The 55,249-nt window shown below is 67.0% G+C and carries 53 protein-coding genes and 1 pseudogene (1 of these 54 cut by a window edge); 30 read left to right on the plus strand and 24 right to left on the minus strand.

Annotated elements, in window-relative coordinates; genetic code table 11:
• The first annotated feature begins 38 nt into the window (after positions 1-38).
• The gene (locus BIU82_RS06265; protein ID WP_070348619.1) at positions 39-539 is read left to right on the plus strand and encodes a DUF456 domain-containing protein; all 501 of its coding nucleotides are present in this window, start codon (positions 39-41) and stop codon (positions 537-539) included.
• A 71-nt stretch (positions 540-610) separates the two neighbouring features.
• On the plus strand, positions 611-964 hold the full coding sequence (locus tag BIU82_RS06270; protein ID WP_070348620.1) for a VOC family protein: 354 nt from the start codon (positions 611-613) through the stop codon (positions 962-964).
• Positions 965-970: 6 nt separating this feature from the next.
• Here the strand turns inward: BIU82_RS06270 and BIU82_RS06275 are convergent, their stop codons facing one another.
• Both BIU82_RS06275 and BIU82_RS06280 read right to left on the minus strand, forming a co-directional pair.
• Positions 971-2,239: a dihydrolipoamide acetyltransferase family protein gene (locus tag BIU82_RS06275; protein ID WP_070348621.1), complete on the minus strand. Its 1,269-nt coding sequence runs from the start codon at positions 2,237-2,239 to the stop codon at positions 971-973.
• A 32-nt stretch (positions 2,240-2,271) separates the two neighbouring features.
• Positions 2,272-4,506 (minus strand): alpha-ketoacid dehydrogenase subunit alpha/beta, encoded by a 2,235-nt coding sequence (locus BIU82_RS06280; RefSeq protein WP_070348622.1) that lies wholly within the window; start codon positions 4,504-4,506, stop codon positions 2,272-2,274.
• A gap of 207 nt (positions 4,507-4,713) precedes the next feature.
• Between BIU82_RS06280 and BIU82_RS06285 the strand changes: the two genes are divergently transcribed.
• From BIU82_RS06285 to BIU82_RS06300, 4 genes are all read left to right on the plus strand, one after another.
• The gene (locus BIU82_RS06285; protein ID WP_070348623.1) at positions 4,714-5,493 is read left to right on the plus strand and encodes an SDR family oxidoreductase; all 780 of its coding nucleotides are present in this window, start codon (positions 4,714-4,716) and stop codon (positions 5,491-5,493) included.
• Complete coding sequence (locus BIU82_RS06290; protein WP_070348624.1) at positions 5,490-6,239, plus strand: SDR family NAD(P)-dependent oxidoreductase; 750 nt, start codon at positions 5,490-5,492, stop codon at positions 6,237-6,239. The genes BIU82_RS06285 and BIU82_RS06290 overlap by 4 nt, the downstream gene beginning before the upstream one ends.
• Positions 6,240-6,288: 49 nt before the next feature.
• Positions 6,289-7,644, plus strand: coding sequence for an MFS transporter (locus tag BIU82_RS06295; RefSeq protein WP_070348625.1), 1,356 nt, complete (start codon positions 6,289-6,291; stop codon positions 7,642-7,644).
• Positions 7,645-7,724: 80 nt separating this feature from the next.
• Complete coding sequence (locus BIU82_RS06300) at positions 7,725-8,396, plus strand: GntR family transcriptional regulator (RefSeq protein ID WP_070348626.1); 672 nt, start codon at positions 7,725-7,727, stop codon at positions 8,394-8,396.
• Here the strand turns inward: BIU82_RS06300 and BIU82_RS06305 are convergent.
• Together BIU82_RS06305 and BIU82_RS06310 are read right to left on the minus strand one after the other, a co-directional pair.
• The gene (locus BIU82_RS06305) at positions 8,393-9,166 is read right to left on the minus strand and encodes a 5'/3'-nucleotidase SurE (RefSeq protein ID WP_074466414.1); all 774 of its coding nucleotides are present in this window, start codon (positions 9,164-9,166) and stop codon (positions 8,393-8,395) included. The two genes, BIU82_RS06300 and BIU82_RS06305, sit on opposite strands and share 4 nt — an antisense overlap.
• Positions 9,163-10,107 (minus strand): PfkB family carbohydrate kinase, encoded by a 945-nt coding sequence (locus BIU82_RS06310; RefSeq protein WP_253182703.1) that lies wholly within the window; start codon positions 10,105-10,107, stop codon positions 9,163-9,165. The genes BIU82_RS06305 and BIU82_RS06310 overlap by 4 nt, the downstream gene beginning before the upstream one ends.
• A 255-nt stretch (positions 10,108-10,362) precedes the next feature.
• Between BIU82_RS06310 and BIU82_RS06315 the strand changes: the two genes are divergently transcribed.
• Complete coding sequence (locus BIU82_RS06315; RefSeq protein WP_253182704.1) at positions 10,363-11,697, plus strand: histidine kinase; 1,335 nt, start codon at positions 10,363-10,365, stop codon at positions 11,695-11,697.
• Complete coding sequence (locus BIU82_RS06320) at positions 11,690-12,364, plus strand: response regulator transcription factor (RefSeq protein ID WP_070348629.1); 675 nt, start codon at positions 11,690-11,692, stop codon at positions 12,362-12,364. The genes BIU82_RS06315 and BIU82_RS06320 overlap by 8 nt, the downstream gene beginning before the upstream one ends.
• Positions 12,365-12,500: 136 nt before the next feature.
• Here BIU82_RS06320 and BIU82_RS06325 read toward each other — a convergent pair whose 3' ends face one another.
• Positions 12,501-12,974, minus strand: a complete 474-nt coding sequence (locus BIU82_RS06325) for a DUF4383 domain-containing protein (RefSeq protein ID WP_070348630.1) — start codon at positions 12,972-12,974, stop codon at positions 12,501-12,503.
• A 208-nt stretch (positions 12,975-13,182) separates the two neighbouring features.
• Here BIU82_RS06325 and BIU82_RS06330 point away from each other — a divergent pair, with 208 nt between their 5' ends.
• The 3 genes from BIU82_RS06330 to BIU82_RS06340 all read left to right on the plus strand — a co-directional run bounded on the left by BIU82_RS06330 (position 13,183) and on the right by BIU82_RS06340 (position 15,086).
• Positions 13,183-14,136 (plus strand): hypothetical protein, encoded by a 954-nt coding sequence (locus tag BIU82_RS06330; protein WP_070348631.1) that lies wholly within the window; start codon positions 13,183-13,185, stop codon positions 14,134-14,136.
• A gap of 132 nt (positions 14,137-14,268) precedes the next feature.
• On the plus strand, positions 14,269-14,607 hold the full coding sequence (locus tag BIU82_RS06335) for a metalloregulator ArsR/SmtB family transcription factor (RefSeq protein ID WP_070348632.1): 339 nt from the start codon (positions 14,269-14,271) through the stop codon (positions 14,605-14,607).
• A complete protein-coding gene (locus tag BIU82_RS06340; RefSeq protein WP_070348633.1) occupies positions 14,604-15,086 on the plus strand; it encodes an SRPBCC family protein in 483 nt (160 codons plus the stop codon). Before BIU82_RS06335 ends, BIU82_RS06340 begins: the two co-directional genes overlap by 4 nt.
• Before the next feature lie 4 nt (positions 15,087-15,090).
• Here BIU82_RS06340 and BIU82_RS06345 read toward each other — a convergent pair whose 3' ends face one another.
• Positions 15,091-15,735 (minus strand): LysE family translocator, encoded by a 645-nt coding sequence (locus BIU82_RS06345; protein WP_070348634.1) that lies wholly within the window; start codon positions 15,733-15,735, stop codon positions 15,091-15,093.
• A 115-nt stretch (positions 15,736-15,850) separates the two neighbouring features.
• On the opposite strand from BIU82_RS06345, the gene BIU82_RS06350 reads away from it, so the two are divergent.
• Positions 15,851-16,306 carry an Lrp/AsnC family transcriptional regulator gene (locus tag BIU82_RS06350; protein ID WP_074466415.1) on the plus strand — a complete coding sequence of 152 codons (456 nt, stop codon included), beginning with the start codon at positions 15,851-15,853 and terminating at the stop codon, positions 16,304-16,306.
• 118 nt (positions 16,307-16,424) lie between these two features.
• Here BIU82_RS06350 and BIU82_RS06355 read toward each other — a convergent pair whose 3' ends face one another.
• Positions 16,425-16,883 (minus strand): Lrp/AsnC family transcriptional regulator, encoded by a 459-nt coding sequence (locus tag BIU82_RS06355; RefSeq protein ID WP_171906510.1) that lies wholly within the window; start codon positions 16,881-16,883, stop codon positions 16,425-16,427.
• A 314-nt stretch (positions 16,884-17,197) separates the two neighbouring features.
• Between BIU82_RS06355 and gluQRS the strand changes: the two genes are divergently transcribed.
• Both gluQRS and BIU82_RS06365 read left to right on the plus strand, forming a co-directional pair.
• A complete protein-coding gene (gene gluQRS / locus BIU82_RS06360; RefSeq protein ID WP_070348637.1) occupies positions 17,198-18,100 on the plus strand; it encodes a tRNA glutamyl-Q(34) synthetase GluQRS in 903 nt (300 codons plus the stop codon).
• 4 nt (positions 18,101-18,104) lie between these two features.
• A complete protein-coding gene (locus tag BIU82_RS06365; RefSeq protein WP_070348638.1) occupies positions 18,105-19,250 on the plus strand; it encodes a serine hydrolase domain-containing protein in 1,146 nt (381 codons plus the stop codon).
• Between the two features lie 120 nt (positions 19,251-19,370).
• On the opposite strand, the gene BIU82_RS06370 is transcribed toward BIU82_RS06365, so the two are convergent.
• The 3 genes from BIU82_RS06370 to BIU82_RS06380 form a co-directional block, all read right to left on the minus strand.
• Positions 19,371-20,615 carry a low temperature requirement protein A gene (locus tag BIU82_RS06370; RefSeq protein WP_070348639.1) on the minus strand — a complete coding sequence of 415 codons (1,245 nt, stop codon included), beginning with the start codon at positions 20,613-20,615 and terminating at the stop codon, positions 19,371-19,373.
• A 96-nt stretch (positions 20,616-20,711) separates the two neighbouring features.
• Positions 20,712-22,028, minus strand: a complete 1,317-nt coding sequence (locus BIU82_RS06375; RefSeq protein ID WP_070348640.1) for a GNAT family N-acetyltransferase — start codon at positions 22,026-22,028, stop codon at positions 20,712-20,714.
• Between the two features lie 91 nt (positions 22,029-22,119).
• Positions 22,120-23,049 carry a fumarylacetoacetate hydrolase family protein gene (locus BIU82_RS06380; RefSeq protein WP_083292230.1) on the minus strand — a complete coding sequence of 310 codons (930 nt, stop codon included), beginning with the start codon at positions 23,047-23,049 and terminating at the stop codon, positions 22,120-22,122.
• A gap of 147 nt (positions 23,050-23,196) precedes the next feature.
• Between BIU82_RS06380 and BIU82_RS06385 the strand changes: the two genes are divergently transcribed.
• From BIU82_RS06385 to BIU82_RS06400, 4 genes are read left to right on the plus strand one after another with little or no spacing between them, the layout of a single operon-like run.
• Positions 23,197-24,534 carry an L-fuconate dehydratase gene (locus BIU82_RS06385; protein WP_070348641.1) on the plus strand — a complete coding sequence of 446 codons (1,338 nt, stop codon included), beginning with the start codon at positions 23,197-23,199 and terminating at the stop codon, positions 24,532-24,534.
• Between the two features lie 10 nt (positions 24,535-24,544).
• Positions 24,545-25,834, plus strand: a complete 1,290-nt coding sequence (locus tag BIU82_RS06390; RefSeq protein WP_070348642.1) for an alpha-L-fucosidase — start codon at positions 24,545-24,547, stop codon at positions 25,832-25,834.
• A complete protein-coding gene (locus BIU82_RS06395; protein ID WP_070348643.1) occupies positions 25,827-26,819 on the plus strand; it encodes an aldo/keto reductase in 993 nt (330 codons plus the stop codon). Before BIU82_RS06390 ends, BIU82_RS06395 begins: the two co-directional genes overlap by 8 nt.
• Complete coding sequence (locus BIU82_RS06400) at positions 26,816-27,658, plus strand: amidohydrolase family protein (protein WP_070348644.1); 843 nt, start codon at positions 26,816-26,818, stop codon at positions 27,656-27,658. Before BIU82_RS06395 ends, BIU82_RS06400 begins: the two co-directional genes overlap by 4 nt.
• On the opposite strand, the gene BIU82_RS06405 is transcribed toward BIU82_RS06400, so the two are convergent.
• Positions 27,659-28,330 (minus strand): FadR/GntR family transcriptional regulator, encoded by a 672-nt coding sequence (locus tag BIU82_RS06405; RefSeq protein WP_070348645.1) that lies wholly within the window; start codon positions 28,328-28,330, stop codon positions 27,659-27,661. It lies immediately after the preceding gene.
• Between the two features lie 147 nt (positions 28,331-28,477).
• Here BIU82_RS06405 and BIU82_RS06410 point away from each other — a divergent pair, with 147 nt between their 5' ends.
• Positions 28,478-30,142: an MFS transporter gene (locus BIU82_RS06410; protein ID WP_083292224.1), complete on the plus strand. Its 1,665-nt coding sequence runs from the start codon at positions 28,478-28,480 to the stop codon at positions 30,140-30,142.
• Positions 30,143-30,236: 94 nt separating this feature from the next.
• On the opposite strand, the gene BIU82_RS06415 is transcribed toward BIU82_RS06410, so the two are convergent.
• The 4 genes from BIU82_RS06415 to BIU82_RS06430 form a co-directional block, all read right to left on the minus strand.
• Positions 30,237-31,751 (minus strand): amino acid permease, encoded by a 1,515-nt coding sequence (locus BIU82_RS06415; RefSeq protein ID WP_070348646.1) that lies wholly within the window; start codon positions 31,749-31,751, stop codon positions 30,237-30,239.
• A 144-nt stretch (positions 31,752-31,895) separates the two neighbouring features.
• A complete protein-coding gene (gene aspA / locus BIU82_RS06420) occupies positions 31,896-33,317 on the minus strand; it encodes an aspartate ammonia-lyase (RefSeq protein WP_070348647.1) in 1,422 nt (473 codons plus the stop codon).
• Positions 33,318-33,331: 14 nt separating this feature from the next.
• Positions 33,332-34,366, minus strand: coding sequence for an asparaginase (locus BIU82_RS06425; protein WP_070348648.1), 1,035 nt, complete (start codon positions 34,364-34,366; stop codon positions 33,332-33,334).
• 47 nt (positions 34,367-34,413) lie between these two features.
• Positions 34,414-35,115, minus strand: a complete 702-nt coding sequence (locus BIU82_RS06430) for an FCD domain-containing protein (RefSeq protein WP_070348677.1) — start codon at positions 35,113-35,115, stop codon at positions 34,414-34,416.
• Positions 35,116-35,311: 196 nt separating this feature from the next.
• Between BIU82_RS06430 and BIU82_RS06435 the strand changes: the two genes are divergently transcribed.
• From BIU82_RS06435 to BIU82_RS06450, 4 genes are all read left to right on the plus strand, one after another.
• A complete protein-coding gene (locus BIU82_RS06435; protein ID WP_083292226.1) occupies positions 35,312-35,992 on the plus strand; it encodes a nucleoside/nucleotide kinase family protein in 681 nt (226 codons plus the stop codon).
• 48 nt (positions 35,993-36,040) lie between these two features.
• Positions 36,041-36,502, plus strand: coding sequence for a DUF3817 domain-containing protein (locus BIU82_RS06440; RefSeq protein WP_070348649.1), 462 nt, complete (start codon positions 36,041-36,043; stop codon positions 36,500-36,502).
• A gap of 201 nt (positions 36,503-36,703) precedes the next feature.
• Positions 36,704-37,096, plus strand: a complete 393-nt coding sequence (locus BIU82_RS06445) for a nuclear transport factor 2 family protein (RefSeq protein WP_070348650.1) — start codon at positions 36,704-36,706, stop codon at positions 37,094-37,096.
• 73 nt (positions 37,097-37,169) lie between these two features.
• Positions 37,170-38,717 (plus strand): cytosine permease, encoded by a 1,548-nt coding sequence (locus tag BIU82_RS06450; RefSeq protein WP_070348651.1) that lies wholly within the window; start codon positions 37,170-37,172, stop codon positions 38,715-38,717.
• Positions 38,718-38,722: 5 nt separating this feature from the next.
• Here BIU82_RS06450 and BIU82_RS06455 read toward each other — a convergent pair whose 3' ends face one another.
• Positions 38,723-39,340, minus strand: a complete 618-nt coding sequence (locus BIU82_RS06455) for a hypothetical protein (RefSeq protein ID WP_070348652.1) — start codon at positions 39,338-39,340, stop codon at positions 38,723-38,725.
• A gap of 223 nt (positions 39,341-39,563) precedes the next feature.
• Between BIU82_RS06455 and BIU82_RS06460 the strand changes: the two genes are divergently transcribed.
• Positions 39,564-40,523, plus strand: coding sequence for a hypothetical protein (locus BIU82_RS06460; protein ID WP_070348653.1), 960 nt, complete (start codon positions 39,564-39,566; stop codon positions 40,521-40,523).
• Here the strand turns inward: BIU82_RS06460 and BIU82_RS06465 are convergent.
• Together BIU82_RS06465 and BIU82_RS06470 are read right to left on the minus strand one after the other, a co-directional pair.
• The gene (locus tag BIU82_RS06465) at positions 40,520-40,900 is read right to left on the minus strand and encodes an RNA-binding S4 domain-containing protein (protein ID WP_070348654.1); all 381 of its coding nucleotides are present in this window, start codon (positions 40,898-40,900) and stop codon (positions 40,520-40,522) included. The genes BIU82_RS06460 and BIU82_RS06465 overlap by 4 nt on opposite strands.
• 33 nt (positions 40,901-40,933) lie before the next feature.
• Positions 40,934-41,968 (minus strand): aldo/keto reductase, encoded by a 1,035-nt coding sequence (locus BIU82_RS06470; RefSeq protein WP_070348655.1) that lies wholly within the window; start codon positions 41,966-41,968, stop codon positions 40,934-40,936.
• A 259-nt stretch (positions 41,969-42,227) separates the two neighbouring features.
• On the opposite strand from BIU82_RS06470, the gene BIU82_RS06475 reads away from it, so the two are divergent.
• Entirely contained in the window at positions 42,228-42,728 is a 501-nt protein-coding gene (locus tag BIU82_RS06475) for a flavin reductase family protein (RefSeq protein WP_070348656.1), read from the plus strand.
• Positions 42,729-42,762: 34 nt separating this feature from the next.
• Here BIU82_RS06475 and BIU82_RS06480 read toward each other — a convergent pair whose 3' ends face one another.
• Entirely contained in the window at positions 42,763-43,422 is a 660-nt protein-coding gene (locus BIU82_RS06480) for a hypothetical protein (RefSeq protein WP_070348657.1), read from the minus strand.
• A 141-nt stretch (positions 43,423-43,563) separates the two neighbouring features.
• Between BIU82_RS06480 and BIU82_RS06485 the strand changes: the two genes are divergently transcribed.
• Positions 43,564-43,968 carry a YchJ family protein gene (locus BIU82_RS06485; protein WP_070348658.1) on the plus strand — a complete coding sequence of 135 codons (405 nt, stop codon included), beginning with the start codon at positions 43,564-43,566 and terminating at the stop codon, positions 43,966-43,968.
• On the opposite strand, the gene BIU82_RS06490 is transcribed toward BIU82_RS06485, so the two are convergent.
• The 4 genes from BIU82_RS06490 to BIU82_RS06505 form a co-directional block, all read right to left on the minus strand.
• Positions 43,944-45,959: an acyl-CoA dehydrogenase family protein gene (locus tag BIU82_RS06490; protein WP_070348659.1), complete on the minus strand. Its 2,016-nt coding sequence runs from the start codon at positions 45,957-45,959 to the stop codon at positions 43,944-43,946. The genes BIU82_RS06485 and BIU82_RS06490 overlap by 25 nt on opposite strands.
• 77 nt (positions 45,960-46,036) lie before the next feature.
• Positions 46,037-46,330, minus strand: coding sequence for a hypothetical protein (locus BIU82_RS06495; RefSeq protein ID WP_363968091.1), 294 nt, complete (start codon positions 46,328-46,330; stop codon positions 46,037-46,039).
• 372 nt (positions 46,331-46,702) lie between these two features.
• Positions 46,703-47,059 (minus strand): hypothetical protein, encoded by a 357-nt coding sequence (locus BIU82_RS06500; RefSeq protein ID WP_070348661.1) that lies wholly within the window; start codon positions 47,057-47,059, stop codon positions 46,703-46,705.
• Positions 47,060-47,066: 7 nt separating this feature from the next.
• Complete coding sequence (locus tag BIU82_RS06505) at positions 47,067-47,528, minus strand: hypothetical protein (protein WP_139146529.1); 462 nt, start codon at positions 47,526-47,528, stop codon at positions 47,067-47,069.
• Between the two features lie 217 nt (positions 47,529-47,745).
• On the opposite strand from BIU82_RS06505, the gene BIU82_RS06510 reads away from it, so the two are divergent.
• The 3 genes and pseudogenes from BIU82_RS06510 (at position 47,746) to BIU82_RS06520 (ending at position 53,755) form a co-directional block, all read left to right on the plus strand.
• Entirely contained in the window at positions 47,746-49,197 is a 1,452-nt protein-coding gene (locus BIU82_RS06510) for a DUF3375 family protein (RefSeq protein ID WP_070348663.1), read from the plus strand.
• Positions 49,197-49,988, plus strand: a pseudogene (locus BIU82_RS06515) (DUF4194 domain-containing protein); the annotation flags it as partial. The gene BIU82_RS06510 and the pseudogene BIU82_RS06515, both read left to right, overlap by 1 nt.
• 326 nt (positions 49,989-50,314) lie before the next feature.
• Positions 50,315-53,755: an ATP-binding protein gene (locus BIU82_RS06520; protein ID WP_070348664.1), complete on the plus strand. Its 3,441-nt coding sequence runs from the start codon at positions 50,315-50,317 to the stop codon at positions 53,753-53,755.
• A gap of 84 nt (positions 53,756-53,839) precedes the next feature.
• Here the strand turns inward: BIU82_RS06520 and BIU82_RS06525 are convergent, their stop codons facing one another.
• Positions 53,840-54,334, minus strand: coding sequence for an FBP domain-containing protein (locus BIU82_RS06525; protein WP_070348679.1), 495 nt, complete (start codon positions 54,332-54,334; stop codon positions 53,840-53,842).
• Between the two features lie 613 nt (positions 54,335-54,947).
• Here BIU82_RS06525 and BIU82_RS06530 point away from each other — a divergent pair.
• Positions 54,948-55,249, plus strand: partial view of an iron-siderophore ABC transporter substrate-binding protein gene (locus tag BIU82_RS06530; protein ID WP_070348665.1) — the start only. 775 nt of this gene lie beyond the right edge of the window; 302 of the gene's 1,077 nt are visible here — the first part of the coding sequence; it begins with the start codon at positions 54,948-54,950; its stop codon lies off the right edge, out of view.

The raw sequence follows: 55,249 nt of genomic DNA on the forward strand, positions 1-55,249 counted from the left end.
CCCGCGTTGCTGGTTTGCCGCCCAATAGACTGGCGGACATGAGCGGGGAAACCATCGTCACGATCCTGTGCGGCCTGGCCATTGCCGTGGGTGTTGCTGGCACTGTCATTCCTGTGCTGCCCGGCAGCATCCTGGTCGGGGCGAGCCTGCTGGCCTGGGCCCTGTGGGGCGGAGCCGGCACGGCAGGCTGGGTGGTCTTCGGCGTCGGCCTCACGTTCGTAGCTGCGGGCATGGCAGCCAGTGCGGTCCTCACGGGCCGCAAGCTCAAGCAGCACAGCATCCCGAACCGCTCCATCCTCGCCGGAATCGCGCTGGCCGTCGTCGGGATGTTCCTCATTCCCGTAGTGGGGCTCTTCGTGGGCTTCGCCGTCGGGCTCCTGCTGAGCGAGCTGCTGCGTACCCGCGATTTCAGGACCGCAGTGACCTTGAGCCTGGCCGCGCTCAAAGCCACCGGGCTGGGGATCCTGGTGGAATTCGGCCTCGCCTGCCTGGCGGCAAGCACCTGGGCCATCGGCGTCTGGGTGGCGGCGCTGAGCTAGCCCGCTTTCCCGGACCGTCGTTGTCCGCAAGGCCATGGCCGTGGGAGCCCGACGCCGGAATACTCGGGCGCATGATCGGAAAATTCCATGCCCTCGTGATCGACTGTGAAGACATTGAACCCATGGCCGCCTTCTACCAGGAGCTGCTGGGGATGCAGCGCGTGGAGGGCGACGCCGACTGGATCACTATCGGCGACGCCGCGGACCGCCCGGCGGTGGCCTTTCAGCGGGTCGACAAATTGATCCCGCCGCAGTGGCCGTCCGCCGAGCACCCCCAGCAGATGCACGTGGACGTGCGGGTGGACAACCTGGATAAGGCAGAGGAACAGGTCCTTGCCCTGGGTGCCACGAAGGCGCACCAAGACAAGACCTTCCGTGTGTACCTCGACCCCGCGGGCCACCCGTTCTGTTTGGTGTCCTGGTAAGCGGGCCTAAACCAGCAGGGACAGCGGTGCTTCCATCCGGGCCTTGAAGGCCTGCAGCCATTGCGCCGCTACGGCGCCGTCGATCACCCGGTGGTCGGCGGACAGCGTGCACGTCATCACCGTGGCTACGGACAGCGCGCCGTCTTCCACCACGGGCCGGGATTCGGCGGCGCCTACCGCCAGGATCCCGGACTGCGGGGGATTGAGGATGGCGGTGAATTCCTTGGTGCCGAACATGCCGAGATTGCTCACAGAGAAGCTGCCGCCGGCGAGTTCCTCGGGCCGGATCTTTCCAGCCTTGGCGCGGGCCACGAAATCGGCGATCGTTGCGCTCAGGCTGCTGATCGAGGCCTTCTCGACACCGCGGACCACCGGGGTGAGCAACCCGCCGTCCACGGCCACAGCCACGGAGATATCGGACGAGGTGAAGCGGCGCTCGGCGTCATCCGTCCAGATCGCGTTGGCCGCCGGCACATCCTGCAAGGCCAGGCCCACCGCTTTGACCACCAGGTCGTTGACGGTGATTTTCCGCTCCGCAGCGGCATTGATCTGTTGACGCAGCGCCAGCAGCGCATCCATGCGGACATCGGCGCTGAGGTAGAAATGCGGCACAGTGGACTTTGATTCCGTCAGCCGCCGCGCGATCACCTGGCGCATCCTGCTATGCGGCACGTCCGTGTAATCGCTGGTGGTTTCCGGCACGGCCGGAGCAGCGGCCGGGACCGATGCTGAAACGGCCGAAGCCGGTGTCGGAGCCGCTGGCGCTGCCGCCGGAACAACAGCCGTCAACGCGGCTTCCACATCCCGGCGCAGGATCCGTCCGCCCGGGCCCGAGCCCTTCAGCGAGGCGACGTCCACGCCGTTATCGCGCGCGATCCGGCGCGCCAGCGGCGAACTGAAGATGCGCGCAGCGGAGGGGCCGCCGTCGGGCGTTGCTTCAACAGCCGCCGCAACCGGAACGGGAGCGGCAACAGCAGCCGCGTCACCCCCCACGCCGAGCGAGGCGAGCAGATCGTCGACGGCGGACGCGGCCTCCCCGGCGGCCAGCAGCACCGCGACGGGGGCGCCGACGTCGACGGACTCACCGGCTGCCACGAGCAGGCGGCCGATCACGCCGTCGGACTCGGCCTCCATCTCCACGGTGGCTTTTTCGGTTTCGATCTCGGCGATCGGATCGCCGGCGGCCACGGTGTCGCCTTCGTTCTTGAGCCAATTCTGCAGCGCGGCCTCGGTGGCGTTGGCCATGACGCCGGGCATGGTCAGCAAGGTAGCCATGTTCGTTTCTCCTGGAATTGGGGGTGCCCGGGCTAGCGGCCCAGGCCTTCCTTGACGGCGGTGAGTCCGGCGGCGGCTTCGGCCGTGCCGGCGTAAGCGGCGCGTTCGAGCACCTTGGAGATGCTGGGCGAGGCTTCGCCGCCGGTGACGCGCTGGATGGGCTGGTCGAGGTAGTCGAAGAAGCGGCGCTGGATTTCGTCGCTGAGCCAGGCCCCGTACGAGGTTCCCCGGGCGCCCTGCTCCACGATCAGCACGTTGTTGGTCTTCCGGATGCTTTCGCCGATGGTGTCCCAGTCGATGCTGGCGCGGTCCAGCCAGCGCAGGTCGATCACTTCGGCATCGATCCCGACGGCGGACTCCGCGGCTTCCAGCGCCGGCTGCACCATGGCAAGGTACGTCAGCAGGGTGACGTCCGTGCCGGCCCGGCGGACCGTGGCCTTGCCGAACGGCAGCTGGTAGCTGAAGTCGTCCACCGGTGCCGGGCCGCTGCTGGCATACAGGCCCACATGCTCGATCACCACCACCGGATCCTTGAGGTCCAGGGCGGCGTTCATCAGGCCCACGTAGTCGAACGGGGTGGACGGCGCAACGATCCGCCAGCCGGGCTGGGTGGCGAAGATCCCGGCGGGGTCCATGGAATGCTGCGAGCCGTAGCCGGTGCCCATGGCCACCTTGGAGCGGAGCACCAGCGGCATTTCACCGGTGCCGCCGAACATGTGCCGGGCCTTGCCGATCTGGTTGAACAACTGGTCTGCCGCGACCCACATGAAATCGGCGTACATGAACTCGACCACCGGGGTGAACCGCCCGTCCATGGCCATGCCGCCGGCCAAGCCCGCGAAGGCGTTCTCGCTGATCGGGGTGCCGAGCACGCGCTCGGGATGCGCGTCCTTGAGGCCCCGGGTGGCGCCGTTGGTGCCGCCCTTGAGGCGGTGGACGTCCTCGCCCATCACCACCACGGACTTGTCCGCGTCCATGCGGGCCTGCATGACATCGGCGACGACGTCGATGAACTTCCGCTCGGCGAGCTCACCGGCGAACGTCCCCTCTTCCTCGACCCGCGCCCCGGCGAGCTCGGAGGCGTCGCCGCGCACGCCGACGTCGACGAATCCGGGATCCGGCCACAGCTCCGGCCGGATGCGGCGGCGGCCGGGCTTGCCGTCCGGGTCCTGTTCGGTGAGGGCGTCGACGGCGGCGGCGCAGGCCTGCTTGATCTGCGCGGTCATCTGCGCCACGGCTGCGCTGTCGAGCAGTCCGCGCTTGTCCAGTTCCGCGGCGACGCGCAGGATCGGGTCCCGTTCGCGCCAGGCCTTTTCCTCGTCCTTGCTGCGGTAGCCGAAGGCGCTGCCGGGGAAGGGCCCGTTCTGGTGGAAGTAGCGGTACACCTCGGCCTCGATCACGGCCGGGCCCTTGCCGGAGCGCATGTGCAAGGTGGCTTCTTCCATGGCCAGGTGGACGGCGAGCGGGTCCATGCCGTCCACGCGCCAGGAGGTGATGCCGAAACCGGGGCCGCGGCCGGAAAGCCGGGACTCACCGGTGACTTCGGAAACGTGGGTGGAGACGGCATAGAGGTTGTTTTCGATGAAGAAGCACAAGGGGAGCTTCCAGGCCGCGGCGAGGTTCATCGTCTCCAGGACGGAGCCGATGTTTGTGGCGCCGTCGCCGAAGTAGCTCACGGTCACGTCCGTTCCGGCTTCCCCGCCCGGTGAGCCGATGGCCGTGGTGCTGGGGGAGTGCTGCTGCGCCCAGGCGTTTCCCGCGGCAAGGGGGACGCCGCCGCCGACGATCGCGTTGGTGCCAAGGCAGCCGGCCTCCATCCACTGCAGGTGCATGGAACCGCCGCGGCCGCGGCTGAACCCCTGTTCCAGGCCAAGGATTTCGGCGAGGGTGCGCTGCAGGTAAGCCTGGACTTCCGTGCTGACCGGCGCCGCCGGATCCATGCGGCCGCCGGTGCCGCGGGACAGGTAGGCGAGTCCCTTGGCGAGGAACTGGTGGTGGCCGCGGTGGGTGCCGTTGACGCCGTCGCCCGCTCGGAGGTTCACGGCGGATCCGACTGCGCCGCCTTCCTGCCCGATGCTCGAGTGCGCCGGGCCGTGGACGAGCCCTTCACCGGCCAGTTCCAGGACGGACTCTTCGAAGGAGCGGATGATCTGCATCTGCACCAGCATCGTCTTCAGCAGTTCCGGATCAGCCTTCTTCCAGTCTTGCTCGGTGGTGCGCAGCTCGATCCAGTCGGCTGCGGGGCTGAGGGGTGTGCGGCGGCTCATGGCACCTCCATTGGTGGCGGAAAGTCCGGGATTTCGGGTGACTCCAGTCACGTATTGGATCCAAGATTGGCAAACTTTGGATCCAAAGTAAAGGCGAGCTTTGGGGATTCTGCGGAAGATTGCCACTTGCGTTCCCAATATTGGATCCATTAGCATCGAAACTCATGAGGCCTGGATCACACAGGCCGAACCCTTCAGGAGACTTCCATGACCCCCATCCCTGCCGGCCGTCACGTGGCTGCCATCACCGGCGGAGCCGCCGGGATCGGCCTGGCCACGGCGCGGCGCTGGCTGGCCGACGGCGGCGCGGTCGTCCTGCTCGACCTGCAGCAGGACGCGCTGGACAAAGCGCTCGCCAAGCTGGGTGCCGCCGCCGGCGCACCGGCCCGCGGCATCGCCACCGACGTCCGCAGCACCGACTCGGTGGAAGCCGCCTACCGCAGCATCGCCGCTGTGGAGGGCCGGCTGGACGCCGTCGTGAATTGCGCCGGCATTGCCCGTCCGGCACCGAGCGCCACCATGGACGACGCCGGCTGGGCCGCCATGCTGGACATCCACCTCAGTGGATCCATGCGGTCCTGCCGGGCCGCGTACCCGCTGCTGCGGAAATCGCGGCGCGCGGCAATCGTCAACATCGCCTCGGTGGCCGCCCTGAGCGGCATGCCCGGGCGGGCCAGCTACACCACCGCCAAGGCCGGGATCGCCGGCCTCACCCGGACCCTCGCCGTCGAATGGGGCCGCGAGGGAATCCGCTGCAACGCGGTGGGTCCCGGGTACGTGCGCACCGCCCTGACGGACACCTTGATCGCCGAGGGCCGCCTGGACGACGGTCCCATCCGCGCCCGCACAGCACTGGGCCGTTTCGCCGAGCCCGCCGAAATCGCCGAAGCCGTCCACTTCCTGTGCACCCCGGCGGCATCCTTCATCAACGGCCACCTGCTCATGGCAGACGGTGGCCTCACCATCGACGGGAACTGGTACGAATGAGCGCCATTACTTACGACTTCAGCGGCAAGACGGCCCTGATCACCGGAGCGTCAGGGGGCATCGCCCGCGAGGTCGCCCGGATCTTCCACGGTGCCGGAGCCAATCTGGTGCTCCTGGACCTCGCTGAAGAACCCCTCGCCCAGCTGGTCAGTGAACTCGGCGGGGAAGACCGCATCGTGGCGATGGCCGGAGACGCTTCCAGCCGGGACGATATCGAAGCACTCCTGGAACTCGCCGCCAAGCGCTTCGGGGGCCTGGACTATGTGCTGCCGGTGGCGGGAATCTACCCCGAAGCCACCGTCCGCGACACCAGCGACGAACTGTGGCGCACAGTCATGCAGATCAACCTCGACGGCGTTTTCTACCTGCTCCGGTCCGCTCTCGGGCACCTCCGCCCCGGCGGGGCCGTGGTCAACTTCGCGTCCGTTGCGGGCCACCGTGGAAGCCACAGCCACGGGCACTACGCGGCCAGCAAAGCCGCGGTGATCGCCCTCACCAGGAGCCTTGCGATGGAAGTGGGCCCGGACATCCGGGTGAACGCGGTGTCGCCGGGAACCATCGAAACACCCATGACCAGGGACCTGGTCCGCGACCGGGGCGGCAACCTCCTGGCTAACACCCCCATGGCCCGTTACGGCCACCCCTCGGAGGTGGCCGCCGTCGCCGCCTTCCTCTGCAGTTCCGCCGCCAGCTACATGACGGGTGAAGTTGTGCACGTCAACGGCGGCCTGTTCCTCGCCGGTTAGGCCCCACCGCAACCGGCCCCCAACCAGCCATACTTACTGGAGACCCATCATGAGCGAATCAATGACGATTGAGCGGACCACCCCGCAGCTGAACCGCGGGCGCTCCCTGCGTGCCGCCGTCGCGGGCAACGTCCTGGAATGGTTCGACTGGACGCTGTACGCGATCTTTTCGACCTACCTGGCTGCCAACTTCTTCAACAGCGCGGACCCCACCTCCGCGCTTCTCTCGACCCTCGCCGTCTTTGCTGTCGGCTTCTTCGCCCGCCCGCTCGGCGGCCTGGTGTTCGGCCGGCTCGCCGACAAGAAGGGCCGTAAGTTCGTCATGGTCCTGACCATGGTGACCATGGCGGCGTCGAGCCTTGGAATCGCGCTGATCCCCACCTACGCGCAGATCGGCGTCGGGGCATCCGCGCTGCTGCTGGTGTTCCGGCTGCTGCAGGGCCTGGCGCACGGCGGCGAGGCCGGGGTTTCCTACACCTACGTGGCGGAGATCGCCCCGGTGGAACGCCGCGGCTTCTGGGCCAGCTCCGTGTTCACGGCCGTCACGGTCGGCGTCATGGGTGCCACGCTGCTGGGTGCCGTGCTCACCGGGCTGCTCGGCAAGGGCGACATGGGGATCTTCGGCTGGCGCATCGCTTTCGGTGTCGGCGCCCTGCTGGGCATCTACGCCCTGATCCTGCGCCGCCTCGCCTCCGAATCCCCGCTGTTCCACGAGGAGACTGCCTCGGATAAAGCGCACGACGCCGGTGCTGCCGCCACCGCCGCTGCCTCCGCAGGGGATGCGAAGCTCAGCAAGAAGGACGTCCTGAAGATCGGTGTCCTGATCATCATGTTCTCGGCCGGCCAGAACGCGGCTTACTACACCTGGGCCACCTTCGCCTCGACGTACGCGATCTCCGCAAAGGGCATGGATCCTAACGGCGCGTTCGTGGCCAGCCTCCTGGCGCAGCTTGTTGTGCTCGGCCTGCTGCCGTTCTTCGGACACCTTTCCGACAAATTCGGCCGCCGCAGGATGATGATGGCTTACGGCATCTCGGCCGCGGCCCTGGTGCTGCCGATGGCGGCGATCCTCACGAACGCGCCCTGGACCCTCTTTGTCACCCAGGCGCTCGGCCTGGCAATCTGGGCCCTCGCTGCTTCGATGTATCCGGCGTTCATGTCCGAGCTGGTTCCCACGCGGGCACGCGCCATGGGCGTCGGGTTCGCCACTTCCCTTTCCGTGGCCCTGTTCGGCGGCACCGCACCGTTCCTGAACACCTGGCTGACATCCCTCGGGCTGCCTTGGGTCTTCTCGGTATACGTCGGAGTGCTTTCCCTGCTGGCCGTAGTTGGCGCGCTGCTGATCCGCGAAACCAGGGGGACGGACTTGAAGAACGTCGGGCTGCCGTTCCGCAAGGGCGCCTGAGTGTTCCTTCCGCCGTACGCCGGCCCCCGCCCCGCTTCCCGCGGGGCGGGGGCTTCCGGCGTTGGCCATATGCTGAAGCCATGACCAAGGACATCGAGGGAAACGGCAAGTCGGCTGCCGTCAGCCAGCGGATCGCGGACAGCATCAAGGCCGCCATCCTGGACGGCACCCGCCAGCCCGGGGAGCGGATCCGGCAGGAAATCATTGCCGAGGAATTCGGGGCAAGCCGCCTTCCCGTACGCGAGGCCCTGCGCATCCTCGAATCCGACGGCTTGGTAACCCTTGTAGCCAACACGGGCGCCTGGGTCACCAAGATGAACCTGGAGGAGTGCACGGAGACCTACCTGATCCGTGAACGCCTGGAGCCGCTCCTGCTCGGACGCAGCGTCGCCAATTTCACGGATGCGGACATCGCGGCCCTCGTGGCGCTGGAGGAAGAGATTGAGGCCGCCGGGGATGTGGAGCATTACCTCGTCCTGGACCGCCGTTTCCACCTGCAGAGCTATAAAGCCGCAGGCATGCCGTCCCTCAACGCCATGGTGGAGCGGCTGTGGAACACCACCCAGCACTACCGGCGCGCCTACACCCGGCTCATCGGCTGGGAAGGGTTGAACCTCACGCACGACGAACACCGCCTGCTCATCGCCGCTTACAAGCACCGCGATTCCGAGGAAGCGGAGCGGCTGATCTATGGCCACCTGCGGCGCACGCGCCTGGAGCTGGCCCGGCACCCGGAGATCTTCGAAAGCTAACCGCCCAACGCCGCCGGCAGGCCAGGCAGCGCCCTTCCCGTGACCGGCTTGATCTCGGTCACCGTGGCGAACCCCGCGGCCAGCAAGGCGGCATCGCTGTCCGGATCGGGCTCCTCCGTGGTGTCCGCGATGGCCAGGCGGACGTGATGCTGGCCGCGTTCGGCAAGGGTTGTTTGGACAATACCGAAGCGGGTCAGTGTGGCCGTGCGGTATTCGGGCAGGCCGGGACCGGCCTTGTTGGGGACGTTGAGGTTCAGGACGCTTCCGGCTTCCAGTTCCCTCAGGAACGGCAGCAGGCCCATGGCCAGCCGAGCGGCGACATCCCAGTGGAACGCGTCCGGATTCAGGCCGGTATCCAAAGAGACGGCCATTCCGCGTCCATCGTTGACGCCCGCCGTCAACGCAGCTCCGACCGTCCCGGAATGCAGGATGGCGCGCCCCACGTTGGCGCCGCGGTTCACCCCTGAGAGGACGAGGTCCGGCGGCGGGCCAAAGGCGCCGTGCGTGGCGATCATGGTGATGAAGGCGGGCGCTCCATGGACGGCGTAGGCATCGATGTCGTCCAGGCCTTCAAGTTGGCGCTGCTCGATCGAAATCATGCCGTCATTTTCCACGGCGGTGATCGAGGAACTGCTGCCGCTGGATTCGGCGGCCGGAGCTGCCACCACAACGCTGAGGCCGGCCTCGGCCGCTGCGGCAGCGAGGGCATGCAGGCCCGGCGAGGCGATGCCGTCGTCGTTGGTGATCAGGACGCGCACAGGCTGGTTCATGGTTCCCGGACCTTTCGTGCCAGTTCGTCGGGGCTCATCTGCTGCGCCGTTTCCTCGCCGTCCAGCGGGACGATCTTGACGAGCCCGGCGAATTGGCGGATGACGGCGGCTTCGCCGGTGCCCAGGCCGTGGCGGGTCACGTTCTGTGCTCCGGCCGCGGTACCCAGGACCACGCCGTCGAGCAGGGTCCCGTGTTCGGCCAGGACGGCGGCCACGCCCGCGGTCAGGGAATCGCCCGCGCCGCTGGTGTCCACGGCCTGCATTTCCGGCACATGGATCTCGCTGAGCGCGCCTTTGCTGAGGACCAAGGAGGGAAGGTGGGCCCGCGTGACGATGACGGCGGAGGCGCCTTCGCGGGCGAGCGTGTGCATGGCTTCGATGATCTGCCCGGTCTCGCTGGCGGCGGCGCGGCCGCTGCTGACGATTTCGTTGTCGGCCATTTTGATCACGGCGGGTTTTCCGGCCAGGACGGCGTCCAGCCTTTCGCCGGTGAGATCGGCGACGACGGTGCATCCGGCGGCGCCCAGATCGGCAGTCAACCTCCGGTACATGTCCGGGGGTACCGCATCTTCCTCGACGGCGCCGCTGAGGATCACGGTGCCGGCTTGCATTCCGGCCTGAAGCGTCAGCCCGTACAGTTCGTCCAGTTCATGGCGGGTGAGCTTGTGGCCGGCCGATTCCGCGAGGACTTTCCGCTCGCCGCCGCGCCGGTCATGCAGGTACGCGCCGCTGCTGCCTTCGCCGGAAACGGACACCACCTTGATTCCCTCGTCCGCGATCAAGTGGCGCAAAACCAGGCCCGTCTCGCCTGCAAACACCGCGCAGATGGTTACTGATGCGCCCAGTGCCGTCAGCATCCGGGCCTGCCACACGCCCTGCCCTCCGGCATGGACGTGGATATCGGCGTTGCCTTCGAGGTCCTCGACGGTGACAGTCAGCACAGGGGATGGGGCGAAAACTACTACCGAGCCCATGCCGCACCGCCCTGTTCGGAAGTTCTGCCGTACATCGTGGCCATGGTTGCCTCCTGGAGGTTGGGATGCCCGATCGCGCCAGCACCTAATCCTAAGCACACTTAGCATCCGCGGGGGAAGAGGAACCCCAAAGGATGAAACAGCTGGCTTTCCGGTGGAGATCGCCGTCGCGCCGCCGCAACAAGGGGGTCCATGCAGTCCCGCACGGATACTGTGGCTGGCATGGAACAGACCCTGAAAGTTGTGCGGCATTGGGGCGCCCCCGCGGCGGCCGTCATCTTCTTCGCACTGTGGTGCGTCGGGGAAGCCGGCAGGATGGGGCCGTGGCCGGGGCTGCCGTACTGGCCGGGTACCTGGGCCCTTGTGGTCATGACGACGGCGATCGCCGTGGCCGTGTGGCAGCCATACCTTTCGCTGGGGCTGACGGCCATGCTCCTGGCCGGCCAGCTGCTTTACGTCTTTCCGATGATGGAGGCCAACCACTGGGCCATCTACATCGGCTCCTTCATTGCCCTGTCCTTCATCCTCTGGACAGCGCCGAACCGTGTCCGGCTGGTCGCGGGAATCTCCAACGTGGTTTTCGCGGGCATCATGACCTACCTGATGATTTCCTGGCGCTACGGGTACGGCGTCGGTTGGTTCATGCCCCTCGATCTTGGCGACCGCTGGGCACTTCACTACTACGGCTGGCAGCTGTTCGCCGTCCTGCTCCTGATCGCCGCCGGCTGCTCCGCCGTCGGGATTGTGCTGCGCCTCTACCAGGAGCGCGGCACCCTGTTCCTGGCCCGCAACGAGGCGCAGGCGAGCCTCAAGGAGGCTGAGGTGGAACTGGTCATCGAGCAGGAACGCACGCGGATCGCGCGGGACCTGCACGATGTCCTGGCCCACTCGCTCGCGGTCATCGCCGCCCAGGCGGACGGCACCCGCTACCTCAGTAAGGACCAGCCCAAACCGGTGCTGGACGCGCTTGAGAACATCGCGGTCTCGGCCCGGCACGCCCTGGTGGACGCGCAGCGCGTCATCGAAGGCGTGCGCGACGACGCCATGATGGCCCCGCAGCCCAAGCTCAGCGACGTGGGGCCGCTGGTGGAGCGGATGCGCCAGGGCAGCCTCAAGGTCCAGCACAGTGAGAGTGGTACGCCGGTGGACCTCGGCGGCGGGCAGCAGCTGGCCGTCTTCCGAATTGTGCAGGAATGCCTCACCAACGCACTTAAGCACGGCGGTCGCGGCACCGCCGTGCGGCTGCACCTGGACTGGAGCGGCCCCGGCCTCACCATCCATGCGGCCTCGAAGCTGCCGTCGTCCGCTGTTAATGGGGGAGCGGACGACGGCGGAACCCCCTCCCGTACCGGGCGCGGCATCCCCGGAATGCGGGAACGCGCGCACCTGGCCGGCGGCTGGCTCACCGCCGGTCCGGACGGCGAGCAGTTCCGGGTGACGGTATTCATCCCGTACGGGCCGCACGCCCTGCCGCGGTCCGAGGCGGAACCGGAAGGGCCCGGCGTCGAGCCCCGCACCGAAGTACTTGGCGAAACGGAGCCCACGGCCCATGGCTGAAAATCCCATAACCGTGGCGCTGGTGGACGACCAGCCGCTCTTCCGCGCCGGAATCCGGATGCTGATCCAGAGCCAGGCGGACATGGCGCTGGCCTGGGAAGCCGGCGACGGCGACGAAGCCGTGGACCGCGCGGCGGAGGAACGGCCGGACGTCATGCTGATGGACCTCCGGATGCCCGGGACCGGCGGAGTGGAAGCCACCCGCCGGATTTCGGCGGCGTCCGCTGCCGCCGGCGTGGACAAGCCGAAGATCATCGCGCTCACCACCTTCAACCGGGACCAGGCCGTGGTGGAAGCAGTACAGGCCGGGGCCAGCGGCTACCTGCTCAAGAGTGCCGAGCCCGAATTCCTTCTGGCCGCCATCCGCACCGTGTATTCGGGGTATTCGGTGATCGCGCCCGGTTCGGTGCACGAACTGTTCCAGCACGCGGCGCGGACGGTTCCCGCGTCCGGGCCGGACCTCAGCGTGCTGAACGGCCTTTCCGCCCGGGAACGCGAGGTTTTCCTGCTGGCCGCCAAGGGCTTGTCCAACGCGGACATGGCCCAAGGGCTCTTCGTATCCGAGGCCACGGTGAAGACGCACCTGCGCAGCGTGCTCACGAAGCTCGGCCTGCGGACCCGGTTGCAGTTGGTGGCGTTCGCCTACGAACACCGCCTGCTGGGCTGAGCGCCACCCGCCGGTTTGGCACTTCACGGCAGTGTCGTTCGCGCGGATTGCCGCGAAGTGTCAACTCGCGCGGAAAGAAGCGGTGGCCGCCCCCTCAAGGGGAGCGGCCGCCGTCGTTGTTTCCAGGAAAGGCGCGCTACATGGCGCGGCCCTTCGTCTCCTCCCTGACGTCACGGCCAAGCCACAGGCCAAGTGCAACCATCACCACGCCGAGCACCAGATGGAGCCAGTTGTCGGCGGTGTTGAGGGGCACAAAGTTGGCCATCGAGTCCATGGCGATGACGAGTCCGTACACCCACAGGGCCAGGTAGAGGACGCCGCCGCCTACCAGGTACCCGCGTGCCATCCTGGCGGTCCGGGCCATGTAGAGGCCGGCCGCGCCGAACAGCATGTGGACGATGTTGTGCAGAATGGAGACTTGGAAGATTCCAAGAAGCATGGCGCCCGACTCATGCCCGGCGAAGGTCATGGCGCCGTAGTTGCTCGTGATGCCCGGAATGAATCCGAGGACACCAACGACCAGGAAAACCCAGCCCAAACCCAGCGCCGTGTTGTGCAGTGAAAGCCCCATCACGTGGTGGTGCTGTGCCGGGTGTGAAGCGGTGGTCATAACTCCTCCCAACCACATTTTGTACCGGCCAACCAAGTGGCTGGCCGCCTCGCGGCAAGGAGCTGTCGGAACCCTGCCGACGTGCATAGTTTACTCCCGAAACCCCCGGAAATAGAGGGGAGTGCCCGCCTGCCGCCAGTGGTCGCCGGGCCCGCTCGCTGCCACTGGCAGCTGCCTCCGGCGGATGCTCCGTGGTTAGCATGGAGCCATGACTTCCGGGCACCCCGTTCCCGGGTATCGCGACACCCGGGACCTCACGCCGTTCCGCCGCGCCCGCGTCCGGACTCCCGCAAGCGGCCTGGCCGACGGCGTGGGCGGCGCCGTGTCCGGCGTGCTGCGCCCGCGAAGTGCCGGCCGGCTGTCCGTGGCGGGGGACGTGCCGCCGCTCAAGGCCTTCTCCGGGCGCACGGCCAAAGCCATGCATTCCGCAGTGTTCACGGGAACCGAGCCGGAGCGCCTGGTGCTGCTGGCCCGCGCGAATCCGGCCTGGGCCGGCCTTTGCCAGGTCCTGGCGGGCCTGCTCGCCTACAAGCACGGCAGCTATTTGCGTGCCGCGGAGCTCCTGCGGCTGGGCATTTCCACCAGGATCGACGACGCCGCCAGCCAGTTCTCCGCCACCTACCTTGGGCGGGTGGTCAGCCGGGTGGAGGTCGCCGAACGCGTCGAGGTTCCGGTGCTGTTCAGCGAAGAATCGGTGTTCCTGGCGCTCTCCCACTGCCTGCGGGAAACTGGCCAGTCGGTCGCCGCGCTGGAAGCGCTGGCCGGCCTGCCGCCGTCGTTGCCCGCTGCCCTGGCCCGCTCCACGGCGGCGTCGGCACTTGGCCGGCACCGCGACGTCGTCGACTGGACCGAAGGTTTGCTCAACGCGGATGACCTCTCCGCGGCACTGCTGCTCCTGCGTGCGCGTTCACTGCGGGCGCTCGGCGACCGTGCCGGCGCGCAGCTGGCGCTCGCCGAGGTGCTGCGTCGCCGCAAGACCAGCCTGGCGTTGCGCAACGACGCCCTCACCGACCGCGCCCTCCTGGCGTTCGACGCCGGCCGCCGGGCTTTGCTGCCGCGCTCGCGGCGCGCTCCTGCCGAACCGGAGAACGGCGTCATACTCCGCGACGCCGAGATGCGCCGGCTCTGGGAGCAGGACTGGAAGGATCTCGGCGGGGACTGACCCTTGTGGATGTCTTTGGGGAGGCGTAACTTTGAAGTCAACCAGTTGGTTGATCAACTGGATGGTTGTCTAAGAGGTAAGAGCGTGCCACACCAGGATCCGGCTGAAGCGGCCCTTCTTGATAGGGCGTTCATGGCGCTCGCGGACCCGGTCCGGCGGGAGATCGTGGCCCGGCTGTCGCGCGGCGACGCCACGGTCAACGAACTCGCCGAACCGTTCGCCATCACCAAGCAGGCCGTGTCCAAGCACATCCAGGTCCTGGAACATGCCGGGCTGGTCACCCGTTCCCGCGACGCCCAGCGCCGCCCGGTCCATCTGGACGCGGCGGCGCTTGAGCGGCTCACGGCATGGATCGACCAGTACCGGCTCCTAGCGGAAGGGCGTTACCGGAGGCTGGACGCCCTCCTGGAAAACCAGGCCTCCGCGCAGGCCCGCGGGTCGGCGCAGACTCCAAGGAGTGGGGAACAATGAGCAATCCAACCAACATCACGGCTGAGCCCGGCGTCCCGTTCGTGGACACCGTCCGCGAATTCGACGCGCCCGTGGACGCCGTCTACCGCGCCCATGTTGAACCCGAACTGCTGGTCCAGTGGCTGGGCCCGCGCGAGGACAAGGTGGAGAACGTCCGCTACGACACCCGGGTAGGTGGCCGCTGGAGCTTCGACGGCGCCAGCAGCGGCGGCTACGAGTTCACCTTCAGCGGCGTCTTCCACGCCGTTGAACCGGGCAAGCTCCTCATCATGACCTTCGAATTCTCCGGAGCCCCCGGCGAGGTCGGGATCGGGACCACGCGCTTCGAGGACCTGGGCGGCGGGCGATCCCGGATCTCCATCCACGATGTCTACCCCACAGTGGAGGCGCGGGACATGGCGATCGGCAGCGGCATGAACTCCGGTGTGATCGAAGGCTACGAGCGGCTGGACGAAGTGCTCGCCGGGGAGCGCGTCTAGGGCTTTACGCCAGCTTGCCCGCCAGCGGGATGAGCTGCTCCACCAGCAGTACGACGCCGAGGCCCACCATCACCACGCCGCTCGCCAGGGTGACCACGCGGGCGGCGCCGGGCCGGGAGTGCAGCAGCTTGCGGGACCCCAGGGCGACGCCCGTGTAGATCAGCGCGGCCAGTGCCACGAAGGTCAGGCCCAGCAGCCCCGACTGGACGGGAACCGGCAGCGCCGCCTCCGGGCTGACGAACTGCGGCACGAGCGCCAGGAAGAACAGCAGCCCCTTAGGGTTGATGCCGCTGGTGCCCATGCCCACCAGGAAGGTGCGGAGCTGGTTGTGGGACTGCCCGACGCCGTCTCCCGCGCTGAAGCGCGCACCCCGCCACGAGCGGATGGTGCTGATGCCGAGCCACAGCAGGTAGCCCGCGCCGGCGACGGTCAGCCAGCCGAGCAGCCCCGGGACCCCGGCCAGCAGCGCGGCAAGGCCGAGCACCATCAGGGCAGTGTGGAGCACGTATCCGCTGCAGAGCCCGGCGATCGCGGGCACGAAACTGCGCTGGCGCAGGCCTGCGGAAATCGAGTAGGCCCAGTCCAGTCCCGGGGTGCATGCCAAGGTGATGGCCACGATGACGAACGCGAGGAACAGCTGGGGATTCACGGGGGCTCCTGGGGTCTTCAGCCGGATTGGTCCGACAGGAAAACCTTAAGGAAAAGATGGCCATAAGTGTTCGTGAATTTATCTCGCTCTACGGCAGTTTCGGTAAGATATTTGCGTGATTGACGGAATCGACAAAACTATTTTGCGCCACCTCAAAGAGGACGGCCGGATGACCGCCACGGCGTTGGCCGCCAAGGTGGGTTTGACCGTGGCGCCGTGCCACCGCCGCTTGCGGGACCTCGAGTCCTCGGGCGTGATCCGGGGCTACCGGGCGGACATCGATCCGGGCGCGATCGGCCTGGGCTTCGAGGCGATCGTCTTCGTCACCTTGGCCAGGGTGGAACGCACCACCGTGGCCGAGTTCGAGGAGCGGGTGGAGGCCATGCCGAACGTCGTCGAAGCCCAGCGCCTGTTCGGCTCGCCCGACTACCTGCTCCGCGTGATCGCCGTGGACCTTCCCGCCTACCAGCGCTTCTATGACGAGCAGCTTTCCTCCCTGCCCGGCGTCGAACGCCTCACCTCAACGCTGGTGATGAAGAACCTCAAGAGCTACACGGGCCCACCGGTGTAGCTGGGCGGCCGGAACGGCCAGCGAAGCTGCGCAGCGACGCCTCAGTTCATTGCGCTGGCGTCACGTGTGCGCAACGAGTCCCGGCTTCGGTGCGCAGCCGTGCACCGGGCGGCCGGCCCTAATCCCGCAGCAGCCCCGTGGTGCGGTACGGAATGACTTCGCGCAGGAACATGCTGGTGGACGTCCGGACGATGCCGGGGCAGAGCCGGATTTCCTCGGAAACACGGTAGAGGTCGTCCGGGCTGGTGGCGACCACCCGGATGATGAGGTCGGTATCGCCGGCGGGTGCGTGGCATTCCAGGACTTCGGGGATCTCCCGCAGCGCAGCGATGGCCTCGTTCAGCCGGTGCTGGTCCAACTCCGCACTCACGGCGGCGGCCACCCCGCGTCCCAGGGCTGCGGGCAGTACACGGCTGCTGTTGGGCCGCAGCGCGCCCGATTCCGTCATCCGTTCCAGGCGCGACTGGACCGTGCCGCGGGCGAGCCCCAGGCGCTGGGCGAGAACCATGACGGGAAGGCGGGGATCGTCGTCGAGCGCGGCGAGGATCCGCTTGTCCGTCGCGTCCAATTGCTGCAAAGTGACCACCTAGTGTCCGATGTTGCTCGCCTTGATTGATCAGATTGACCAGTGTAACGAGAGTCCGTTGCACCAACTGTAGCGTCCCTGCTCAAATGGTGGCAGCTAGAGGGAAAAGGCTACCGCCGGATCCCTCCCGGCAGCGGAATCCCCGGCACACCACCCGGGCTCCGCACGCGCGTCCCGCAAGGACGCCGCCGCTGATTGACTCTTGTTCACACCAACGTCAGTCCCACATTGAAGGGCCCCTGAACTACCGATGCTGACGGTAGTTGAGGGGCTCTTCTGTCGTACCCGCCAATTACGCTGGGACCATGACATCAGCCGGCCGATTTGCTCCGAGCCCCTCCGGTGAACTGCACGTCGGAAACCTGCGCACGGCGCTGCTGGCGTGGCTGTTCGCGCGTTCCACGGGCCGCCGCTTCCTGCTGCGCGTGGAGGACCTGGACCGTGCCCGGGCCGGGGCCGAAGAGGTGCAGCTCCGGGACCTCGCCGCGGTCGGCGTCGACTGGGACGGAGAGGTAGTGCGCCAGACGGACCGCGGTCCCTTGTATGACGCAGCCCTCCGGACATTGCGTGACGCCGGACTTACCTATGAGTGCTTCTGCACGCGCCGCGAGATCCAGGAAGCTCCGTCCGCCCCGCACGCTCCCCAGGGCGCTTACCCCGGAACCTGCCGCCGGCTGACGGACGAAGAACGCGAACAGCGCCGGGCCAGCCGTCCCGCGGCCATCCGGCTCCGTGCCGGCGTTCGCGAATGGACTGTGGAGGACGAGTTGCACGGCCGCTACCTCGGAACCGTGGACGACTTCGTGCTCCGCCGCAACGACGGCGTCACGGCCTACAATCTCGCTGTGGTGGTGGACGACGCCGCGCAGGGCATCGACCAGGTGGTCCGCGGTGACGATCTTCTGTCTTCAGCGCCCCGGCAGGCGTACCTCGCCTCGCTGCTCGGGCTGCCGGTACCGCAATACGCGCACGTTCCCCTAGTGGTGAACCACGACGGCGCCCGGCTCGCCAAGCGCGACGGTGCGGTGACGCTTGCGGATCTTGCCGCCGTCGGGCTTTCCGCTGAAAAGGTGCGGGAGCTGATCTTGGCGTCGCTCGGGCTGCCCGGCGATCTGAAGGAGGCGCTGGCGGTCTTCGACCCCGCGGCGCTGCCGCGCGGGCCGTGGGTGTGGGATGCGGCGCTGGCCGGGGCGGATCATCTAGGCTGAGCCGGTGGATTTCCGTACCGTCGCCCCCGGATTCGAGCCCGTCGCCGAACTCTTCGGCCGCTACCTTGCCGAAGACCCCGAATACTCGGCCCAGTTGGCCGCATACCACCACGGCGTGAAGGTACTGGACCTCAGCGGAGGTCCCCACGTCCGCCCGGATTCCATGACCGGCGTGTTCTCCTGCTCCAAGGGCATGGCAGGCCTGGTCATTGCGCTTCTTGTGCAGGACGGTGTGCTGGACCTGGACGCGGAGGTGGCCAAGTACTGGCCGGAATTTGCTGCGAACGGCAAGGCAGGCATCACGGTGGCGCAGCTTCTGTCGCACCAGGCCGGGCTGCTCGGGGTCGAAGGCGGGTTGTCCCTGGAGGAGTGCAACAACTCCGAACTTGCCGCCGCCAAACTTGCAGCGCTTCCGCCGCTGTGGAAGCCGGGCGCCGCGTTCGGCTACCACGCCCTCACCATCGGCGTGTTCATGGAGGAGCTGTGCCGGCGGATCACCGGGAACACGCTGCAGGACATCTACGAACGGCGGATCCGTGCCGTGGCAGGCGCCGATTTCTTCCTGGGACTGCCCGCATCCGAAGAACCCCGCTACGCCACCCTGCGCTGGATGGCCGACCCCTCGCGCCCTTGGACCGACCCCGCCAGCCACTTCGGACTCGCGGCCAACGCCGGAACCGCCGAGATCCTGGACCTGCCGAACATCCTCGAAGTGCGCGCCGCGGGGCTCAGCTCCGTGGCCGGCGTCGCCAGCGCGGAAGGCATGGCGCGGGTGTATGCGGCAGCACTTACCGGGCTCACCGCCGAAGGTAACGGTGGTTCCGGTACCGGCCGTCCCGCCATCGCGCCCCTTCTCAGCGAGGAGACCATCCGGGCGGTCTCGGCGGAGCAGGTGTTCGGGATCGACCGCGTCTTCGGTGAGACCGGCTGCTTTGCCACGGTTTTCATGAAAACCCACGCCCGCATGCCGTTTGCCAGCTACCGGGCCTTCGGCCACGACGGCGCCGGCGGAGCCCTCGGCTATGCGGACCCGGTGTACGGGCTGGGCTTCGGGTACGTGCCGCAGGCAGCGGAACAGGGCGGCATCGGCTGCCGCAATTTCGAGCTGAGTGCGGCCGTGCGGAAGGCGGTTTCAGAACTGGCGTTGTGAGGCCTGCCCTACGTTGTTTCGCAGGTTCCAGGTACGCAGAGCAGGCCCCGGCAACGCGGGGTCAGATACGGCCCATGTTGGACCCCAACATGGGCCGTATCTGACCCCGCGTTGCGGAACTCAGCCTTTCGCTTCGGCTTCGATCTTCTCCAAAGCTGCCGCGCGGCGTCGATGTCCTGCCAGTTCATCCACCACGATGGCCACCGCCGGTGCCACCACGATCACCAGCAAGCACGCGGTGACTGGAACACCTGCGGCAGCGAGGCCAATGCTGGCGGCGGAAACCACAACCACCAGGGACGTGAGCCCCACGTTGATCCGGTTGATTCCGAGCAGGCTGCCGTACACCCAGGCCAGGGCGACCTTGAAAATGGCTACCGGAATGGCAACTGAAGCCACGGCGGCGGCCGCGCTGATGTGGGACTCGTGGTCGATGTAGTAGGCCAGCACATGCAGGCCCGCACCGGTGGCGGCGATGGCCGCGAAGATGATCATGTGCCCGTAGCCGAAGGTGAACGCACGGTGGCGGCGCACATGCAGGGCGTGGCCCGCGGGCAGGATGAAGTAGACCCACCACAGCGTGAAGGCCAGGCCCGTTCCGCCGAGGCCGATCAAGGCGGCATCCATGGTCCAGCCATGCAGCGCGACGATGGAACGCAGTGTTTCGATGGCGCCGATCAGGCATTCGCCCAGCGCGATGATGGCCAGCAGACCGTAGCGTTCGGCGATGTGGTGCGCGTGCCAGGGGGTCTTGGTTTTGCGTTCGGCGATCACCGGAACCAGCATTTCCGCGGCGATCAGCGGCGTGTAGATCATCAGCGTGGTGGGCACATCCGTCTTCACGAAGATGGCCGCCACCCAGCCCAGTTGCACCACGGCCAGCAGGTCGGCGTACGTCAGGCAGGTCTTGCGCCGCTGTGGGTCCTGGCGCGCGGCCCGCAGCCACTGGGCAATCAGCGCCACGCGCATCACCACGTAGCCGAGCACCAGGACTTCGTTGTCGACGTCGTGGCCTTCCAGGACCGAGTGGAACACGGGCTCAATGCCCATGGTCAGGATGAGCACGCCCACCATCTGCGCCATGGTGACGATGCGGAAGATCCAGTCGTCGGTGTCGTAGGCGCTGGCGAACCAGGAGAAGTTGATCCAGGCCCACAGCACGCCGAACATCGCGATGGCGAAGCCGATGAAGCCTTCGAGCGCGTGGTTTTCGGCCACGGCGTGGGCGAACTGGCTGCCGGCCACGCTGAAGGCGATGACGAAGGTCAGGTCGAAGAAGAGCTCAAGCGGGGTGGCGGCGCGGTGCTTTTCATGGGGATCGCGGCCGCCCATGCGGGAGAGGGCATGGCGGAGTGGGTTGGACATGTCCAAAACAGTACCGACTGCGGCAACGCGGGGTCACTTACGGCCCATTAATGCCGCGAACATGGGCCGTAACTGACCCCGCGTTGGGGGCGGGGGTTAGACGCGGCCCAGGACGTCGATGTCTTCCAGGAACTCCTGTTGCACTTCCGGGCTGACGGTGGTCTTGGTGTCCGCGATCGCGTCCAGGTAATCCTGCGTGGTGGGCCCCTTCCGCCCGTTCGACGCCGGAGCCGGGCTTCCCCCGGCGGCCGCACCGCCGTCGTCGTACACTGCCTTTTCCAGCGCCCGCTGGGAGGCGCTGCGGGCAGCGAACTCAATGTCCGCGGGGGAGAACCCCTCCGTCCTCGACACCAGCAGCGCGATATCCACGGTGTCCACCACGGCTGCCGGGATGAAACGCTGCCACATGGCCTCGCGGGCGTGGACGTCGGGCAGGCCGATGGGGATCACGTAGTCGAAGCGGCCGTGGCGCAGGAAGGCGGAGTCCAGCGCGCGGATGAAGTTGGTGGCGCAGACCAGCAGGCGGCCCGGCTGTTCGCGGAAGGCCGGGATGATCTTGAGGAGTTCGTTGGTGACGCCCTGCAACGGCGACGGCGGATCGCCCGCGCGCTGCGCCGCGATCTCCTCCACCTCGTCGATGAACACCACGGCGTGCTCCAGCTCGGCGATTTCCAGGAACGTTTCCCGCAACGCGCCGGCCAGGCCCTTGGGGTCGGAGGCGAGGCGCGACGGGAAAACCTCCACGAACGGCCATTCAAGCCGGGACGCAATCGCCTTGGCGAAGGTGGTCTTGCCGGTGCCGGGCGGGCCGAACAGCACCACCGCGCGCGGCGGTACCACGCCGTATTCGTCTGCCAGATCGGCCTCGGCCAGCGGCAGCACCAGCCGGCGTTCCAGCAGTTCCTTCTCGCGCTTCATGCCGGCCACGTTTTCCCACAGGTCGCGGGCCAGCACACGGCCGCCCAGCAGGCTCAGCGGTTCGAGTTCGGCGCGCTGCACGGGAATGGTCCGCTCGAAGTAGCGCAGGTTCTTCTTCACCACGAAGCCGCGGCCCAGGAACGCTTCCACTCGCGTTTCCGTCTCCGGCATGAGGGCGGAAAGCTTGTTGAGGCCGTGCGGGGCCATGCGGTTCTCGACGGCGGCCAGCAGCGAGGTGCCGATCCCGCGCCCGCGGAACTCGGGCAGCGTGGACAGGAAAACGATCCAGCCTTGGTCGTGCGCGGCCCGTCCGACGGCGGCACCCACCAGTTGCTCGCCCTGAACTGCCACCACGGCATGGTCTTTTTCGCAGGAGGCCAGGACTTCGGAAAGCGCATAGACGGGTTCGACGCCGTCGGCCTTCAGGTTCTCCCAGAGGTGCAGGATGCCGTCAAGGTCGGAGGAATGGAAGTCCCGGATGCGCCAGGTGGTCATGTGCTGCTCCTTGGTGGATCGCCGTCGATACCTTGGAACCGAGCATAGGGGACGGCGCGGGCGCGCGCGGCGGGTGTTACGGAGCTGGCGCTTACCTGGCTGCGGCGTCTCCTGCGAAGGCGGCGTCCCCGGCGGAGACCGCAGCGAGGTTTCCGTCCGCGCGGAAGAATTCCTGGCGCTGGCGTCCGAGGCCTTCGACTTCGATCTCGACGACGTCACCCGGCTGGATGAACGGGAAGCGGCCGGAGAGGGCCACGCCTTCGGGGGTGCCGGTGAGGATCACGTCGCCCGGTTCCAGCACCATGTACTGGCTCAGGTGGTGCACCACGGTGGCGGGGTCGAAGATCATGTCCGAGGTGTTGGAGTCCTGGCGGGGTTCGCCGTTGACCCAGGTGCGCAGGCTGAGGTTCCCGGCATCCACCTGGCCGGCGGGCACGAACCACGGGCCCAGCGGGCTGGATGCGGGGAGGGACTTGCCCTTGACCCACTGGCCGGCAGAGCCCGGGATCTGGTAGTCGCGTTCAGAGAGATCGTTGGCTGCCACATAGCCGGCGATGTGTCCAGCGGCTTCCTCTACGGAAGAAAGGTAGGACGCTTCCTTGCCGATCACTACGCCGAGTTCCACTTCCCAGTCGTACTTTTCGGCCGACGGCGGGATGGGGGCGGCGTCGAAGGGGCCCGCTACGGTGTTTGCCGGTTTCAGGAAAACCACCGGAACTTCAGGCGGGGTAGCGCCGGACTCCGCAGCGTGCGCGGCGTAGTTCAGGCCGATGCCGATGACCGACGACGGGCGGGCGATGGGGGAGCCGACGCGCAGGCCTTCGGCGGAAATCTCCGGAAGTTCACCGGATTCGAGGGCTTTCCGGGTGCGGGCGATGCCGTCCGTGGCGAAGAATTCGCCGTTGATGTCCTGCGTCAGGCCGCTGAGGCTGAAGTACTTGGCGGCACCGTTGCCGTCTTCCACGAGGACAACCGGCTGCTCGTTTCCGGCTGCTCCCAGCCGGGCGAATTTCACGTTCATGTCTTCCTCCATGTTCAGCGTCATTGCTCGGAGCTACAAGTGTGAAGTCCGCCCCGGACTTAAGGAAATGTGACCCATTGACAGGCGAGACATCGGATGTTTAGCTCGGCTATGAAACGGCACGCAGGCCGCCAGCGAGGAGCCCAGATGAGCGTCGTCACCGCCATGGACGTCTTCGACATCCGCTTCCCCACGTCCCGGGACTTGGACGGTTCCGATGCCATGAACCCGGACCCGGACTACTCGGCCGCTTACCTGGTCCTCCGCACGGACGCCGCGGACGGCCATGAAGGCCACGGCTTCGTCTTCACGATCGGCCGCGGCAACGAGGTGGAAACCGCGGCCATTGCCGCCTTGCGGGAGCACCTCCTGGGCCGGGACGCCGAGGAACTGCTGGCGGACATGGGCGCTACCTGGAAGCTGCTCGTCCACGATTCACAACTGCGCTGGCTCGGCCCGGAGAAGGGCGTCATGCACATGGCGATCGGCGCCGTCGTCAATGCCCTCTGGGACCTGAAGGCCAAGCGCGCCGGGCTGCCGCTCTGGGAACTGCTCTCCCGGATGAGCCCCGAGGAGCTTGTGGCACTGGTGGACTTCCGATACCTCAGCGACGCCCTCACCCCGGACGAAGCGCTTGGACTTCTCCGCGCCGTCGTACCCGGCCGGGAAGACCGGCGGCGGCAGTTGCTCGCCGAAGGCTATCCGGCCTATACGACGACGCCGGGCTGGCTGGGATACAGCGACGCGAAGCTTTCGCAGCTGGCCAGGGAAGCCGTGGCTGAGGGATTCGGCCAGATCAAGCTCAAGGTGGGGGCCTCCGTGGAGGACGACATCCGCCGCGTGCGCGCCGCCCGTGACGCCGTGGGACCGGAGGTGGGGATCGCCGTCGACGCCAACCAGCGCTGGGACGTGCAGGAAGCGATCGAGTGGATCCGGCAGCTCGCGCCGTACGGCATCGCCTGGGTGGAGGAGCCCACCAGCCCGGACGACATCCTCGGCCACGCCGCCATCGCCCGGGCCGTGACGCCGGTTCCCGTGGCCACCGGTGAGCATGTCCAGAACCGGGTGGTGTTCAAGCAGATGCTGCAGGCCGGGTCGCTGCAGGTGCTCCAGCTCGACGCCGCCCGGGTGGCCGGCGTCAACGAGAACATCGCCATTCTGCTGCTGGCCGCGAAATTCGGGGTCCGGGTGTGCCCGCACGCCGGCGGGGTGGGCCTGTGCGAAATGGTCCAGCACTTGGCCATGTTCGACTTCGTTGCGGTGTCCGGGAGCAAGGAGGAGCGCATGATTGAATTCGTGGACCACCTGCACGAACATTTCGCCGCACCTGTTGAGGTGCGCGGCGGCCGCTATTGGCCGCCGACGGCGCCGGGTGCCGGTGGCGAGATGCTCACCGCCAGCCTGGCGGACTACCGTTATCCGGACGGAGCGGTGTGGGCCGCCGGGGCGGGCGCCGCCGTCGAACGTTCCGCCGTCGAGATCTGAAGGGGGCGCCGTGATCCAGCACGCTCCGTGGTTCGAAGAGTCCCGCTTTGGCATGTTCGTGCACTGGGGGCTGTATTCGCTGGCGGCCCGGCACGAATGGGTGATGAACCGCGAGGAAATGACGGTGGAGGAGTACTCGCGGTATTTCCGCCGCTTCGATCCGGACCTCTACGATCCCCGCGAGTGGGCCCGCGCCGCACGGAACGCCGGCATGAAGTACGTGGTGCTGACCACCAAGCACCACGAAGGCTTCTGCCTCTGGGACTCGGCTCTCACGGACTACAAGGCCACGAACACCCCCGCGGGCCGCGACCTCATTGCGCCCTATGTGGACGCCTTGCGTGCGGAGGGCCTGAAAGTGGGCTTCTACTACTCGCTCATCGACTGGCACCACCCGCACTTCACCGTGGACTCGGTGCACCCGCAGCGGAACGCCCCGGACATCGAACGCCTCAACGAAACCAGGGACATGGCCCGCTACAGGGATTACCTGCATGGCCAGGTCCGGGAACTGCTCAGCAACTACGGCACCATCGACTACCTTTTCTTCGACTTCTCCTACCCGGACGGCATGGACGGCCACCCGGCCGGCGGCAAGGGCCGGGACGACTGGGGCTCGGAAGAGCTGCTGGCCATGGTCCGGGAACTGCAGCCGGGCATTGTGGTCAATGACCGGCTGGACCTGCCGGGAGATTTTGTCACGCCGGAGCAGTACCAGCCGGCCGGTCCCATGATGTCCGACGGCGTTCCGCTCGCCTGGGAAGCGTGCCAGACCCTCAACGGCAGTTGGGGCTACGACCGGGACAACCTCGACTACAAAACCCCGGACCTCTTGGTGCGGATGCTCATCGACGGAGTGTCCAAGGGCGGCAACCTGCTGCTCAATGTCGGGCCGACGGCGCGTGGCAGCCTGGACCCACGCGCGCACGAGGCCCTGGAGGGCATCGGTGAGTGGATGCGGCTGCACGGCCGCGCCATCTACGGTGCGGGGCCGTCGTCGTACACTCCTCCGGCGGACGCCCGATATACCCGGCGCGGCAAGCGGCTCTACGTCCACCTGTTCGCCTGGCCGTTCGGTTTCGTGCACCTGCCCGGGCTGGCCGGGAAGGTCGAGTACGCCCAGCTGCTGAACGACGCCTCCGAACTCCGGCTGCAGGAGCCGGATCCGGAGCAGGAGGCCTACGCCACCACTCCCGGCGCCCAGCCTGCCGGAACGCTGAGCATCGCGCTGCCCGTCCAGCGTCCGCCGGTGGCCGTGCCGGTGCTGGAGCTGTTCCTCACGGAGGGCGCGGATGGCTGACAATCCTGTCCTCCACAGGGTCGGTCGGCTCGGTTTCGGCGGCGCGCCTATCGGCAATCTGTACAGCGCCATTCCCGACGGCGAGGCCCTCGCCACGGTCCTGGCCGCCTGGGATGCCGGAATCCGCTACTTCGACACCGCCCCGCATTACGGGCTCGGCCTGTCCGAACGCCGCCTCGGGGCCGTGCTGCGCGACAAACCGCGCGAGGAATTCGTCATCTCCACCAAAGTGGGCCGGCTGCTGGAACCCCAGCACGCCGCCGGCCGCCGGGACGCCGAAGGGTTCGACGTGCCCGCCGACGCCGTCCGCCGCTGGGATTTCAACGAGCAGGGCATCCGCCGTAGCCTCGAAGACTCCTTGCTGCGCCTCGGCCTGGACCGCGTGGACATCGCCTACCTGCACGACCCCGATGCCCATGACCTCGACGCCGGAATCCGCCAGCCCTTCGTCCTGGAGAAGCTCCAGGACGAAGGGCTGGCGGGCGCGATCGGCGTCGGGACGAATTCCGTGGACGCCGCGCTCGCCTGCGTCGACGCCGCGGAGCTGGACCTCGTGATGCTCGCCGGCCGCTACACCCTGCTGGAGCAGCCGCGCCTTCCGCTGCTGGAACGCTGCATGGAACGCGGCACCGGAGTGGTCGCCGTCGGCGTCTTCAACTCCGGCCTCCTGGCCCGCCCCGAGGTCCCGGCCGACGCCCACTACAACTACGGCCAGGCGCCCGCCGCCGTGCTGGAACGCGCCCGGGCGCTTGCGGCACTGTGCCGGGACTTCGGCGTCGAACTCCCGACGGCGGCCCTGCACTTTCCGCTGCGGCATCCCGCCGTGGTGAACGTGACCGTAGGGGTCCGCAGCCCGGAGCAGGTGGTCGCCAATGCGGCACGCATGGACGCCGCCGTGCCGGACGAGCTCTGGGACGCGGTGGCGGCGCTGGGTCCGTTTGAAGCCGGTCCGTTCGGATCCGGCGCGTCCGGGGCCGACGCGTGATCGACGCGCACCTGCACCTCTGGGAACTCACTCCCGGCGCATACCCGTGGCTCGGGCCGCAGCACGGCCCACTGTTCCGCAACTTCGGAGCTGTGGAGGCGGAGTCGGTCCTCGCAACGGCGGGCGTTGGGGTGAGAGGCGCCGTCCTCGTCCAGGCGGACGACACCGTGGCGGACACCGAGGCGATGCTCGCGGTGGCGGACAGCAGCGACTGGGTGCTTGGCGTCGTCGGCTGGATCCCGCTGGAGGAGCCCGCCCGGGCGGAGGCTGAACTCGAGCGCCTGGCCGCGCATCCAAAGTTCCGCGGCGTGCGGCATCTCCTCCACAACGATCCGCGGGACGATTTCCTGGACCTCGCGCCCGTACGGGAGTCGCTGCGCCTGCTCGCCGCGCGCGGCCTGCCTTTCGATGTCCCGGACGCCTTCCCGCGCCACCTCGGGGCCGCAGTCCGCATGGCGCGTGAGATCCCCGGCCTGACCGTTGTGCTGGACCACCTCGGCAAGCCGCCGCTGGGAGACGGAACAGGCTCGGAGCCAATGGCACGCTGGCGCGCGGAGTTCCGGGCGCTCGCGGAACTGCCGGGCACGGCGGCCAAGCTTTCCGGCCTGCACCTGCCCGGCGTCCCCTACACGGCCGAAGCCCTACGCCCGCTATGGGACGAAGCCTTGGAGGCGTTCGGGCCGGAGCGGCTCATGATCGGCGGCGACTGGCCCGTCAGCTCGCTGGGCGCGCCGTACAGTGAAACCCTCGCCGTGCTGCTGGAGCTGCTCAGCGAACTGTCCGACGCCGAACGGCAGCAGATCCTCGAGGGAACCGCGGTGCGGGTGTACGGCCTCTGACTACAGCGCCTGCCGCAGCCAGTTCTCCACGCCGCTGATGTGGACCGTGACCAGGGCGCGGACCAGCTCGGCATCCCCGCGTTCCAGGGCATCCGCGATGGCCTTGTGCTCGGCCAGGGTGTGGGCCACGGCCTTCTCCTGGGTGATGCCGCGCCAAATGCGGGCGCGCACAGTGTCCCCGGAGAGGGCTTCGAGGAGGCCGCTGAGGTAGTCGTTGCCGGCGGCAGCGGCGATGATGCTGTGGAATTCGAGGTCGTGGGCCACGAGTTCTTCGATGTCCGTGTCCTCGTCGATGCCATCGATCGTGGCGCGCAGGGCGGCGATCATCTCGGGGGTGATGCGGCTGGCGGCCATGTGCGCGGTGGCCGGTTCGAGGATCCTGCGGACTTCGAAGAGCTCCAGGATGGAACGGTTCTGGTGCAGTTCCACCACGAAGGCCACGGCTTCGTTGAGGAGTTTGGCGTCCAGGCTGGTCACGTAGGTGCCGTCGCCGCGGCGTACATCCAGCACGCGGATCAGTTCCAGGGCTTTGACGGCTTCGCGCAGGGAGCTGCGGGAGAGGCCGAGGCGCTCGCTGAGTTCCTTTTCCGGCGGCAACCGGTCCCCGGCCTTGATTTCGCCGCGGATCAACATGTCCTTGATCTTGCCGATCGCCTCGTCAGTCACAGCCATGGCTCCATCGTAATGGCGGGTGATCCGATGTCTGGTGAGGAGGTTCACGCCGTGACGCACTTGAAACTGTACCGTCTGGACGGTAAAGTTTTGGGATGGCGGAACTCCCGCCTTTTCCATGAACTTCGAGTACGAAAGCAGCCGATCATGACCCTGTCCGTCACCAAGCGCAGCCGCTTCACCGAGAATGAGGCGGCCTTCCGTCCCGATCCCGGCCGTGGCAAGCAGCCCGGTGCCGGACGCAATCACGGTCACCGGGGAGTGAACCGGTGGTTGAGCCTGTCGAAACCAGGATCTCGACAAGCTCGGTCGCTGGGGGCCGGGCAGCGCTGGCTCGCCCTCGCCGCACTGATGTTTCCGGTGCTGCTGATCTCCGTTGACAACACCGTGCTCAGCTTCGCGGTCCCCTCGCTGTCCGTCGCCCTGCAGCCCAGCGGCACCGAACTCCTCTGGATCATCGACGTTTACGCCCTGGTGCTGGCCGGCCTTCTGGTCCCCATGGGCAGCATCGGCGACCGGATCGGCCGCCGCAAGCTCCTGCTCATCGGTGCCACCGGCTTCGCGCTGGTCTCCGTGCTGGCGTCTTTCGCCACGGACGCCGGCCAGCTGATCGCGGCCCGCGCGCTACTGGGCGTCTTCGGCGCCATGTTGGGCCCGGCAACGCTCTCGCTGATCCGGAACATCTTCACCGACGCCGCCGAACGCCGCACCGCGATCGCCGTCTGGGCCGCGGGCTTCTCCGGCGGCGCCGCGCTCGGCCCGCTGGCCGGCGGCCTGCTCCTGGAGCACTTCGAATGGGGCGCCGTGTTCCTGCTGGCTGTGCCCATGCTGCTGCCGCTGCTGATCCTCGCACCGCTGGTGGTGCCGGAGTCCAAGGACCCGAACCCCTCGCCGGTGGACCCGGCCAGCATCCTGCTGGTCATGGCCGCGATGGTTCCGTTCGTGTACGGCATCAAGGAATTCGCGCACGACGGCGGCCCGGCCGTGCTGCTGCCGCTCGCCGTCGGGCTTGTTTCGGGTGTGCTGTTCGTCCGCCGGCAGTTGCGGCGCCAGCGCTCCGGCCGGGCGCCCATGCTGGACATGTCCCTCTTCCGGCACAAGGCATTCAGCGTCTCCCTGGCCGCGAACCTGCTGAGCATCTTCTCGCTGGTGGGCTTCATCTACTTCATGTCCCAGCACCTGCAGCTGGTTGCCGGGCGCACGCCGCTCGAGGCCGGAACGCTGATGCTGCCCGGCCTGGCGCTGACCATCGTGGCCGGCCTGGTGACCGTGCCGGTGGTGCGCAGGATCCGCCCGGCCCACGTGGTCACGGCGGGGCTCCTGCTGAACATGAGCGGCTACGTGGTGGTGCTGATGTTCGGCCAGGGCGGCGAGCTGTGGGCGCTGCTGCTCGGCTTCGCTGTGGTGGGTGCCGGCGTGGGTGCGGCGGAGACCATCTCCAACGACCTCATCCTGGCCAGCGTCCCGGCGCCGCAGGCCGGGGCAGCCTCGGCCATTTCCGAGACCGCCTACGAGGTGGGCTCCGTGATGGGCACGGCCGTACTCGGCAGCATCCTCACCGCGGCCTACCGCTCCGCCGTCGAGGTCCCGTCAACTCTCGCCGGGGACGCCGCGCGGCATGCGTCAGAGACGCTCGGCGGAGCGATCGACGCCGCCAAGCTGCTCCCGGTGGAGCAGGCCGAAGCGCTCCTTGAGTCCGCCCGGCACGCCTTCGATTCCGGCGTCGGGATCACTTCGGCGATCGGCATGGTGCTGATGCTGGCCGCGGCGGTGATGGTCGCCGTCGTGCTGCGTCAGCCGAAGACTGCGTAAGCGGAAGGCCCCTTAAACGAGTTGGCAGTTCGCGGCAATGTTCTCGAAGAACACTGCCGCGAACTGCCATTTCGCGCTTAAGGGGCGGGGAAGACTAGATGGCGTCTTCCGAACCCGGGGCCGGGCGGTTGGCCACTACCGGGGACATGCCGGTGTAGCCGTCGCGGGCCTCGGCGATCTCGTGGATCTGCTTGCGGCAGGCGTACCAGCCGGCCACCATCAGGGCGATGGCAACCAGGGTGACCAGCAGCGTGAACGGCGAGTCGATGAACACCATGGCCAGCACCACTGCGAGGAACAGCAGCGTCAGGTAACCGGTCACCGGGGCACCGGGCATCCGGAACGCGGGGCGCTTGAGCCAGCCCTTGTCAGCCCAGCGCTTGAGCTGGATCTGGCAGAGGACGATCGTGGCCCAGGTGGAGATGATGCCCACGGAGGCTACGTTCAGCACGATCTCGAACGCCTCGGACGGAACCAGGTAGTTCAGCGGAACACCGAGCAGGGAGACACCGGCGGTGATGGCGATGCCGCCGTAAGGCACACCCGCCTTGTTCATGCGCTGGGCGAACTTCGGCGCGGAACCGGCCACGGACATGGAGCGCAGGATGCGGCCGGTGGAGTACAGGCCGGCGTTCAGCGAGGACAGTGAGGCGGTGAGGACCACCAGGTTCATGATGGTGTCCACGCCCTGCACGCCGATGGAGCCGAAGAAGGTCACGAACGGGCTGACACCCTTCTGGTAATCCGTGAACGGCAGCAGCAGGGAGAGCAGGACCACGGAGCCCACGTAGAACACGGCGATACGGAAGATCACGGAGTTGATGGCCTTCGGCATGATCTTTTCCGGGTTCTCGGTTTCGCCGGCTGCGGTACCCACCAGTTCAACCGAGGCGTAGGCGAACACCACGCCCTGCATGAGCAGGATCATCGGCATGATGCCGTTGGGGAAGACGCCGCCGTTGTCCGTGATGAGCGAGAAGCCCGTGGGAGCGCCGGTGGGCGTGCCGAAGATGACGAACCAGACGCCGACGAGGAGGAAGGCAACCAACGCGGCGACCTTGATGAGGGCGAACCAGAATTCCATCTCGCCGAAGACCTTCACCGAGACCAGGTTCAAGGCCAGCACCACGACCAGCGCGATCAGCGCCCAGGCCCACTGCGGTACGGCGCCGATCCAGTCCACATAGCGGCCGAAGAAGTTCATGTAGATGGCCGCAGCCGTGATGTCCACAATGGTGGTCATGGCCCAGTTGATCCAGTAGAACCAGCCCGAAGCGAACGCGGCCTTCTCGCCGAAGAACTCACGGGCGTAGGACACGAAGGAACCGGAGGACGGGCGGTGCAGCACCAGTTCGCCCAGGGCGCGCAGGATCAGGAACACGAAGGCGCCACAGATCGCGTAGGAAAGCACCAGGGACGGGCCCGCAGCGTTGAGGCGGCCGCCGGCGCCCAGGAACAGGCCGGTGCCGATCGCGCCGCCGATCGCGATCATCTGGATCTGACGCGGCTTGAGGTTCTTGTGGTAGCCCTTGTCCTCTGCGTGCAGCAGCTTCTCGGTGGCATGCGCCTGCGGCGGCACCGTGTGGTCGGTGATGGGTTGATTGCTCATGGGGATCCTTAGGGGTGTCCTGTTGGGGAGGTTCCGGATAGGGGAGGGTTCCGCTAGGGGAGGACGACGGCGGAAAGCCGGCCGCCGCCGTCGTGCTCGCTGCCGTGGTGACCAGCCGGGGCCGGTGACCACGGCAGCGGGGAATCAGCTGCTCAGGTTGGCGAGCCGCTCGGGACGCAGCAGCTCGTTCAGCTGCTCTGCAGTCAGCATTCCATGCTCGAGAACCAGCTCGGCGACGCCGCGCCCGCTTGCCAGTGCCTCCTGGGCGATGGCGGTTGCGGAGGCGTAACCGATGTGCGGGTTCAGGGCGGTGACCAGGCCGATCGACTGCTCGACGGTGAGGCGCAGGCGCTCGGCGTTGGCGGTGATGCCACGTACGCACCGTTCGGTGAGCGTGTGGCAGGCAGCTTCCAGGTGGGAAATGCTCTTGTGGATGCTGTGGACGATGATCGGCTCGAAGGCGTTCAGCTGCAGCTGGCCCGCCTCGGCCGCCATGGTGACGGTGACGTCGTTGCCGATGACCTCGTAGGCCACCTGGCTGACCACTTCCGGGATCACCGGGTTGATCTTGCCTGGCATGATGGATGATCCCGACTGCACGGCCGGGAGGTTGATTTCGCCCAGTCCCGCACGCGGTCCGGAGGACAGCAGGCGGAGGTCGTTGCAAATCTTGGAGAGCTTCACGGCCACCCGCTTGAGCACGCCGGACAGGTGCACGAAGGCGCCGACGTCCTGGGTGGCTTCGATGAGGTCGACGGCGGTGACCAGCGGCAGGCCGGTGATCGCGGCCAGGTGCCGGCAGGCTGCCTCGGCGTAGCCCTTGGGGGCATTGAGGCCCGTGCCGATCGCAGTGGCGCCCAGGTTGATCTCGTGGATCAGCAGCTGCGATTCGGCCAGGCGGGCGCGGTCTTCGCCGATCGTCACGGCGTAGCCGCCGAACTCCTGGCCGAGGGTCATGGGAACCGCGTCCTGCAGCTGGGTGCGGCCCATCTTCACGATGGTGCGGAACTCCCGGCCCTTTTCCGCGAAGGCTTCCTCAAGGATTTCGAGGGCCTTCAGGAGTCCCTGGACGGAGAAGATGGTGGCCAGGTTGACGGCCGTGGGGTAGACGTCGTTGGTGGACTGGCTCAGGTTGACGTGGTCGTTCGGGTGCAGGCGGGCGTAGTCGCCCTTGGGGTGGCCCAGGATTTCGAGGGCACGGTTGGCGATGACCTCATTGGCGTTCATGTTGGAGCTGGTGCCGGCGCCGCCCTGGATCACGTCCACCATGAACTGCTCGTGGAGCTTGCCGTCCAGGATTTCCTGGCACGCCTGCTCGATCGCACCGGCGCGTTCAGCATCCAGGAGTCCGAGTTCCTGGTTGGTGCGGGCGGCGGCGAGCTTCACTGCTGCGAGGCCGCGGACCAGGTCCGGGTTGCTGGAGAGCCGCTGGCCCGTGATCGGGAAGTTCTCAATGGCCCGCAGCGTGTGCACGCCCCAATAGGCGTCGGCGGGAACGTCGCGGTCGCCCAGGAGATCGTGTTCCGAGCGGAATCTCTCGCTGCTGCCGAGATCGATGTTGCTCATGGCTGTCCTTAGTGTCAGTTGGTCGTCTGGAAGTCTGCGGCGGGTGCCGGTACGGGCTCGGAGAGGAAGTCTGCGGCGCGGAGGACGCCTACGGGCTTGCCGCCGCCCAGCACCGGCGGGATGTCCAGCGAAGCCAGCGCGCCGGCGTCGACCCCTGGCTCGTTGAAAACGCCGAGCTCGGCGAGGACCCGCACGGTGACGGGGAGGCGGGCGCGGTCGCCGCCGTCGGAAATCTTGATCGCGATGCCGGTGCCGTCCGCCAGGCCGATCAGCTGCAGTCCTTCGAAACCGTCCTTGGCCAGCAGGCCCGGGACGGCACGCATCATGGCGGTGACGTCGCGGCCCTCACCGGCAACCATCTCGGGGAAGGCGCGCATGGCGTGGGCCACCTGGCCTTCGGGAGTTTCCGGGGCTGCCGAGGCGAGGAGGCCGTAGGCGCGGGCCATGCCGCGGAGGCTGTGCGCGAAGAGCGGGGTGCCGCAGCCGTCGGTGCTGACCACGGCGGGTCCTTCGCCGGTGAGCTCGGTGACGGTTTCCCTCACGAGGACCTGGAGCGGGTGCTCAGGGTGCAGGTAGCCCTCCACCGGCCAACCGTTGATGGTGCAGACGGCGGCCATGGAGGCGTGCTTGCCGGAGCAGTTCTGGGCCACCTGGGTGGGGCCGTTTCCGGCGCGGAGCCACGCTTCACGTTCCGCGACGCCGTACGGGAGGTCGGTGCTGTTGGCGAGGGCTGTTTCGTCCAGGCCGTGGAGTTCGAGGATCCGGCGGGTGCCGTCCTGGTGCATGGCCGCGCCTGAGTGGCTGGCAGCGGTGAGCGCGAGGAGGTCCTGGCCCAGGGTGAGGCCGGCACGGAGCAGGGCCACGGCCTGCAGCGGCTTGAGGGAGGAACGCGGGTAGAAGGGAGCGTCGGGATCGCCGGCGCTGAGCTTGACGGGGCTATCCGGGTTCTCACCGGCGGGGCCGAGCGCGATCAGCGAGCCGTAGTGGATGCTCTCCACGAGGCCGTCGCGGGTCTGCTCGGCCAAGGGGACATGGTGCGGTAGCGGCATGGCGTCCTTCGTTTCGGTGGGTTGTTTGGTGGCTTGCCGGGCTGGGGTCAGTGGTCGGAGCTGAGGATGCTGTCCAGGGCGACGCTGACGGCGTCGAGGTGGTGCGCCATGGCGGCCTCCGCGGCCTTGGCGTCACCGGCGTCGATCGCTTCGATGATGCGCAGATGCTCATCGTCTGAGGCGTGGCGGCGGTCGGCCACCATGTTCAGGGTTTCGGACTGGTGCGCCAGGGCCTCGCGGATATCAGCCACCACGCTTTCGAAGACCTTGTTGCCGCTGGCCCGGGCAATGGTGGAGTGGAAGGCCGCGTCCAGACCCACCCAGGCTTCGGGTTCGTTCTCGGCCAGCATCTCTTCCATGATTCCGCGGAGGTGCTTCAGGTCTTCGTTGCTGCGGCGGGTGGCGGCCAGGCCCGCTGCCGGAATCTCGATGTGGGGGCGGGCTTCGTTGAGGTCGCGGGCCGAGTACTGGCCGAGCGTGAGGTCGTTGGCCACTTTGTTGGCCACCACGAAGGTGCCCTTGCCGGTCTTGGTGACGGTCAGGCCCAACGCATTGCACGAACGGAGGGCCTCGCGGATGACCGAGCGGCTCACCCCGTACTGGCTGGCAAGCGTGGCTTCGGAGCTGAGCTTCGCACCCAGTTCGACGGTTCCGGATTCGATGTCCTGCCGGATGGCGCTGAAGACGGCCTCGGCCGCGCTGAGGCGGGCGAGGGGTGTGGCGGGACGCGGCGTTGCGTCGTGCCGGATGCTCGACGGCGAATGGCCGCCGTCAGCCTGTCCGGCTGTCCGGCTGTCTGACAGGTTCACGGTTAAAAATATGGCACTGGTCACAGGGCGGTGTCAATTGGGGTTGGGTTGGGGGTGGTGGGGGTGCTTGGTTGGTGGGGCCTGCGGGCGGACTGGGGTTCCCGCCCGCGGGTGCCCGCTAATACCCTGAACCGTGATGCACCCCAAGCCCGTCGCCACCGCGCCCGCGCACAAAGCAGCGCAAGAGGCCTTCGCCCATCCCGCCATCGCCGCAGCCATCCAGGATCTTGAGCTCCGGCTCAAAACCACACAAAGGCTCATCCTCGGTATCAGCGGCGCGCCCGGCGTCGGGAAGTCCACCTTCGCGGAATGCCTCTCACGGCACTTCGGCCCGGAACGCAGTGTCGTGGTCCCCATGGATGGCTTCCACTTGGGCGAGGCGGTCATCGCCGGGACGGAACTGAAGGCGCGCAAAGGCGCCATCGATACCTTCGACGTCGGCGGCTACCTTTCCCTGCTGCGGCGCCTGAAAGCCAGGGATGAACCCACCGTCTACGCGCCCCTGTACACGCGTGAGCTCGAGGAACCGATCGCCGCGTCCATCGCGGTCCCGGCCGCCATCCCGTTGGTCATCACTGAAGGCAACTACCTCCTCAGCGACGAGCCTGCTTGGCGGAAGGTCCGCGGTGAGCTCGACGCCGTCTGGCACCTCGAGCTCGAACCGCGCCTCCGCCGGCAGCGCCTGATCGCGCGGCATATCGAGTTCGGCAAGGATCCCGCCGCGGCCGAGGCGTGGGCGCTCGGAACTGATGAAGCCAACGCCCGGCTGATCGACGCGGGCAGCCACCGCGCGGACCGCATCCTGCCCTGGAGCTAACAACACCCGGTACCGTGGAACTGACCTGACGCCGATCCCGAGGACCCCATGTCTCCGCGCACCCTGTTCCGATCCCTTGCCTTCGCCGAGGCCGTCACGTGGACGGTGCTGCTGATCGGCCTGGTCCTGAAGTACGTCACGAACACCACGGAGCTTGGCGTGCGGATCGGCGGCGGCATCCACGGATTCGTCTTTCTTTGCTACGCCGCCGTCGCTGCCTTCACCTGGGTCAACCAGAAATGGAGCGCCGGAACCGGGCTGCTCGCGATCGCGTCCGCCGTCATTCCTTACGCGACCGTTCCGGTGGAGAAGTCTCTGGACCGCCGCGGACTGCTCGACGGCGGCTGGCGGCTTTCCGCGGGCGGCGAGACCCCCGTCGGGGTGCTGGAAAACGTGCAGGCCTGGGTGCTCCGCAAACCATGGCTCGCGGTGGGCATCGCTGTGGTTGGCGTGGCCGCGGTCTTCAGCTTCCTGCTCTTCATGGGCCCGCCGGACACCTGGTTCGCCTAAGCCGACGAACCTGAGCCGGACGAACCTGGGTCGGACGGGCTGAGCGTCCGACGCCCTGTAATCCGACGCCCTGTAATCGATAGTCTTGCGTCAATTTACGTCGCAATTGTTGACCTATAGGCATAAGTAGATGTTTACTGGTCATCAATCTCGCTTGTGACGAGAGCCACATATTGGGGGCCGATCAAGGGATGGAGTCCCATGAGCCTTACCGAAAGCGACGTCGCAGCAGCAGCCGAAGCCCTCGTGGCCGCCTTCGGCGCCAGCGACACGGACGCGTATTTCGCCTGTTTCGCGCCTGACGCCACGTTCCTGTTCCACACCGAGCCCGAACGCCTCGATTCCCGCGCGCAGTACCGGCAGCTGTGGGACGGCTGGGCGGCCGAGGGTTGGGGCGTGGTGGACTGCATCAGCACCAACAAGCACATCCAACTTGCAGGAACCAGTGCAGTTTTTACACACGACGTCCGCACCACCATCGAGGTCAACGGCACCCGTGAAACCCTCCACGAGAGGGAAACCATCGTCTTCGCCAAGGACTCCTCCGGGAAAATCCTCGCAGTCCACGAACACCTCTCCCCGGCAGCGCCGTAATCGCACGAGGCCCCCAAGGCTCCCCGCACCAAGCTCCTCCCCAACCCACCCGTTCACCCAGTGAGGCCCTGACATGAGCAAAGATCCCAACGTCCCCGCCGTGGCGGAGGTCGAAAAGCACGGCATCGAACCGATCCCGGCAGAGGACCGCACCGCCAAACCCATCGATCTTTTCCGCCTGGTTTTCGGTGGCGCCAACACGTTCGCGACGGCGGTGCTCGGCTCCTTTCCGATCCTCTTCGGCCTGTCGTTCAAGGACGCTGCGCTCGCCACGGTGCTCGGCGTCGTCGTCGGCGGCCTCATCCTGTGCCCCATGGCGGTCTTCGGACCGACGAACGGCATGAACAACGCGGTGTCTTCCTCGGGCCACCTGGGAGTGCACGGCCGCGTGGTGGGATCTTTCCTGTCGCTGCTCACCGCGCTGGCGTTCTTCTCCATCTCCGTCTGGAGCTCAGGCGACGCCCTGGTGGGTGGCGCCAACCGCTTGGCCGGCCTGCCGCAGAACCCCATCACGCTGAGCATCGCGTACGGCGTGTTCGCCTTGCTGATCCTGACCGTCTGCATCTACGGGTTCCGCTTCATGCTGTGGGTCAACAAGATCGCGGTGGTTGCGGCGTCGGCCCTGTTCGTCCTCGGTATCTTTGCCTTCGCAGGCACCTTCGACGCCTCCTACGCAGGAGTTTTCGGTCCGGGCGCAGACGAGGCAACGAACGCGCTGTTTTGGCCATCCTTCATCGGTTCGGCACTGATCGTGATGTCCAACCCGATTTCCTTCGGCGCGTTCCTGGGCGACTGGTCCCGCTACATCCCGGCCGAAACTCCGAAGATCCGGGTCATGTCCGCGGCCTTCCTGGCCCAGATCGCCACCCTCGTTCCCTTCGGCTTCGGCCTCCTCACCGCTACGGTTATTGCCACGCAGGCGCCGGAGTTCTTCGAGAATTCGGATTACGTGGGCGGCCTCCTGGCCGTTTCGCCGAACTGGTACTTCCTGCCGGTCTGCCTTATCGCCCTGATCGGCGGCATGTCCACCGGGACCACGGCCCTGTACGGCACCGGCCTGGATTTCTCCAGTGTGTTCCCGAAATTCTCCCGCGTGCAGGCCACCCTGTTCATTGGCTCCTTCGCGATCGTGTTCATCTTCGTGGGCCGCTTCGCCTTCAACGTCGTCCAGAGCATCTCCACCTTCGCAGTACTGATCATCACCTGCACGGCACCGTGGATGATCATCATGATGGTGGGCTACGTGACCCGCCGCGGCTGGTACCACGCCGACTCACTGCAGGTCTTCAACCGCCGCCAGCATGGCGGCCGCTACTGGTTCAACAAAGGCTGGAACTGGCGTGCCATGGCTGTCTGGATCTTCGCCGCAGTCATGGGCATCTTGTTCGTCAATGTGCCCGGCCAGTTCGTCGGCGCGCTCGGCAACCTGGCTGCGGGGGTGGACCTGAGCATCCCGGTGTCCATCGGGATTGCGGCAGTCCTGTACCCTCTGGCGCTGTGGTTCTTCCCGGAACCGGCGGACGCCTTCGGGCCGGAAGGGCCGCGCTTCATCAGGGCATCGGCGCCGAAGAACATTCCGATCGTGGCCGACAAGGCAGAGTTGGACGCCGCCATTCTCTAGGACCTTTAGAGGTGCTGGATCCCCGCCCGTTGCATGGCGTCGCGGTACGTCTCGATGGTCTTCTCCAGGAGCTCCTGCTGCTTCGCCTCGGACAACGCGAACGCACGGCCGCCCAGCGCACTCGCTTTGTAGACCTTGATGCCGCTCTCCTTGAGGGATGAGTGGTAGGTCTTCTCGAACAGGGTGAGGAAGGACGCGGCTTCCGCCCCGTGCGCGACGACGGCGGACACCCGGCTGTTGATTTTCAGGAACTGCCGGAAGGGCTTGAGTCCGTCCAGCTTTTCCTGGGCGCTCAGCGACGGCGGCAGGCCGGCGTCGCGCACCCAGGGATAGCTGTGCCAGGGCATGACGTAGCGGGGATCCAGTTCCGCGCCGGTGAAGATTTCCTGCGCACGGCGGGCGGCGTCGTCATCGTTCAGATAGGAGACGAAACCCGATGCCGTCCCTCGGCTCGGACTCACCTGGAGGCTGACAATCCGGCATTCGTCCTCGTCGTGGACGGGGTCGATATACGGGACCAGGGAACCGGGTTTCCGGGCCATCAGTTCCTCGCACAGCTCCGTCACGGCAGCAATGTTCGGTTCGCGGAGCAGGGCCCGTTTGCCGTCCCAGTCAATATCCACGTTCTCTCCTTCGGAAGAAAAGCGTCCAGAAACCGCCCGTCTCCTGACACTTTACGCGCCGCACCCGCCCGCCGTCGCGGGTAATTTTTGCCGGGCGGCTGAACGGCTGCCGCATGCTCTGGTGGCCGGGGTCCACGCTCCCTAAACTGGCATTTACCATCGTGCGGAGTCCCCGCAGCGGCGGGCCGGCTCCCACGGAATTTCCGTTCCAGGGAGTACTGCCATGCGTTCCCGCACCACCCCGAAAGCTTTCCGTGCGGCACTCGCGTTCGCGGCCGCCGTCGTCCTTTTCCTTCCGGTGCCGGCCACGGCGGCACCGGCACCGCTCAAGCCCCACGGCCCGCAGAAAACAACCTCGATCGTGCTGCCCGGCGCGGGCGGGGCCGAAGGGATCGCCGCGGGCAAGGGCACCACGTTCTACGCCGGCGACCTCGCCACCGGGGATATCTTCCGCGGCGACATCCGCCAAGGCACCGCCGAACTCTTCATTGACGCGCCGGACGGCAGGGTGTCTGTCGGCATGAAGTTCGACCGGCGCCATGAGCTGTTGTTCGTGGCGGGCGGCCCCTCCGGCGCGGCCTACGTTTACGACACCAAGACCGCCTCCGCCAAGGCCGCCGTCCAGCTGACCGGGACCCAGCCGGCGTTCATCAACGACGTCGCCCTCACCCGCGAAGGCGCCTGGTTCACCAACTCGAACGCCGCGGAACTCTACTTCGTGCCGCTCAATGCCGACGGCAGCCTCGGAACCGTCCGGACCCTCGCCCTCAGCGGCCCGGCGGCGGACACCGCGTCACAGTTCAACCTCAACGGCATCGCGGCGGCGGCCGGCGGACGGACCCTCATCGTGGCGCATTCGGGCAACGCGGCGCTGTACACCGTGGATCCGGAAAGCGGCGCCAGCGCGGCGATTGCCGGCGTCGAGGTCCCGAATGTGGACGGCATCCTGGTGCGCGGGCGCACGCTGTGGGCCGTGCAGAACTTCAGCAACCAGATCAGCAGGGTGAAGCTGTCCGGGGACCTGTCCTCCGGCGTCGTGAAGGACGTGATCACCAGCCCGCTGTTCCAGATCCCGACGACGGCCGCCAACTTCGGCGGGAAGCTCGCCGTGGTGAACGCGAAGTTCGGGGTGCAGGACCCGGAGAACTTCAATGTGGTGGTGCTGCGGGGCAGGTCGCGCTAGCGGGCGTTCCTGAGCTTTTCCATGTCGCGGCGGTCCTTCTTGGTGGGCCGCCCGGCTCCGCGGTCGCGCTGGGGAAGGCCCAGGGCTGCCGGTTCGGGCCGGGCCGGGGTGTGGTCGGTGAAGCAATGGGACGCGGCCTCGGCGCCGACGCGCTTGGCGATCAACTGCCGTACCTCCAGGATCCGTTCGAAGCCGGGCTGCCGGACGCGCACGGTGTCGCCGATGATCACGGTCTGCGAGGCCTTCACCGGGTTGCCGTTGATGCGGACGTGCCCGGCGCGGCAGGCAGCGGTGGCGGCGGAACGGGTCTTGTAGGCGCGGATCGCCCACAGCCACGCGTCGATGCGGGTGGCGGAGGAAGTCGGCTTGCTGTTCATGGCTGCGAACGAGTCTAGCTGGAGCAGCCCTGGCTAGCGGCGCCGCAGCTCCGCGTACTCCAGGTGCGGCACCACCGTGCCGGCGTCGCGCTCAAGGAAGTTGGTGCCGGGCGCCACGATGTCGTCGATCGCGTCGAGCAGGGAATCGCTGAGTACGGTGTCCGCTGCCTTGAGGTAATCGGTCAGGTGCTCCTCGGTGCGCGGGCCGATGATCACGCTGCTCACCGCGGGGTGGTTGAGAGCGAAACCCACGGCCAGTTGGATGAGGCTTAGGCCGTGGTGCTCGGCCAGGCGGGCCAGGGCATCCGCTGCATGGAGCTTGTGCTGGTTGAAGGGGGCCGTGACGTCGAAGCGGCCGGGCAGCGCGTTGGCCCGCGAACTGGCCGGCTGGCGCGCGCCGAGCCGGTAGCGCCCGCTCAGCCACCCGCCGTCGAGCGGTCCGTAACTCAGCACGCCCAGGTTGTACTGCTGGGTGATGGCGAAAACGTCGCGCTCATTGGCGCGCACCAGCAGCGAGTACGGCACCTGGTCCACCACCGGCGGGATGAGGTGGTTGGTGTTGGCGATCCACTGCGCCTCCACCAGCTGGGCCGGCGTGAACACGGAGGTGCCGTAGTAGAGGATCTTGCCCTGGCGGATGAGGTCGTTCAGAGCCGTGATGGTTTCAAGGACGTCCGTGTTGTAGTCCGGCCGGTGGGCCTGGTAGAGGTCAATCCGGTCTGTTTGCAGCCGGTTGAGGCTGCCTTCCACAGCCTTCATGATCCAGCGGCGGGAATTTCCGGCATGCGCCGGGTTCGAGCCCATTTGCCCGTGGAATTTCGTGGACAGGAAGACGTCGTCCCGGCGGCCCTGCAAGGAGCGGCCCACGATCGCCTCCGCTTCGCCCTGCGAATAGATGTCCGCGGTATCCACGCTGGTGATTCCGGCGTCGAGCGCTGTACGGATGATGCGGATGCTTTCCTCCGGGCCGGTGGGCGCCGATCCCGTGCCGAAGTTGAGGGTGCCCAAGGTGAGCGGGCTGACGGGGACGCCGGTTCGGCCCAGGGTTCGAAGCTCGCTGAGGCTCATCTACGGCTCCCTTCGCGGAGGAAAATCCTGCAAAAGCAGGAGCGGACAATCGCTTGACACGACGCTACACATTCGCGCGAAACACTGCCCGGAAAGCGTAGGAGTTCGTAGCTTTTCGTATTCCGCGGTAACGAAAACCGGATCGTGACGAAGCGTGAACCGCCCCGTGGACATGCAATTACACAAATATTGCCCTCTGCCCGAAGCAGTGAATTAGTTGAAAAGGACGGCGCAGGAATCCGGAGAGAGGAACAACGGCATGAGCCAGTCAGCAGTGGACGGGACGGCTTCGATCAAGCAGGCCTTCGCGCAATTCCCCTCGGGGGTGGCAGCGTTCAGCGCCATGGTCGGCTTCGCTCCCGAGGTGCTGGTGGCCTCGAGCTTCACCGTCGGCGTGTCCTTGGAACCGCCGCTGGTGATGTTCGCGGTGCAGAACTCCTCCACCACCTGGCCCAAGCTGCGCAGGGCCCCGCGCCTGGGCGTCTCAGTGCTTGCCGAAGGCCAGGAGGCCGCGTGCCTGCAGCTTTCCTCCCGCAGCGGGGAGCGGTTCGCCGGGATCGCGAGTTCAACCAGCGACGCCGGTGCCGTGCTGATCGACGGCGCCGCCCTGTCCCTGGAATGCGAGATCGTCTCCGAAACTCCCGCCGGCGACCACACGATCGTAGTGCTGGAAGTGAAGTCCACGCAGATCAACCACGGCGCCACGCCCCTGATCTACCACGGGGCGTCCTTCCGGCGCCTAGGCGGAGTGGCTGCCTGACGCTTTCCCCGGCCTTGCCGCAACGCGGGGTCAGTTACGGCCGGTGTTGGGCGCCAACATGGGCCGTAACTGACCCCGCGTTGCTTTCAGCGGCAGCTTCCCGGGTTTCCTCGCGGGCTTCCTCGGCGGCTTCTTCCCGCGCTTCTTCGCGGGCGTCGGCTTCGGCGACGGCGGCGGCCCACTTTTCGTTGAGGACGGGCGGTTCCGGGGTTGCGGCAAGGAGCAGCGGGTGGTGCTTCGTTTGGTTCCCGACGGCGGCCGCGGTACCTTCTGCGATCTTCGTCTTGAGCTCGGGCCACTCCTTGGGTGAGGCCAGTTTCTTCCACGGGATGCTGCGCGTGGGTTTTTCGGGTGCCGTCTGCTCAGCCCCGGCTGTCCCGGCCACGGCGGCGGCCGGCGGACGCTCGGGGGCGGGAGGCGCCGTCGTCGTCCCGGCAGAAGTTGCACTGTCAGAAGCCCCGGCAGGAACGGCACCCGCCGGCCGGCCGTGGCTGCGCGGAAGGTGCACTACGGGGCCGGCGTCGTTCTTCGGGAAAATGCCCACCATCGCGAGCACAATGATCGACAACAGCCGGGCAATTCCCGCCAGCACCAGCGTGACCACCATGCACAGGCCCAAGGCCAGGAACATCAGGAACGCCACGCCAAGTGTGCCGAAAAAGGTCAGGTTGAGGGCGATTGTTGTTGCATCCATTCAGCCTCCCCACGCCGCAGTTTCGACCGCCCGGATACCGGGCACTTTTCTTAGCCTACGATTGAATCCCGCCGGAATCACCCGGCCAATCGCCTGTTGTGCCCGCTTGTAGCAAAGCTGTTATCTCGTCCGGGAGGACCCATGCCGCTCGACCCTTCCGTGCTCCGCAACGGTGCCTGCCCGTGCCTGTCCGGCGAGCAGTACGAACAATGCTGCGGGGTGTTCCACCGCGGCGACGCGGAGGCCCCGACGGCGGAGCAGCTCATGCGTTCGCGGTACAGCGCCTTCGTGCTCCTGGACACCACATATCTGTTGCGCACCTGGCACCCGGACACCCGGCCCACCGCACTGGAGCTCGAGCCGGACATGCAGTGGCGGCGGCTCGACATCATCGGCACCTCGCGCGGCGGCCCCCTGGACTCCGAGGGGACCGTTGAGTTTGCCGCGCATTATTCGTACGACGGCGAACGTGGGGTCCAGCGCGAAAGGAGCCGCTTCCTGCGGGTGGACCGCCGCTGGTACTACGTGGACGGTGTGGTCGCCTGAGGAACAGCGCGGTACTTCCGGTGCAGGTTTTCCTTGGCTGAAGGGCCGGGGGAGGCGTCTGCGATCCACGGGCCGGTGCCTTCGGAGGAATCCAGCACCCCGGCCTCCAACCAGGCGTAGTCCCCGGCGAGGACTTTCGCGGACACCGTCCGGTCGGCGTCGTCAGTGTTCCTCCACAGCTCTTCGAAGGAAGCGTCCACGCGCAGCCGGGCCTGCTCGCAATAGGCGTCCGCGAGCTCGAACGCGGAAGCGCCATGCTCCGGGGTGCTGCGCAGCAAGGCCTCGGCCCGCGAACAACTCGCGGCCATGGCGAACAGTTCGGCCCCGATATCCACGATCCTGCCCAGGAACGCCTGCTTGTGCTCCAGCCCTGCCTGCCAGCGGCCCATGCCGTAGAAGGTCTGCCGGGCAAGCTTCCGGGACGCCCGTTCCACGTACCGCAGGTGCCGGGCCAGCCGGCCGAACTCCCCGTAGGAGCGCGGGTCCAGCCCCGCGCCGGCTACCAGCTTGGGCAGCCACTTCGCGTAGAACCCCGTGGCGCCGACGGCGGCCCGCGCCTTGTCCTGCAGGCTCGCCTCCGCGGAGGCGAGGTCGCCTGCTGCCGCGAGGTGAGCGTCCACGGCTTCCCGGGCGATGAGCAGGCGCATGATCTCTGAGGATCCTTCGAAGATGCGGTTGATCCGCAGGTCCCGGAAAAGTTGTTCCGCGGCGACCGCGCGTTCGCCGCGGGCCTCCAGGGAATCAGCGGTTTCGAAGCCGCGGCCGCCGCGGATCTGAACCAGTTCGTCGGCGATCCGGCAGCTCAGCTCAGTCGACCAGAGCTTCGCCAGGGCGGCTTCGATGCGGATGTCCTTCTGCCCGGCGTCGGCCATCTCGGCGGAGAGCTCGAAGACCGCTTCCAGCGCGAAGGTGGTGGCGGCGATGAACGCGATCTTCTTGGCCACGGCTTCGTGCCTGCCCACCGGGCGGCCCCACTGGGTGCGGGCGTTGGACCATTCGCGGGCGATCTTCAGCGACCATTTGCCGGCAGCCATGCACAGGGCGGGGATGGAGAGGCGGCCTGTGTTGAGGGTGGTCAATGCGATCTTGAGGCCCTGGCCTTCGCCGCCCAGCCTGTTTTCCGCGGGAACCCGGACCTGGTGGAAACGTGTCACGCCGTTCTCGATGCCGCGCAGGCCCATGAACGCGTTGCGGTTTTCCACGGTGATGCCGGGCGAATCCATGTCCACCACGAAGGCCGTGATTCCGCCCTTGCGTTCCGTGCCGTCGGGGGCGGTGTACGGCGGGATCTTGGCCATGACCACCACCAGTTCGGCGATCACCCCGTTGGTGGTCCAAAGTTTCACGCCGTCCAAGAGGTACGCACCGCCGTCGTCCGTTGGCACTGCGGTGCAGCCCATCCGCGCGGGGTCGCTGCCGACGTCGGGCTCGGTCAGCAGGAACGCCGTGATGGCGCCGGCGGCGCAGCGCGGAAGGTACTTCTCTTTCTGCCCGGCGGTGCCGAAAACCTTCACGGGTTCGGGGACGCCGATGGACTGATGGGCCGAGACCAGGGCGCCAAGGCTCGGGTGGACCGAGCCCAGCAGCGCCAGCGCGCGTCCGTAATAGACAAGGGACAGGCCGAGCCCGCCGTACTCCTGCGGAATCTTCATCCCGAAGACGCCCAGCGCGGCAAGGCCCGCGAGGTACTCATCCGGGATGCGGGCATCGCGTTCGATGCTGCGGCCGTCCATGGTTTCGCAGTAATCGCGCAACGACGCCATGAACGCTTCGCCGCGTTCGACATCGTCCTGACGGGCCTGGGGCCACGGATGGATCAGCGAGAGATCGAAGGCGCCCAGGTAGAGGCCTTTGGCGAAGCTGGGGCGGGACCATTCCTGCTCGCGCGCGGCCTCGGCGACGGCGCGGGCTTCGGCGGCGGTCACGTCCGGGGTCGCGGCGCCGGCGGTGGCAGGGTTCCGGGTGCTGGGCTTCTGGGTGGCGGAGGTCATGGCAGGACTCCTTTGGCTGCGCTTGTGGCGCCTGGCCTATGGCTTGACCTGAGGGTCCGCCGTGGGTGGTGAACCCTTCAGCTGTCCCTCAATGCTACCCGCGGGTAACTGCCTGTGCCAGAGCCCGGAGCGGCCTGGAATTCGGCCGGCAGCTCCACTTTTCCGGCGTGATGGACCAGGCGCTCCCAGGCGAAGTTGATGCCCTGGACGGTGGCCTTCAGCAGCGCACCTACCGTGTTCCGCAGCACGAACCACAGCAGCTGCGCGCTGCCGGCCAACGCCAGCGTGGCCAGCGCGGCCAGCGCCATGAAGGCGGCCAGCGCCAACGCGATCAGCAACGTCCCGGCGAAGACGTAGATGGAAGTGTCCAAAGCCGTAAGATCCATTGTTCCCCCTGAGCAATGAGTACTGAGCAATGACTACTAAGCAATGAAGGGTGATGCGGGAAACCGGCCGTGGCCGTGCGATCGGAGGCCGGTGTTTCGAGAATAGGGGCGCGCGGAGTCCCGGGCCAGCATTGCGGCCGCGGCACACGGAGATGTTGCCTGATTGAAATCCTCGCCGGAAGGAAGGTCACGGAGCGGTCGCGGCGGATTCAACTGTGTTGCCGCCTCCGCAGCTCGGTGTGCTGCTACTCGGGCATGGAAGGGCCCTGCGTCTAGACAAGGTGCATCCTAGGCGCAGGGCCCTTCCTTCCCATGGCCTTGTCCGGAGCCCCAGCGGGCGCTGCCGAACTGGGCCGGTTACACGATCTCCTCAAGCCACCAGGTGCCTTCCATGGCTTGCGGGCGGATCCTTTCAAATGATGTTTCGTAGATCTCCACCAGACGGAACACCACCCCGTAGGCGGCCCAATCGTGGATGCCACCGTATTCATTGGAATAGCGGTTCCAGATCTCATCGCCTTCGTCTTTAGGCAACTCGAACCGCGCCCCGAAGGGGCCTCTTAAATCATTGGGAAAGCCATCGTAGAGAATTTCGATGCAGCCATCGACAATCGACATACCTCGCGGTCTCAAGGCTTGGGCGAGGTCTGAGTCGGCAAAAATTGCCCGGACCTCGGCAAGGATCAACGTGTGCAAGCCTACCGAAGAAGTCATTGATTCATTATCCCGCTGTTGCGGCTACCCACGCCGGGCAAGTCATAGGTCCCACACAGTAGGTTGTAATGACACCCTTCTGCAGGCCGTCTCCCATGCGGGTGTTGTTCACAACAGCTCGCACGTCCATGGTCCTTTTGATCCTGCAGATGCCCAGCCAGCAATCATATTCGTTGGCGGGGGTCTGATACACAATCGTGTTCCCGCCCTGGATCGATCGAGTCTTGGGGAACATTGTTGTTTTCTTGATCATGTTCAACGTCACGCTGTGCTTCTGCACGTGTGCCCACCCGAAGGCAGCAGTCCCCTTGCGAATGACCGTCGGCTTGGCCAAGTTATCGTTCCATCGGGAATGGATTACATATGCCGGATCTGCCGCGAGGGACATTGCCGTTCTAGGCGCAGCTGTGGCATCAGCAGTAGCGTTCTTGATGGCCATGACGTCTGATTCCAGCACGGTGCCGTTCAAGCAAATCAACTCCTAATGCCCGCTTGCTGGACGAGATGCCGTGGGCTTAGCCTGCCTGTCCTCGAACCGGTTAGGGGTTGTTGGAATCTGTGAAGGAGCGGCGCTCGCCGCTTCACCCTGCGGACCGCGTCCAAGCCACCCTGCGTTAACCTTGTACGGGGCAGTTTTCGGGAAATCCCGCTGCCATTGACGTACCGCGGCAGCTGAAGGAGAGTGTGTGTCCCGCTCGGCGATGTCCTCGGCAGACGCCATCAGTGCCCGGCTCCGGGACCTGGAACTTCTCACCAAAGGCCCGGCCTGGGCCCTGACCCGCTCGGCGCCGTGGGTGATCGCGGTGCTCCAGGCGTCCTTTACCCGAGCCCGCCCGCAGCTTCCGCTCGAAGAGTTCCACGCCGACGTCGACGCTTTCCTTGAACAGCTCCGCCGGCAGGACCCGGGGCTGGGCGGTTCGGCGAACGGCAAGGCGTTCGGCGACGAATGGACCCGCAAGCAGTTCCTGACCCGCCGCAACCAGTCCGGTCAGATCGTGTACGAAGTCACCGAAGCCGCGGCCCGCGTGCTGGCCTTCCTGGACAGCCTCTCCAGCGAACGCTCCACCCTGAACGGCTCGCGCCTGGGGACGCTGCTGGGCGACGTCGAGAAGCTTGCCAACGAAACGAACCCGGACCAGAGTGCCCGCCTGGAAGCCCTCGAAGAGGAAATCCAGGAGCGGCAGCAGCTGATCGAGGACATCAGCTCCGGCGATTTCGACGGCCTGCTGGACGATGAAGAGGCCGTCGAAGCCGCCGGAAACATCCTGGACCTGGCCGCGAGCCTGCCCGCCGACTACAAGAAGATGCGCGACCGCATCGAAGAACTGGTGGGCGAACTGCGCAACCAGATCATCGAAGAGTCGCTGAGCAAGGGCGCCACCATGGCCCAAGTCCTGGAGGCGGACAAGCGGCTGCGGCAGAGCCCCGAAGGCAGGACCTTCCGCTCCTTCACCGCGTTCCTTGAGGACCCGCAGCAGCAACTGCGTTTCCGTTCGGCGATCGGTGAGGTGCTGGGCCGGCAGTTCGCCGATGAGCTGAGCCACGAGGACCGCGAAACCCTCCGGAACCTGGTGGCCGAACTCCGCACGCAGCACAGCCAGATCCAGCGGATCTACGGCAAGCTCTCCGAGAGCCTGAACGCCTACATCCAGAGCGACGACATCCGTCAATCCGTACGGTTGCGGCACGTGCTGCGGGAAGCGGAGCAGGCCATCCGCTCCATGCCGTACGAGCGCGACCGGCCCGGCCTGGTCCGCGCACCCGTGCTGTACAACGCGGCGTTCGAGTCGCTCGCCATGGTCAAGCTCTTCGACCCGGACGAGTTCGCCGCGCCGCCCAAACTCGCGGAGCCGATCGCCTTCAGCGATGCGGACCGGGTGCGGTCCCTGCGGTCCGCGAAGGCGAGGCCCGACGTCGTCCGCGCGGCTGCCGCGGGAGCCGCCACCTTGGCGGAGGCGTGGCAAAACCTTCCCGACGACGAGCGGCACATCAACACCGTCCGCGCACTGCTCTCCCACGCGCTGCACAGCGGTGCGGCGTTTGAGCGGGACAACTGGGAAAACATCGACTTCGAACAAATCGACGGCAGCACCCGCACCGCGTACCTGCCGCTGGTCACGCTCAAGGAAGACTCCTAATGACTGAAGAAACTACGACGCCGCATCCGGTCGTCGATCCGGTGGTCGAGCCTGTCGATCCGGTGGTCGAGCTTGTCGATCCGGTGGTCGAGCTTGTCGAGACCCGGATTCCAAGCATTGGTGGCGTGACGCCGCGCGATACCTTCGTGGACGGCGCCGCGCTCTTCCCCGGCGACACCGGTGTGCTGCCCATGAAGCTCCGCCAGGCCCTGGTGCGGTTGCTGAAGGGGCCGTATGTCGACGGCGGCCGCGACGAGAAGCTGTGGACCACCCTGCTCGACAACCAGCAGATCCTCCGCAGCCGCCTCTCCGAGCTGTTCCTGAGCCTGCAACTGGACCACGAACGCAAGATCGCGGTCCTGCGCCCGGTGGATCCCGAGGTCATCGGCGGCAGCGCCCGTTCCAGCATCCTGCGCCAGCAGCGTGCCCTGAGCCGTGTGGAAACCATCGTGCTGCTGCGCCTGCGGCTCCTGTTGGACCGGCACGCCACGGCCCAGACCGAGCCCACCATTACGCGCGAAGAGATCGCCGAACTCGTGGCCCACTACCAGCCGGCCGGCCAGCAGGACGCCCTCCGCGACGCCGACGTCGTCAACCGCACCATCACCAAGCTCCTGGCGCGCCAACTCCTGCTGGCCACCGGCATCGACGACACCTTCGCCATCTCCCAGGCCCTCCCGCTGGCGCTGCCCTTCGAAAACATCGGCGACATCCCGGCCCAGATCGAAGCCCTGGTAGCGGCAGGATCCGACGAAACCGGCACCGAGCCGCTGCTGGAGCTGTCAGAAACAGACGATCCGGCGGTTGAGCCTGTCGAAACCGACGATCCGGTGGTTGAGCCTGTCGAAGCCGACGATCCGGTGGTTGAGCCCGTCGAGACGGACGATCCGGTGGTTGAGCCTGTCGAAACGGACGACGATCCGGTGGTTGAGCCCGTCGAAACCGCCGCTCCGGTGGTTGAGCCTGTCGAAACCGACGAAACGGACGACGATCCGGTGGTTGAGCTCGTCGAAACCGACGAAACTGTCGAAACCGGGGTCTCGACAAGCTCGACCACCGGGGTCTCGACAAGCTCGACCACCGGGGGCCCAAGCTCGACCACCGAGGAGGCGGCCAAATGACCATCGCGAGCATGCTTCCGATCGGTGACCAGGTGAACCCGGGCCAGATGCGACTGGCGCTGGTCCAGGTGGTCAACTGGGGCACCTTCCATGGCGCGCACACCATGCACGTGGACCGCAACGGCACCCTGCTGACCGGTAACTCGGGCGTGGGCAAGTCCACGTTGTTCGACGCCATGCTGCGTGTCTTCGACGCCCGCCCGCGTTCCAACGAGGCCGCGGCGCAGCGGGCCGGCGGCTCTGTGGAGGACAAGCGCACCACGTTCACGTACATGCGCGGCAAGGTGGGCGACAAGGCCGTGGGCGAGGGCTCGGCCAGTGCCTTCCAGCGTCCGGGTGCCACGTGGTCCGCCGTCGCGCTGACGTTCGACAACGCGGCCGGCACCAAGGTGACGGTCTCGGCGTTGTTCGACCTGCCGAAGAACGGCACGGAGTCCAGCGTGGGCCGCTTCTACCTGATCGACAACAAACCGCTGGACCTCGCCGCAATCGAGGGCATCGCGGAAAAGCGCTTCACCAAGGGTTCCCTGGAGGGCATCTTCCCGGACGCCCAGATCTTCGATGTCCACAAGGCGTTCGCGGAGCGTTTCCGCCGCCTGCTGGGCATCAACTCGGACCAGGCGCTTCCCCTGCTCCGCGTGATCCAGGCCGGCAAGGGCCTGGGCGGCAGCGTCAACACCTTCTTCCGGGACCAGGTGCTGGATCCGCCGGCAACGCTCGCCGCGGCGGATGACGTTGTGGAGGAGTTCAGCAACCTGATGTCCATCCGGCAGCGGCTGGAGGATGTCCGCCAGCAGCGTGACCAGCTGGCACCGGTGCCCGGGCTGAACAAGGAGTACGCAGAGTCCCTGCTGGAGGCGAACCGGCTGCGGGAGCTCAGCGGCGAGGAATTCGATTCTTACAAGCAGCTGCTCGCGGTCGAGGTCCACAGCAAGACTCTGGCCCGTTTTAAAGACCTTGCCCAGCAGAAAGCCAAGGAGCTCAGCGCGGAACGTTCGGTCCGGGATGCCCTGGCCAAGGAACTGCGGCAGCTCGAATCGGATTACAACAACCAGGGCGGCAACGCGATCTCGGCCATCGAGCAGTCGCTGGAGAACGCCCGGCTCGGCCTGAAACTCCGCCAGGATGTGGAAGCGGCGGCGAAGAAGGCCCTTGCGGACGCCGGCCTGGACCTGGAATGGACCGCCGATGGCTGGAACCAGGCGCACGAGCAGGCCGCAGCCCGGTCCGCCGAGCTCAAGGACGACTCCGAGGCCCTGCGCGAGCTGCGCTTCGAGGCCTTCGACGGACACGCCACCAAAAAGCGCGAACTCGCCGCGGCGCAGCAGGAACTCGCATCGCTGCGGAGCCGCAAGTCCCTGCTGCCGCCGTCGAGCATTGAAAACCGCACGGCCATCGCCGCGGCGACCGGCGTTCCGGAAGAACGCATGCCGTTCGCGGGCGAACTGATCGATCTGGCGGAGGGGGAGGAGCAGTGGCGGCCAGCCGCCGAGCGCGCCCTGCGCAGCCTCGCCACCACGCTGTTGGTCCCGGGCGAGCACTTCGCCGCCGTCACGCGCTTCCTGAACGACAACACCATCCGGGGCGCCCTGCGCGCGGTTGACGTGTCCAAGCCGCTCGCCGGCGGTGCGCTGGCTGTGGAGGACGTGTCCGACGGCGATCTGCTGACCAAGCTGGACATCCTCGCCTCGGGCGTTAACGCCGACGCCGGTGAATGGGTCCGTGAGCGGATCGCCTTGGACTTCGCATACCCGTGCGTCGAGGACCCGGACGAACTGGCCGGGCTGGACAAGGGGCTCAGCCTGGGCGGCGTGGTCAAGCGGAACCGGCACACGGTGGAGAAGGACGACCGCTTCACCGGCCGGCACGACTATGTGCTGGGCTTCGACAACGCATCCAAGCAGGAACTGCTCGCCGCAAAGGTCGAGGAGCTGGAAAACGAGCTGGCCAAGGCCGCCGAGCTCGCCCAGAGCCGCGAAGATTCGCACCAGGGCATGGCCCGGCAGCTCGAAGCCCTGCGCCGCGTGGCCGAAGACGAACGCAGCTGGGAGCAGGTCTCCGCCGCCGTGGCTGTGGAGGAACTGTCGCGCTTGGAGCAGCGGCTCAAGGACGCCCTGGCCGCACAGGCCGACCTCGAACCGTTGCGCGCCAGCATCGAAGCCGTACGTGAAAAGCACCAGTCCTCCACAGGTGCCGCCGCCGTCCTCCAAAGCGAATACAAAGCGCTGGACCAGCAGATGACCACGGCTGACTCCTTGCTGGACGCCGCGCGCAAGCGCCTGGCGGACGCGCCGCCGTCGGACGCCACGGTGGCCGCGCTGGAACCGCAGTTCACCGACTTCGGCGACATCACCGAATTGCACGAGCTGGACAACCTGGCCAACAAGGTCCGGAACTCGCTGCTCGCCGAACTGCACGCGGCTGAATCCCGCGGCCAGGCACTCGCCGAGCGGCTCAGCCGCATCTTCGAAGGCTTCGTCCGCGAATGGGGCACCGCGATTTCCGCGGACCATGGCACCTCGATCGGAGCCGCGGGGGAGTTCGAATCCCGCTACCATCAGATCGTCAGCGAAGGCCTGCCCGCGCAGGAGGCCGAATTCCGGCAGTTCTTCAACCAGCGCACGCACGAATCCTTCAGCACCCTGCTGCACCTGTTGGACGAGGAACGGCGGGCCATCACCAGCCGCATCCTGCCGCTGAACGGGATCCTGTCCGAAGTGAATTTCCACGAGGGCAGCTACCTCGAGCTGGACATCAAGCAGACCATGCCGGCCACGGCCAAGCAGTTCAAGGACGCCATCCAGAACGCCCTCAAGGCCCGCCACACCCGCCGCGGGGCTTCCGCCGGTGCCGCGGTGGAGGACGACGTCGAACTCGGCAACCGCTACAAGTCGCTGGAGACGCTGGTCAAGCGGCTTGGTTCGCAGGCGCCGGAGGACCGCCGCTGGCGGGCCGAGGTGCTGGACGTGCGTGGGCACCTGTTCATCCAGTGCAAGGAGCACCGGAAGGTGCAGGGTCCGCGGGGTGGTGTGAAGACGGAGGTCTTCATGCACACGGATACCGGTTCCATGTCCGGTGGCGAGCGGCAGCGCTTCACGGCGTTCATCATGGCGGCGGCGCTGAGCTACCAGCTGGGCATCGCCGAGCAGGGCTTCACCACGTACGGCACGGTGATGATGGACGAAGCTTTTGTGCTCGCGTCCGAGGAATTCGCCGGCGCCGGCATCAAGGCCCTGCACGAGTTCGGCTTCCAGTTGCTGTTGGCGGCGCCGGAAAACGTCATCGATCTCTCCCGGCACCTCGGCTCGGTCACCGAAATCCTCCGCGACAAGCGCACCAACCGTTCCGGCGTCCTCACGGCCCCCGTGATCAGCGGCCCCGGAACGCCGGGTGAATGGCGTTCCGAGGCCAATCCGGTGGACATCGTCTTCCGCTAATTCCCAACGCGGGGTCACTTCGGGCCCATGTTTTGGGTATTTATGGGCCGTAAGTGACCCCGCGTTGCCGGGTTGCGGCCGGTTCTAGCCTTGGCGGACGCGCGCCAGGAACCGCGATGTCCGCTCCTGCAGTCCCGCGATCTGGCGGAGGACGACGGCGGCCGGGTCGGGGTTGATCTCGTTGGCCGGCGGTTCCTTGCGCACGTTCGCCGAACACAGGAAATCCGCGCAGATCAGGGTCCCCACGGTGTTGCCGTCGCGGCCCGACTGACCCGCGCGCTTGGACACCCAGAGGTAGACGTCTTCCTTGGAGAAGACGTCCCGGCACAGCTCGCACAGCACGGCCCTGTTCTTGCCGGCACCGCCTTCGGGTGCGCGGAGCATGATCCCGGTGAGCTTCCCGTTCTCGGGCATCACGAGGTAACCGCGCAGGGGCATCTTCGGGTCGCGCCAGCCCAGGAAGTCGAGCGAATCCCAGTCCAGGGCCTCGAAATCCCGGGGGAGATTGAGCTTGGCGGCCTCTGAACGGCTCGCGTTGATGAAGGACGAACGGATCTGCTGGGCAGTGATTTTCTGCATGGTGATGTTCTTTCGCATCGGATGGACCCGCCTGCCCGGTGCGGGCATGGTCCTGTAAGGACACAGCCTTCAAAGGTGCGGCGGGGTGAGGTGGACATGAGGCGTCCGCCGATTCCGGCATGCAGGGATTACCCGTGAGGGCTCATTGGAAGATTTCCGGGGCCGACTCCGGAAAGAATGGCGGCCGGGGTCAGAAACCCGGGCGGCCCTGCAGGATGGCTGACGCAGAAAGAGGTGCAAAGCAGGCCGAAACGGCCACCTCACTCACCATGGCAGCGTTCGCTGATGCAGCGCGCATGCTCATTTCCCCCGATCCTGTACGGTTCCGCATCCTAGGTCCGGGGTGCGGTTGACCACTTTGTTGACTCCGGCAATTATCCGGCCCTGCCATCCTGCCAAAAACCGGGCGTTCCTGTCCACGCGCCCGGCGCCAACGCCCCCAGAGCCAACGCGGGGTCAGTTACGGCCCATGCTCGCAGGATTTATGGGCCGTAAGCGACCCCGCGTTGCCAGGCTCGATGCGCTCTCGGAATTAGGTGATGTAAGTGTTTCGTAATATCGAGAAGGATAGGCTAGCCTTACTTGAGTTCGCATCACTGACTTAAGGATTCACATGGCTTCCCTCCTCCCGCGCCGTGCCCTGCTCAAGACCGCAGGCAGCGCAACTGCCGCCCTTGCCGCCGTCGCGCTTTCCCTGACTGCCTGCTCCACCGGTCCGGCAGCGACGGCTACCAAGAGCGAATCGGCGTCGGCCAGCGCTGCACAATTCCCGGTGACCATCAAGAACGTCTTCGGCGAAACCACCATCAAGGAACAGCCCAAGCGCGTTGTCACCATCTCGTGGGTCAATGACGACATCGCCCTCGCGCTCGGCGTGGTTCCCGTTGGTGTCCCGAAGAACGAGTGGGGCAACAA

The organism is Arthrobacter sp. SW1 (assembly GCF_001766675.1).
Taxonomy (GTDB): Bacteria; Actinomycetota; Actinomycetes; order Actinomycetales; family Micrococcaceae; genus Arthrobacter.

Excerpts from the sequence above, each read along its gene's own strand:
- BIU82_RS06265 (WP_070348619.1), top strand. The coding sequence starts at position 39 with ATGAGCGGGGAAACCATCGTCACGATCCTGTGCGGCCTGGCCATTGCC.
- BIU82_RS06270 (WP_070348620.1), top strand. The coding sequence starts at position 611 with ATGATCGGAAAATTCCATGCCCTCGTGATCGACTGTGAAGACATTGAA.
- BIU82_RS06275 (WP_070348621.1), bottom strand. The coding sequence starts at position 2,239 with ATGGCTACCTTGCTGACCATGCCCGGCGTCATGGCCAACGCCACCGAG.
- BIU82_RS06280 (WP_070348622.1), bottom strand. The coding sequence starts at position 4,506 with ATGAGCCGCCGCACACCCCTCAGCCCCGCAGCCGACTGGATCGAGCTG.
- BIU82_RS06285 (WP_070348623.1), top strand. The coding sequence starts at position 4,714 with ATGACCCCCATCCCTGCCGGCCGTCACGTGGCTGCCATCACCGGCGGA.
- BIU82_RS06290 (WP_070348624.1), top strand. The coding sequence starts at position 5,490 with ATGAGCGCCATTACTTACGACTTCAGCGGCAAGACGGCCCTGATCACC.
- BIU82_RS06295 (WP_070348625.1), top strand. The coding sequence starts at position 6,289 with ATGAGCGAATCAATGACGATTGAGCGGACCACCCCGCAGCTGAACCGC.
- BIU82_RS06300 (WP_070348626.1), top strand. The coding sequence starts at position 7,725 with ATGACCAAGGACATCGAGGGAAACGGCAAGTCGGCTGCCGTCAGCCAG.
- BIU82_RS06305 (WP_074466414.1), bottom strand. The coding sequence starts at position 9,166 with ATGAACCAGCCTGTGCGCGTCCTGATCACCAACGACGACGGCATCGCC.
- BIU82_RS06315 (WP_253182704.1), top strand. The coding sequence starts at position 10,363 with ATGGAACAGACCCTGAAAGTTGTGCGGCATTGGGGCGCCCCCGCGGCG.
- BIU82_RS06320 (WP_070348629.1), top strand. The coding sequence starts at position 11,690 with ATGGCTGAAAATCCCATAACCGTGGCGCTGGTGGACGACCAGCCGCTC.
- BIU82_RS06325 (WP_070348630.1), bottom strand. The coding sequence starts at position 12,974 with ATGACCACCGCTTCACACCCGGCACAGCACCACCACGTGATGGGGCTT.
- BIU82_RS06330 (WP_070348631.1), top strand. The coding sequence starts at position 13,183 with ATGACTTCCGGGCACCCCGTTCCCGGGTATCGCGACACCCGGGACCTC.
- BIU82_RS06335 (WP_070348632.1), top strand. The coding sequence starts at position 14,269 with ATGGCGCTCGCGGACCCGGTCCGGCGGGAGATCGTGGCCCGGCTGTCG.
- BIU82_RS06340 (WP_070348633.1), top strand. The coding sequence starts at position 14,604 with ATGAGCAATCCAACCAACATCACGGCTGAGCCCGGCGTCCCGTTCGTG.
- gluQRS (WP_070348637.1), top strand. The coding sequence starts at position 17,198 with ATGACATCAGCCGGCCGATTTGCTCCGAGCCCCTCCGGTGAACTGCAC.
- BIU82_RS06370 (WP_070348639.1), bottom strand. The coding sequence starts at position 20,615 with ATGTCCAACCCACTCCGCCATGCCCTCTCCCGCATGGGCGGCCGCGAT.
- BIU82_RS06375 (WP_070348640.1), bottom strand. The coding sequence starts at position 22,028 with ATGACCACCTGGCGCATCCGGGACTTCCATTCCTCCGACCTTGACGGC.
- BIU82_RS06380 (WP_083292230.1), bottom strand. The coding sequence starts at position 23,049 with ATGAACGTGAAATTCGCCCGGCTGGGAGCAGCCGGAAACGAGCAGCCG.
- BIU82_RS06385 (WP_070348641.1), top strand. The coding sequence starts at position 23,197 with ATGAGCGTCGTCACCGCCATGGACGTCTTCGACATCCGCTTCCCCACG.
- BIU82_RS06395 (WP_070348643.1), top strand. The coding sequence starts at position 25,827 with ATGGCTGACAATCCTGTCCTCCACAGGGTCGGTCGGCTCGGTTTCGGC.
- BIU82_RS06405 (WP_070348645.1), bottom strand. The coding sequence starts at position 28,330 with ATGGCTGTGACTGACGAGGCGATCGGCAAGATCAAGGACATGTTGATC.
- BIU82_RS06410 (WP_083292224.1), top strand. The coding sequence starts at position 28,478 with ATGACCCTGTCCGTCACCAAGCGCAGCCGCTTCACCGAGAATGAGGCG.
- BIU82_RS06415 (WP_070348646.1), bottom strand. The coding sequence starts at position 31,751 with ATGAGCAATCAACCCATCACCGACCACACGGTGCCGCCGCAGGCGCAT.
- aspA (WP_070348647.1), bottom strand. The coding sequence starts at position 33,317 with ATGAGCAACATCGATCTCGGCAGCAGCGAGAGATTCCGCTCGGAACAC.
- BIU82_RS06425 (WP_070348648.1), bottom strand. The coding sequence starts at position 34,366 with ATGCCGCTACCGCACCATGTCCCCTTGGCCGAGCAGACCCGCGACGGC.
- BIU82_RS06435 (WP_083292226.1), top strand. The coding sequence starts at position 35,312 with ATGCACCCCAAGCCCGTCGCCACCGCGCCCGCGCACAAAGCAGCGCAA.
- BIU82_RS06440 (WP_070348649.1), top strand. The coding sequence starts at position 36,041 with ATGTCTCCGCGCACCCTGTTCCGATCCCTTGCCTTCGCCGAGGCCGTC.
- BIU82_RS06445 (WP_070348650.1), top strand. The coding sequence starts at position 36,704 with ATGAGCCTTACCGAAAGCGACGTCGCAGCAGCAGCCGAAGCCCTCGTG.
- BIU82_RS06450 (WP_070348651.1), top strand. The coding sequence starts at position 37,170 with ATGAGCAAAGATCCCAACGTCCCCGCCGTGGCGGAGGTCGAAAAGCAC.
- BIU82_RS06460 (WP_070348653.1), top strand. The coding sequence starts at position 39,564 with ATGCGTTCCCGCACCACCCCGAAAGCTTTCCGTGCGGCACTCGCGTTC.
- BIU82_RS06465 (WP_070348654.1), bottom strand. The coding sequence starts at position 40,900 with ATGAACAGCAAGCCGACTTCCTCCGCCACCCGCATCGACGCGTGGCTG.
- BIU82_RS06470 (WP_070348655.1), bottom strand. The coding sequence starts at position 41,968 with ATGAGCCTCAGCGAGCTTCGAACCCTGGGCCGAACCGGCGTCCCCGTC.
- BIU82_RS06475 (WP_070348656.1), top strand. The coding sequence starts at position 42,228 with ATGAGCCAGTCAGCAGTGGACGGGACGGCTTCGATCAAGCAGGCCTTC.
- BIU82_RS06480 (WP_070348657.1), bottom strand. The coding sequence starts at position 43,422 with ATGGATGCAACAACAATCGCCCTCAACCTGACCTTTTTCGGCACACTT.
- BIU82_RS06485 (WP_070348658.1), top strand. The coding sequence starts at position 43,564 with ATGCCGCTCGACCCTTCCGTGCTCCGCAACGGTGCCTGCCCGTGCCTG.
- BIU82_RS06490 (WP_070348659.1), bottom strand. The coding sequence starts at position 45,959 with ATGACCTCCGCCACCCAGAAGCCCAGCACCCGGAACCCTGCCACCGCC.
- BIU82_RS06500 (WP_070348661.1), bottom strand. The coding sequence starts at position 47,059 with ATGACTTCTTCGGTAGGCTTGCACACGTTGATCCTTGCCGAGGTCCGG.
- BIU82_RS06520 (WP_070348664.1), top strand. The coding sequence starts at position 50,315 with ATGACCATCGCGAGCATGCTTCCGATCGGTGACCAGGTGAACCCGGGC.
- BIU82_RS06525 (WP_070348679.1), bottom strand. The coding sequence starts at position 54,334 with ATGCAGAAAATCACTGCCCAGCAGATCCGTTCGTCCTTCATCAACGCG.